Consider the following 57,671-nt stretch of genomic DNA (forward strand, 5'->3'; position numbering starts at 1 on the left):
ACAAAATCAGCTTGGCATACCACCCTTTTAAAGAATACTTCCCCCATCCCAGTGGTTGGGGGAATCAAAAATGTACATTCTTAAACGAACGAAAATGTACATTATATAGTTGACATTTATAGGGAAGCTACTGTACTTTGTTTCCAATAAAAATCAATTGCTTTATTAATTCGACTGGCCAAAAGAGGTGGCACTTTATCTTTAATCAATCCACTACCAAGAACAATAATAAAATCTTGGTTATATTTAGGTCTGTTAAATTGATATAACAAATAAGCGGTTAAAAAATTTGTTAAGTGTAGAAAGAAATAAACGATGATTAAATAGGAACCACCGTATAAAGGTTCAAAATACATAGGCAAAAATTGCTTAAGATTTATTATTCGAAGTAGAAATAATAACAGAAGAAAGATAGCCAAAATTAACGATAAACTGTTGGCAAAGCGTCGGCTTTCTTTTTTCATTAAGATTCGTGCATTTAAAAATAATCCAACACATAGAGCAAATAAACCAAATGTTGAAATTGAAAGCAACAGAATAAGAACCGGAACAATAGTGATTATCTTCAAAATGACAATATCGGTGCTGAATGCTAAATAAATGCAAAATGCAATAAAAAGACAAAAAAATGTGTTAAATAGAAACCCATTTAATAATCTTCTAGGATCTGTTAAATATGAAGCAAGGAAAATAATAAGAGAAACAAAAGTAATAATTCCAAGAATGACGAGCATGTTACACCTCTACTTTAAAATTCAGCCAGTTTATTATACATGAAATAATATGGTTTATTTTTTAATTTCTATAAAGGTTAAAAGGTTAACTTATTAAAGTGAATACAAATGACATCTTCTTCCATATAAAAATTTAGTTGAAGAAAAAACTGTTTGAAGATAAATTAAAAAAGCTAGGTTATACTATAATAATGACTTATTATTTAAACCACAGACATTTATTGAAAATGTCGTATATCCATACCTTGTTAGATTAAGGGTGGTTTGGGTATTTATTATAAACTAATAATAAATGATTAAACATATTTTTAATTTTTGGATGATTATTTGACTGTGTGTCAGCGTCCCTTGAAGTATAATGAGAGGATTTGAGTTTGAAATGATAGATAATTTTTGGCGTGATTTACCGCGGCCATTTTTTGTACTTGCACCAATGGAAGATGTAACGGATGTTGTATTTCGTCATGTGGTAGCTAAAGCTGGTAGACCGGATGTATTTTTTACGGAGTTTACAAACACGGAGAGTTATTGTCATCCAGAAGGTATGAAAAGTGTGCGCGGGCGTTTAATTTTTACAGAAGACGAACAGCCAATCGTTGCACATATATGGGGGGATAAGCCCGAATATTTCCGTCAAATGAGTATTGGCATGGCAGAGTTAGGATTTAAAGGCATCGATATTAATATGGGTTGTCCTGTACCAAATGTTGCATCTAGAGGAAAGGGAAGTGGCCTGATTCTTCGACCAGATGTAGCTGCTGAAATTATTCAAGCAGCAAAAGCGGGTGGACTGCCAGTAAGTGTGAAAACAAGACTTGGCTATACCGAAATAGACGAATGGAAGGAATGGCTAACCCATATTTTAAAACAAGATATCGCGAATCTTTCTATTCATTTACGGACAAGAAAAGAAATGAGTGCTGTAGATGCGCATTGGGAGCTGATTCCGGAAATCAAAAAGCTGCGTGATGAAGTGGCCCCAAATACCTTGCTTACAATCAACGGAGATATTCCTGATCGTCAGACTGGTCTTGAGCTTGTTGAGAAATATGGTGTAGATGGTGTGATGATTGGGCGCGGCATTTTCAAAAATCCGTTTGCCTTTGAAAAAGAGCCAAAAGAGCATAGCAGTAAAGAGTACTTGGACCTTTTAAGATTGCAGCTTAATCTTCATGATCAATATAAAGAAGAATTGCCACGTCCAGTCACAGGGCTTCATCGTTTCTTCAAAATATATGTCAAAGGATTCCGCGGTGCAGGTGAACTAAGAAACCAATTGATGAATACAAAATCAACAGATGAAGTACGTGCATTGCTTGATAATTTTGAAGCAAACAATATTGATTGATGCTGGATAGTAAGATAAGGTAGCTCAAAAAATTAAAGAAAATGAATCCAATCAACTCAGGCAGTAGTTGGAGTTAACAGCGTAAAGGATTAATAACACTGCCTTCTATATAATTGTGTATAATATGTGGATAAGGCTGTGAATAAGTTTAAGAATAAAAAGATGGGAACTACAATCCCATCTTTTTTAATACAGAAAATCATTCCCTACTACCTTTCGAGCGAAAAAGTAAGAGGTTCCTATAAACCTCATCCTAAAAATATCCAAAATTCCTTATAAAAAATTTTTACTTTTTCAAGCATAAAAGTTTTCTAGTATGGAGTAAATATAGAACCCTCACTTCAAAGCACTAATTTGCCACGCTACTATTTTCATTAATATGAGGCCAAACATAGCAATATAAGTCAAAAAAGATCTTGCTTTTTTTGTTATCTTTTTTGTAAGGAGGTTCAGACAATGAGTTACAGTCCCATCATACAAAAAACGATTGAGTATATAGAGAAAAACTTGCATGAAGAACTATCCTTAGAAAGTATTGCTCAGTTTGTCGGATTTTCAAAGTATCATTATCATCGTATTTTTCAAAAGGAGGTTGGTGTAACTTTAGCTGAATATATTCGATATCGGAGAATTGCCAATTCAGCTAATATGCTCCTCTATACAAATGAAAAGATAATAGATATTGCTTTCTATTATCGCTTTGAAACACAGGAATCTTTTACTCGTACATTTAAGAAATATTATAATTTACCACCAGGACAATACCGAAAAATTATCGGCAAATTAACTTTACAAAGGGAGGAAATCATATTGGAAAATGAGAAGTTATTAAAAGGATGGAAATTAAGCGGTAGTCATCCGTTTAATTATCAGATGGGAATTGATAGAGAAAATTTCCATAAAGGAAAAGCATCTGGATTCCTTAAATCTGTTAATGTCCAATCCCATGGTGAATTTGCAACAATGATGCAACAATTCAAGGCGGAAAAGTATCTTGGTAAAAGGATAAAACTTTCTGGTTTTATTAAGTCAAAAGATGTGGATGGATTCTGTGGATTTTGGATGCGTGTAGATGATGCACTTGGGGATGTATTGCAATTTGATAATATGAGTGACCGTCAAATTGTAGGGAGTAATGAGTGGAATTATTATCATATTGTTTTAGATGTACCTAAAAATAGTGTAGTAATTGCCTTTGGTGTTTTGCTTTCAGGAAATGGGCAAGTATGGATTGATGAACTTAAATTTGAGGAAGTTGATAAACAAACACCAACAACCAACATAGATTTTTCTGATGACCTTTTAGATGAGCCTACCAACTTAACTTTTGAAGAGTAGGAGAAAATAATATGTTTGGATATGGCATCAATGACACGTATTTAATTATGAATTTGAAGCCTGCATGTTCTTAAAAAATTTATAAACCTTATAAAAAGTTTTAATGAAAGATGAAACCTGTCATAAATGAGCACAGATTAGCAGGAATAACCAAACAGTTGTTGGTACATTGAATGTAGAAAGGAGAGATATAACATGGAGGGACTTCAACGAATGCTAGATAGCTTAGAGTATATAGAAAGGAATTTAGACAATAACCTTTTGATTGAGGATATTGCTTATATTGCCTGTATGTCTAAGTTTCACTTTCAACGCATGTTCAATATGCTAACGGGATATACAGTAAGTGAATATATTAGAAATCGCCGTATTACAGTAGCTGCTCAGGAACTGATTAATTCTAATTCTAAGGTTATTGATGTTGCGTTCAAATATGGCTATGAAAGTCCTGAATCTTTTACAAAGGCATTTCGAAAAATTCAAGGCATTAGTCCGTCAGAAGCTAAGAAAAATAGTCAATTCTTGAAGGCTTATCCAAAACTCTCCTTTCAAATTCAATTAAAGGGTGATGTTGAAATGGATTATAAAATTGTAGAAAAGTCTGCTTTTAATGTTGTAGGAAAAAGCATACGTACAACAACAATTGGGGGAGAGAACAACCGAAGAATTGATGCTTTCTGGGTTGAATCGAATCAGAATGGATTAGTTTCAGAGCTTGCTAAAAACTGTGGACCTCTTGGGTTAATTGGAGTTTGCATGGACTATGACAAACAACATGAAAATTTAACCTACTTAATCGGCGTTGAAAAAAATATTGAGCATATTCCATCTAATTGGGAAGAAAGGCAGATTCCTTCTGCAACTTGGGCCGTTTTTCCGGTTCATGGCGCAATGCCTGATGCAATGCCAAAGGTGTGGGATAGAATCTTTTCGGAATGGTTTCCATCAACTGGATATGAGCATGCTGGTGGACCAGAGATTGAGGTATACCCAAGTAATGCTGATCCTTCCTCAGAGGATTATTATAGTGAGATATGGATACCTATTAATAAAAGACAGCAAGATATTTAAGGAATTCGAGTTGCTAAAGAGTTCGAATTATTCTATTTGCTCGCGGCTCCGCTCCCTTAAGTAACTGACACCTATATTTCAGAGAAAATCAAAAAGCAAGTGGAGAAGAACTATTCGTTTTTCTTCACTTGCTTCCTTATAGGACAGCTCTTTTTCAAAATCAAAAAAAGATGTATTCTAATCAATTTGATCACTTATATGGAGGAAATCTTCAACCGCAAATGCAGAAACTCCAAGTGCTGTTGAGTGTGTAGAGAGTTTAGAAAAATCTATTATGTCTGCTTGGTGGTATATTAAGGCCTGTTTCCTTACAGAATCTACAATTGGCTTTTCCAATAAATGCTTTGCCATTGCTAGTCTATTTCCGATAATAATTTTTTGTGGATTGAAAGTCTTGATTAAATTACTAACACCTGTTCCAATATAGAAGCCTATATCTTGAAAAAGTTCAATAGTATCAGTATTCTTTTCTTCGGCTTTTTGAATTAACTCTTCTAATGTGGGGGTTGAGGAAATTCCGCAATTTTCTGCATTTTTTAGCAATGCATGTTCCGATGCATAAGCTTCCCAACAACCTAAATTTCCACAGGTGCACTTTTCTCCATTTGCAACTATAACCATATGGCCGCTTTCACCCGCATAACCATTTATTCCACGATACAATTCGCCGTTTAGTATAATTCCTAAACCAATTCCAATACCATTACTTACATATAAGATATTAGTACAATCTTGACCAACACCAAATCGCATTTCTCCGTATGCACCAGCATTTGCTTCATTTTCAATCGTTATTGGATAATCAAATTCCTGTTCAATTATTTCTTTCAAATTAACATCTTTCCAATTTAGATTTGGAGCATGAAGCACTTTTCCGCTTTTATCAACAATACCTGGAACACCAATTCCAATACCTATAACACCATATCTGCTTTGAGGTGTATTTTGAATAAGTATATGAATTGTTTCCTTAACCAGTGAAATATGTTCTTTAAATGAAAGGTTTCTAACTGTTATATTTTTTTCAAATATTATATTTCCCATTAAATCTGTTACTACACCCAGAATATAGTTTACACCAATGTCAATACCTATCGAGTAGCCGGCACGTTCATTAAACAACAGCATAACAGGTCGTCTGCCTCCACTAGATTCGCCTGGTCCAGATTCATAAATAAATTCTTCGTCAATAAGTTCATTCACTAATGAAGAAACAGTGGCTTTATTTAAACCAGAATTTTGAGCAATATCTGCTCGGGATAAAGGTGCTAGTGACGTAATCGTTCTAAGAACTAATTCTTTATTTTTCTTTTTTACCACATGTTGATTCCATGAATTATATGTCAATAGTTCTCCCTCATTTCATTTCATCTTAGTTTATACTATACTACAAAACTTAGTTTATTGGGTAGACAAACTAAGTTTGTGGTGGTAAAATCTTTTTGAAGTTAATTTTCTGAATATTCAAAAGGGGATGATGTTTATGAAAAATTGTAAGGGGTTTCTTGTAGGGGTTTTTGCTTTAATTACTCTTTTTGTATTAGGAGCTTGTGGGCAGGATGCTAATACAACAAATGAAAGCGGTAACAATGATGCGGAAAATGCAAATCAGGAAGCATCTGATGATTCACTGAAAATTGGACTTTCTGTTTCAGATTTAACATTAGAACGTTGGCAACATGACCGTGACTTCTTTGTAGAGAAAGCAGAAGAATTAGGTGCTGAAGTATTAGTTCAATCCGCAAATGGTGATGAGGCAGAACAATTATCACAAATTCAAAACATGCTTTCGCAAGATATCGATGCTTTAGTAATTATAGCGATTAATTCAGATGCACTATCAACAGTTGTTGAGCAGGCAAAAAGTGAAGGGATTCCTGTTTTAGCATATGATCGATTAATTAATGGTGCTGAGATTGATGCGTATGTATCATTCGATAATGTTAGAGTTGGTGAAATGCAGGCAGAATATTTAGTAGAACAAGTTCCTGCAGGAAAGTATTTCCTAATGGGTGGTTCACCAACAGATAATAATGCCAAGATGTTTAGAGAAGGCCAAATGAATATTATTCAGCCGCTAGTAGATAGTGGAGATATTGAAATTGTTGGTGATCAGTGGGCGAAAGGATGGGACGCAAACGAAGCATTGAAAATCATGGAAAATGCATTAACAGCTAATAACAATGATATCGATGCAGTAGTAGCATCTAACGATAGTACAGCGGGAGGAGCTATTCAAGCACTTGCTGCTCAAGGTTTAGCAGGTAAGGTAGCAATTTCAGGCCAAGATGCTGACTTAGCCGGTGTTCAGCGTATTGCAGAAGGAACTCAAACAATGACTGTATATAAACCTATTAAAGCCATCGCAACAAAAAGTGCTGAAGTAGCAGTTCAGTTAGCTAAAGGCGAGAAGATTGCAGGCGATTCAACGGTTAATAACGGAAAAGTTGATGTACCTTTCGTAAAATTAGATCCTATTAAAGTAGGCAAAGAAAACCTAATTGATACAGTAATCGCAGATGGGTTCCATTCTTATGATGATGTTTATAAAAATGTTCCAGAAGCTGATCGTCCAGCACGTCCATAATGATTTAAAAAGCTGAAAGCAATCTATGGGGGGATAATGTTCCCCCTAATTTGCTAAGCAATTTACCTTTCTATTAGGTGGTGTTAGTCAAAATGGGAGAATATGCACTACAAATGCAAGGAATTATAAAAGAGTTTCCAGGTGTACGTGCCTTAGATAACGTTACATTTTCTGTACGTAAAGGAGAGATTCATGCTTTATGCGGGGAAAATGGTGCAGGGAAATCAACTTTAATGAAAATATTAAGTGGAGTTTATCCCCACGGAACTTATGATGGGCAAATCTTGGTTAATGGGCAAAAGGTTCAGTTTAAATCAATTAAAGAATCACAAGATGCAGGTATAGCGATTATTTACCAGGAGCTTGCATTAGTTGAAGAAATGACGGTTGCAGAAAACTTGTTTTTAAGTCATGACTTAATGAGGGCAAAAGTAATTAATTGGAACAAAATTTATGTAGAAGCTCAAAAATGGTTAGACCATATTGGGCTAAATATAGATCCGCAAACAAAGGTTGGCGATTTAACGGTTGGAAAGCAACAATTAATAGAGATTGCCAAAGCATTAACAAAGGAAATAGAAATATTAATTTTAGATGAACCAACTGCAGCATTAACTGAAAGTGATGTAGAAATCTTAATAAACCTTTTAAATGATTTACGGTCTAAAGGGGTTACCTGTATTTACATATCCCATAAACTTGGTGAAGTTATGACTCTAGCGGATACAGTAACTATTCTAAGGGATGGTCAAACAATTAGTACGGATCCAATCGAAGAATTAACTGAGGATAAAATTATTACGAAGATGGTAGGCCGTGAGCTAACTGAGCTCTTCCCATATGAACAACGAGAGATTAGTGATGAAAATGTTTTAGAAGTGAAGAATTATTCTACAGTTGATGAAACGGGGAAAAAAGTTATAAATAATGTTTCCTTTACACTCAAAAAAGGGGAAATACTTGGTTTTTCTGGGTTAATGGGTGCAGGAAGATCGGAATTATTTATAAGCTTGTTTGGTGGATTTAAAGGAAAGAAGTTTGGGACAGTTTATATTGATGGCAAGGAAACAAATATTAAAAAACCAGCAGATGCGATTAAAGAAGGATTAGCATATGTTTCCGAGGATCGTAAGCGCTATGGTCTTGTTTTAGGAATGGACATCACGAAAAATACAACTCTAACTGCTTTAAATAAAGTGATGAAGTTGAAAGTAATTGACCAAGCACTAGAAATAAAAAGTGTTAGTGTCATAACAGATAAAGTGAAATTGAAAGCCCCAAGTTTAGAGGCAAAGGTTGGCCAATTAAGCGGGGGGAATCAACAAAAGGTTGTTCTTAGTAAATGGTTAATGAATAATCCGAAAATTTTAATTCTCGACGAACCAACAAGAGGAATTGATGTAGGTGCAAAGTATGAGATTTATAAGATTATTAATGAACTTGCCAGTCAAGGTGTTGGTATTGTTATCATATCGTCGGAATTGCCAGAAGTTTTAGGAATGTCTGATCGGATAATTGTCATGTCACAAGGAACAATTACAGGAGAATTTTTAAGAGATGAGGCTACACAAGAGAATATTATGACGTGTGCAACAGGAGGGAAGAAACGTGAGCAATCACTTGTCAACAGCTGATGAAGCAACTCAATCTAATAGAGGTTTAAGTTTTAAGGTTGATCTTCAATCGTATATGCTTATTATCGCATTAGTTTTGATTGCAGTCATATTTGGAATTTTTACGGGCGGTGAATTTCTATCCTCTCGAAACCTCTCTAATTTATTTACCCAAATGTCAATAATCGCTGTACTTGCAATAGGAATGACACTTGTAATTGTTGCAGGACATATTGATTTATCAGTTGGTTCATTAGTTGGATTAGCTGGTGGCGCTGCAGCGATATTACAAGTTTGGTATGGCTGGAATACAGTTTTAACTGTAATTGCTGCAATTGTAGTTGGAGCAATATTTGGATTATGGCAAGGCTGGTGGGTTGCTTACCGAGCGGTTCCAGCTTTCATCGTGACACTTGGTGGAATGCTTATTTTCCGAGGAATCTTAATTGGAATAACGAATGGTCAAACGATTTCCAATCTAGATGAAAGTTTTAAATTAATTGGAACAAGCTATTTCCCATATATTCCAGGTTACATTCTTGCTGTAGTATGTATTGCTTTACTTGTTTTTGGGACAGTGAGAAAACGTTCGAAAAGAAAGAGTATGGGACTATTGCTTTCTGCTCCAATGTTTGATTATGGCAAGGTAGCAATTTATTCCTTCTTTATTTTATTAGCTACTTATCTATTAAACAGATATCTTGGAATTCCAGTTCCGATTTTAATTGTAGCATTATTAGCGGTTATTTTTATCTTTATCTCAAATAATACAGCGTTTGGGCGCTATGTTTATGCAATTGGTGGAAATGAAGAAGCTGCAGCACTTTCTGGTATAAACATTAAACGTAATGTGTTGTGGGTATTCACTACAATGGGTGCTCTTGCTGGAGTAGCAGGTGTTTTATTAACAAGTAGACTTAATGCTGCAACAGTTAGTGCTGGTAGTAACTACGAGCTGGATGCAATTGCTGCGTGTGTGATCGGTGGAACAAGCCTAGTAGGTGGTAAAGGGAAAATTGTTGGGGCACTAATTGGTGCTCTAATTATGGCTAGTATTGATAATGGTATGAGTATGATGAATATTGAAGCTTTTTGGCAATATATTGTTAAAGGTTTAATACTTATCGTAGCTGTATGGATTGATATTTCAAGTAAGAAGTAAATCATAATTAATAGGAAAATATAATTTTTTCCTACGATAATAGGAGGCGATTAAATGGCTTATTTTGAAAATGTAAACCATATTAAATTTGAAGGACATAAATCAACAAATCCGTTGGCGTTTAAATATTATAATCCAGAAGAAATAGTTGCAGGTAAATCGATGGAGGAAATTCTCCGTTTTGGTGTGGCCTATTGGCATACATTTACAATGGATGGATCGGATCCATTTGGCAATGGAAACATGATTCGTTCTTGGGATAAGTTTACGGGAATGGACCTTGCAAAGGCACGAGTTGAAGCTGCATTTGAATTCTTTGAAAAATTGAACGTCCCATTCTTTTGCTTCCATGATATTGATATAGCCCCTGAAGGCGATAATCTAAAAGAAACAAATCAAAATTTGGATGAAATTGTAACAATGATTAAGGAATATATGAAAACTAGTAAAACTAAATTGCTTTGGAATACAGCGAATATGTTCTCACATCCACGCTTTGTTCATGGAGCTGCCACAGCCGTTAACGCAGATGTGTTTGCGTATTCCGCTGCTAAAGTAAAAAAAGGATTAGAAATAGCAAAAGAATTAGGCGCTGAAAACTATGTTTTTTGGGGTGGACGTGAAGGTTATGAAACGTTGTTGAATACCGACATGAAACTTGAACAAGATAATCTTGGACGCTTTTTCCATATGGCAATTGATTATGCAAAAGAAATAGGCTTTACAGGGCAATTTTTAATTGAGCCGAAGCCAAAAGAACCAACAAAACATCAATATGATTTTGATGTAGCTACGGGATTAGCATTTTTACAAAATTATAATCTACAAGATTACTTTAAGTTCAATATTGAGGCAAATCATGCGACATTAGCTGGCCATACTTTTGAGCATGAACTGCGTGTTGCCCGTATTAATGGAATGTTGGGATCTGTTGATGCAAACCAAGGAGATCCTTTACTTGGATGGGATACTGATGAATTTCCAACAGATTTATATTCTACTACTCTAGCAATGTATGAAATTTTACAAAATGGTGGACTTGGCCGTGGTGGATTAAACTTTGATGCAAAAGTTCGTAGAGGATCATTTGAGCAAGAAGATCTTTTCCATGCACATATTGCAGGGATGGATAGCTTTGCAATAGGATTGAAAGTTGCCCAAAAATTACTTGATGATAAAGTTTTAGAAAACTTTATTGAAGAGCGTTATAGTAGTTATTCTTATGGAATTGGCAAAGACATCGTAGAAGGAAATACTGATTTTCATAAATTAGAGGAGTATGCGCTGCAATTAGATGAAATTAAAAACACATCTGGCAGAACAGAACGTCTAAAATCGATAGTTAATCAATATTTATTAACAGTTCTTTCAGAGTAATTTAACAAGAATTTAGATATACCAGAGTGAAATTATAATAGTGTTTTGTTCAAAGAGGAAAGTAAAGTTCAATGAAGCGAAATCCTACTGACCATAGTAGATAATATACTTGGGGACTAAAGGAGAAGCTGTCTATGAAAATGCTATTACTACTAGATAATTTGAGCATCCTCTAGTAGTTCTGGTATATCTTTTTGTTTATTACCTCTAAGGTGAGAAATAAATACTGATTCTGCGTTTAGCAACTTGCTGACCTACCACGATCCTATAGACTGGATGTTGGTTAACTAATTCGCGATTGATATAAAATGAGGTGGACAAATGAAATATGTAATTGGTATTGATTTAGGAACAAGTGCTGTAAAAGTACTACTGATGAATCAAAACGGCGAAGTGTGTATGGAGATTTCAAAATCATATCCACTTATTCAGGAAAAATCGGGTTACAGTGAGCAAAATCCATCTCATTGGGTAGAAAAAACAAAAGAGGCATTATCTGAACTAGTCAAAAAGTTTGACGATAATGTTGATAACATTGAAGGGATAAGTTTTTCTGGACAAATGCACGGGCTCGTTTTATTAGATGAAAATTGTGAAGTTCTGCGTCCTGCAATTTTATGGAATGATACAAGAACTACTAAACAATGCGAGGAAATTTATGAAATCGTAGGGAAAGAAAAGCTGCTTTCTATTACGAGAAATCCAGCATTGGAAGGATTCACATTACCAAAGCTTTTATGGGTAAAGGAACACGAAAGCGATATTTTTAAAAAAGCTTCTGTGTTTATGCTGCCGAAAGATTATTTGCGTTTTCAGATGACAGGTAATATTCATAGTGAATATTCCGATGCTGCCGGCACATTATTATTAAATGTTAGTGAGAAAAAGTGGAGCAAAGAAATATGTGAATTAACAGGAATTGATTATTCACTATGTCCACCACTTATAGAATCCCATGATTGTGTAGGCACAATAAAAACTTCATTTGCAATGGAAACAGGGCTTTCCAAAGAGACAAAAGTATTTGCAGGCGGTGCTGATAATGCCTGTGGAGCAATTGGATCTGGGATTTTATCAGAGGGGAAAACTCTTTGTAGTATTGGTACTTCTGGGGTTATTCTATCTTACGAAGAAAATAAGGATCGAGACTTTCAAGGGAAAGTCCATTACTTTAATCACGGAAAAGAGAATGCATTTTATACAATGGGCGTTACATTAGCAGCAGGTTATAGTTTAAGTTGGTTTAAGGATGTTTTTGCCGAGAATGAAACCTTTGAGGATTTACTTGCTGGAGTTGACGAAATTCCAATTGGAGCAAATGGATTAATCTTTACACCTTATTTAGTTGGAGAACGAACACCACATGCTGATTCGGTTATTCGCGGAAGTTTTATTGGAATGGATGGAGCTCATACGAGAAAGCACTTTGTCCGTTCTGTATTAGAGGGGATTACCTTCTCACTTTATGAAACTATTCATATTTTCAGAGAAAACGGTAAAACAATAGAGAAAATTGTTTCCATTGGTGGGGGAGCAAAAAATGAAGAATGGCTGCAAATGCAGGCAGATATATTTAATGCAAACATTGTAAAACTTTCAAGTGAACAAGGTCCAGGCGTTGGAGCCGCAATGCTTGCAGCTGTTGGGAGCGGATGGTTTGAATCGCTGCAAGAGTGTGCAGATGTATTTATCGAAGAGGTTAAAACATATGAGCCTATAAAGGAAAATGCTGAGAAATATAAAAAACTTTTTGCAATTTATAAGCAAGTATACGAACAAACCACAGAATTAAATGAATCCTTACAAGCCTTTAGAAAATAAATTTTTCCAATATTTAAATAATTAGGAGGCTATAAAGTGAATAAAATTCGTTGGGGAATTTTAAGTACGGCAAATATTGCACAAACAGAATTAATTCCAGCAATTTTTCGTGCAAAGAATGCAGAAGTAATCGCAATTGCTAGTAGAGGGAGCAAGGTGTACCAAGTTGCATTAGATTTAAACATCCCAAAAGCATATGAGAATTATGATGAACTTCTTGAAGATGAGAATATCGATGCTGTTTATATACCACTTCCAAACCATTTACATAAAGAATGGGTTTTTAAAGCAGCAAAACAGGGCAAACACGTACTTTGTGAGAAACCAGTCTCTTTGACTGCTGAAGAGGCTCATGAAATGGTGCAAATTTGCAAGGAATATAATGTTAAATTTATGGAAGCATTTATGTATCAGTTTCATCCTCAACATGCACGAGTGAAAGAAATTATTTCTTCAGGTGAGATTGGTGAGGTAAAAATGATACGATCAAGTCATTCATTTTATTTTCAAGATAGAGATGGAGATATTCGAATGAATAAAGATATGGGCGGCGGAAGTGTATATGATGTAGGCTGTTATTCTATACATGCAATTCGCAGCGTCCTACAAACAGAACCTATTAAAGTACATGTATATGCAAAAATTGATAGGGACACAAATGTTGATACTTCGGCATTTGCATATATGGAACTTGAGAATGGTGTTACAGCCCTAGTTGATTGTAGCTTTGATATGGTTGAACGAAATGAATACGAAATCATTGGGACACAAGGATCGATTAAAGTACCTTATGCCTTCCGACCAGATAGAAATGGAGGGGGAGGTCATGTCATTGTTAAAATTGGAAATAAATTAAGAGAAGAAATATTTTATGGTGATATATATTGTTTAGAAGTTGAACACTTTTCACAAGCTATTTTAGAGGATTTTCAGCCCTCTTATTCCGGCGAATCTGCAGTAAATAATATGCGAGTCATAAATGCTTTTTATGAATCAATTAAAACAGGACAGAGTGTGAATGTTAAACGGTAATTATATATACATGGTTTCAAGTAAGCCCTTTTGTAGAGAGAAGAGAATTTTTAATAAATCGTAGAAGGTGATGGGGATGAATGAAAGTTCTTAAGAAACAATTTGGTATTAAGGATAACCAGCCAGTTTATATATTTACAATGAAAAATAATCATGGTGTGGAAATAACCTGTCTTAATTATGGCTGTATTATTACAAAGATTTTAGCCCCGGATCGCAATGGTGATAGTGAAAACATAGTATTAGGCTTTGATAATTTTACAGATTATGAAGTGAATTCACCTTATTTAGGTGCTATAGTAGGCAGATTCGCAGGTAGAATTAGTGAAGGAACATTTCAATTAAACGGAAAAAATTATATAGTTGCACAAAACGAGGGTAGCAATCATATACATGGCGGAATTAAAGGGTTTAGTCATGTATTATGGGACGTGAAAATTATTGAAAAAGAGCATGAATTGTCGTTGGATTTTTTTTACCATAGTCCTGATGGTGAAGAAGGGTATCCCGGGAACGTAGAAATGAAAGTGACGTATACATTAAATAATGATAATGAATTTATTATAAGTTATTATGGTGTTTCTGACCAAACAACCTTATTGAACGTCACAAATCATACTTATTTCAATTTAAGTGGGAACTTGAAAAGAGATATTTTAAAGCACGAATTAACCATTGACAGTAATGCGTTCCTTGAATTGCAAGAAAACCTATTGCCAACGGGGAATATTATTAATGTTGAAAATACTGTTTTTGATTTTCGAAATGGGAGAGAGATTGGAGAAGGGGTCAAATCCAATAATATCCAAAATATGATTGCTCATAACGGTTATGACCATCCTTTTTTACTGAATAAAAATCATCAGCAAGAAATTATTCTTGTTGAAAAAGAAAGTGGTCGTAAGCTTATTGTGGAAACAGATGAACCGTGTGTTGTTTTATATACGGGAAATAATTTAGGCAATGAATTATCATTTTATGGAACGCCTTCTCGAAATTATTTAGGTTTATGCTTGGAGACTCAACACCCACCAGATTCAATCAATCATCCTCAATTCCAATCGTCAATATTACAAGAAAAGCAAGTGTATCAGACGAAGACAAAGTATCTATTCACTACAGAATCATAATTTAGATTGCTGCTCTATAAACGGGAATCACTAAAAGGGCTGTATAAATAAGCAAAAAGGGATCGAAACGGATTCCTTTTTGCTTATTCTGTATATAAAAATTTAAGATGGGTTAGTTATGATTATGCTAGTCTAGTATTGTTACCTTTAATTGTTTAACTCCAAAGTCTGCTGCATCCTGTTTCGAAGGAATAAAGACATCGATTTTATTACCTTTAATGCTTCCTCCAGTATCTCCGGCGATTGCTTCACCATAGCCTTCTACATAAACTTTACTGCCAAGCGGAATAACAGAAGGGTCAACTGAGATGACTTTTGCATCTGGATTTTCTTTAAGATTAATACCAGTTGAGGTAATACCAGAACATCCCTCGCATGAAGCTGTATAAGCTGTAGCTTCCACTGTAATTACCTTCGAACCTGTGCTGCTTGCAGCAGGAGCAGTAGCCTCAGATGTACTTTCCTGTGCGGCTTTATTACTTTCAGCAGGAGTGGTTGCCTTAGGTGCAACTTTCTCTGAAGTCTCATTGCTTTTAGCAGGAGCGGTTGCTTTAGGTGCTTCTTCTTGTGAAATTTCATTATTTGCAGCAGGAGCAGCAGTCTTAGGTGTACTTTGCGTTAAAGCTTCATTTGATGGAGCCTTCGATTCAGGTGTACTTTCCTTTGGTGCATGCACTGCAGGAATTTTTGCACTTTCACTATTTTTTAAACCTTCAAAAATTACTAGATTTAAACCAGGGTGAATGAGATCAGTATGTAATTGGTTCCATTCCTTTATTTGTGAAACTGTTACTTGATAAGCTATAGCTATGTCCCATAATGTATCCCCCTGCTTAACGGTATATTGTTTTTCCGGCGCAATGGTTAAAATATCTCCGGGATGAATAAGGTCTGTAGTAAGATGATTCACTGCTTGAATATTTTCTACAGATGAATTATTTGCACGTGCTAAATCCCAAAGTGTATCTCCTTTTTGTACGGTAATTGTTGCAGCTTGTACATTTGCACTAACAGTTAATGTGAGTGCAGCAAGTGGTACAATTGACATCATTTTTTTAATCATTTATTTATCCTCCAAGTTCTTGTTGCTAATTTTTAATAATCCTAACATAGATTTTTCTGACAAAAAGCACAGGAAGGTGATAAATCGATTACGTCCATGACATTTATATTGCAATAATATTTTTTATATAATTTTAGGTAATATTAGTATATTTCGGTTAATGAACAATTTGTAAAGTTCACTTTTATAAGTAAAAGATGTTTTAGATTTTCACAATGTAAGATACGTAACTATATGTCATATTTAAAGTTATTGCTAGTTGAATCGTAGGTCAATTATTAGAAATGTTTCGAGTGAAACGGGAAATTTGTAAAAAGTTAAAAGTGGCTAACCCCCTTGATAATAGCGGACTGGCTTGATGGTCGAGTCCTTTTTTTTATGCATTTTATTGATTTGTGGAAGGGAAAATCATATAACGTAAATGGCACCGAAAAAGCAGATGCAGAAATGGCAAAATCATCTTGCAAGAAATAGAAGGGAGGTTAAAAATTAATGCGATGCCATTATTTGTTATTTATGTAAATCATTAATTAAGTCGTGTGCTATGATAAATAGATATTAAACTATTTCCTGCTTATAAAAAATTTTGTGTAAGAATATTAAATTGATGGAGAGATGTTATGGAAAATAAAATGAAATTTGGACAGTTTATAGCCAAGAAGAGGAAAGAGCAACAGATGACACAAAAAGATTTTGCATCATCATTGTATGTTACAGAATCAGCGGTTTCTAAATGGGAGCGTGGAGTTTCATATCCGGATATTTCACTTGTTTCTGAAATTTGCCGAGTACTTCAAATAACGGAACATGAATTGATTACTGCCAGTGAGGATTATCACCAAAGACAATTGGAAAAGCGAGGGAATTATTTCCTGAATATTGTAAAAACTTACTCTGCTATTTTATATGGAGCTTACCTAATATCGCTCTTAGCTTGTTTTATTGTTAATTTAGTTATAGAGCATAAATTAGATTGGTTTTATATTGTTTTAACTGCAGAGCTGCTAGCTTTCTCACTTCTTAATCTTCCGCTAATTGTGAGCAAAAGGAAAGGGTTGTTTACAGTTTTAGGAAGTTTTATTTCGCTTAATCTGTTATTACTTGTTTGTTCTTGTACACGGGAGGAGACTGGTTTGTTATTACATTTGTATGTACACTTACATTTTATGCCCTAGTATTTCTTCCAATAATTTTACGAAGTGAAATGAAGCCATTTGGTATAGGAAGTAATAAAGCACTATTATGTTTTATTATAGATACAGTTTTAGTCTATATTACAGTAATAGCATGTGTTCTTCTGTCAGGCTCTATGGATATTCAAAATGTGCTTGAAATAGCAATTCCTTTAGTTAGTATTGGAATCATTCTTCCTTGGGTTTATCTATTGGTTATTCGCTACACTACATTTAATAACTATTATAAAGCTGCAATATGTTTAAGTATTAGTGGAGTTTATTTTTATATATTTAATAGTATCGTCGATATGATTATTGATAAAAAGGACTTTTCAATGCCAGTAGTTAATCTAGCAGTTTGGAATAACACTTATATAAATGGCAATGTAGGTTTGATTATTTTTGTTAGTACAATTTTACTTGGCGTTGCATTTACAATAGCTGGAGTCATTTATAGCCAAAAAAAGAATGTAGTTGATTCTTCCTATGAAAGTTAATATAAGATTATTTCAACGGATTCCTATGTGGAATTCGTTTTTCTTTGGTTAATTACTTATTAATGAGAGGGATAATTAAGTACAATGTTTGTTTTATCCATAATATTATTGATAAACAATATTAGGATCTTTTTAATAGTTCTTACCTATAATAAGCAAATTTTAAAATGGGATTATCTAAGGCATTATTCAACCTTATTAGTGATAAATTATATAACAATGGTTGAATCTCTCTACTATATATCGAATCTTCTGAAGCTTTCTTTAATCGCGTTCGATGAATGGTAAAAAAAACACGAGTACTTGTTCTATTTACCATTACTTCTGAAATTAAATCATTTAATAATTCTGTTACAGTTTCACGAATGCTTCCCATCATACTGGCCAATTCTTGATGTGTAACCATCACACCTATTTGAATCCACTCACTTTCGTCCCCATTCTCTTTTAAAGGTTCTCCGAATTTATCTGATAATCTATTTAGTAAAAAAAGCAGTTTGCTTCGTACACTACCATAAGCTATTTGCTCCATCATCTTTTCCATCTCTTTTAATCGAGAGGAGAGGATTGTTATTAACTTTAGTGCGATATCTGGCTTCTCCATTATTATTTGTTCAAACTGGTTCTTTTCTATTGAACAAATAACTGAATCCTCTATCGCTATAGCGTACATATGGTGGAACCCAGGGGAAAACAGGCTAATTTCCCCAAATATATTTCCCGAGTTCAATACATCAATAGTAAGTTCCTTTCCACTATTAGAAATAGTATACATGCGTACCTTTCCCTTCTTTATTAAATACAGTCGTTCTTGACTGCGACTGGGAGAGGTTATTAAAGTACCTTTTTTAGTTACTGTAATCGGTGTAATGGATTCCATTTGTTGTAGTTCTTTTATATCCAAATCATGAAATAAATTGATTCTTGATAAGTATTTAACTTTATCCACAAAATGCCTCCTTATTAAATAGATTGGTAGGCTAGACTACAGATTATTATTCCATTATTAATTATAGTGCTTTTAACCAATAAATGTTTTTTGTATAGGGGGTGTTATTAATTGGAGATACTTTTAATTATTGCTCAGATTATTTTAGTATGTATATTTACAATATCTGCTGCCATCAAATTTTTGCGTAAACCAATGATGGTGCAGCATTGGAATGAGTATAAGTACCCTATGTGGTTCATGTTTATCATTGCTGCACTAGAATTGATAGGTGTACTAGGTATATTAATAGCATTTTTGTTTCAGAAAATGTTGATTTTTGCAGCAATTTTATTTGCTATATTGATGATTGGTGCAATACATGCTCACCTTTTCCGTGCAAAACATAGCCCGTTGATGACCATTAATGCTATGTTTATGTTTCTTTTATCTATTGCTGTAATTATTTTGAGCAGTTAATGAGTAAAAAAAGAACCTTTTAAAATGAAAGCTTTGTTGAATTATGTTAAGAATGGCAAACTTAGTTTTACGTTAACAAAGCATTTTTCATAAGACTAACCAACTTCATATTTGTCGCAGCAGCCACCCGTATATGATGAGAATTGAGTTAGTATTACAATAAAAAGGACGAATTCCTAATATGGAACTCGTCCTTTTTATTTACAAAACCATGGAACTTGTTAAGAAGTATTATCGTTATATTAAAAATGTAAATGTCTTTTAAAAATTAAGAGGTCATTTTTATATTCAAAGCGATTCTACAAGTCTAAGTATTAGTAAGGTATAGGAAGTAAGATATAGGAGAAAATAGCAAACTAGGTTATTATATTCTCTTGACAGAGACCGGGACTAAGATGTAGTCTGTATAAGCTTGAAAAATTATCGGTAAAAAATAATTTTACCAAGTTAATGTAAAGATTAATAATTATTTTTTTAAATAATTGTTAAGTTTATAATAGTCATATTTTAGTCTGTTTGACTATTAGGAAGGTGAAATAAAATGGAAAGTTTAATTAATAAAAAAGCTGGTTTTTTAAATAAGTTTTTTGGTCTATATTTATTAGCTATTCTTATGCTATGGATTAAAACGTATATTACGCAAGTAACTCAGTTTGATTTAGGAGTACAAGGGGCACTTCAACAATTCCTTTTATTATTAAATCCATTAGGCTCAGCTATGTTATTTCTTGGGGTTGCCTTTATTTTTAAAGGACGAGGAAAATATATATTACTAGTTGTAATTTATACTCTTATGTCCATACTTTTATATGCAAATGCGGTTTACTATCGATTCTTTAGTGACTTTATTACATTACCAACAATTTCTCAAACTCAAAACTTTGGGGACTTGGGCGGTAGTATTATTTCTTTACTAAAACCTTATGATATTTTATTCTTTGTAGATGTATTTTTGTTAATTTACTTATGTTTATCTAAAAAAATAAAAAAAGATTATCGTAGAGTTGGATATAAAAAAGCAATTGCTGTAATTGCTTTTGTAATAGGAATTTCAGCTGTTAATTTAGGGCTTGCTAATGCCGATCGACCACAATTATTAACTCGTGGTTTTGATAGAAACTATATCGTTAAGTATTTAGGTATGTATAACTATACGATTTATGACGCTGCAGAAACTTTAAAAGCATCTTCACAAAGAGCTTTAGCTGATAGTGATGATATGACTGAAGTAATTAACTATACAAAATCCAACTATGCAGAACCTAATCCTGAATATTTTGGTGCAGCAAAAGGAATGAATGTAATCTATATACATTTAGAGTCCATTCAAGACTTTTTAATGAACTATCAATTAAACGGTGAAGAAGTAACACCATTTTTAAATTCATTAATTAAAGATCCGAACACACTTTACTTTGATAATTTCTACCACCAAACGGCTCAAGGTAAAACTTCGGATGCTGAATTTATGTTAGAAAACTCTTTATTTGGTTTACCACAAGGATCTGCCTTTATTACAAAAGGTCAAAATACGTACCAAGCAGCTCCTGCTATTTTAAAAGAGAGTGGTTATACATCAGCGGTGTTCCATGGTAATAACGGAACTTTCTGGAACCGTAATGAGATTTATAAATCCTTCGGTTATGACCATTTCTTTGATGCAAATTACTATGACACAAGTTCTAAAGAAGAGATGGCTGAATATGGTTTGTTAGATAAGCCTTTCTTTGAGCAATCAATGGATCTTTTAAAATCTTTACCTAAACCTTTCTATACGAAATTTATAACGGTAGGGAACCACTATCCATACAAAATTGATCAAGAGTTAACAACGATTGGGAAAGCGACTACTGGTGATCCAAGTGTAGATAATTACTTCCAAACGGCTCGTTATGCCGATGAAGCTATTGAACAGTTCTTTGCACAATTAAAAGAATCAGGTTTATATGATAACAGTATGATTGTTCTTTATGGTGATCATTATGGTATTTCAGAAAATCATAATAGAGCAATGGAACAAATTATTGGAAAAGAAGTAACACCTTATGAAAGTGCTAATTTACAACAAGTACCTTTGATTATTCATGTTCCAGGAATGGAAGGTGGAGTGAATCATACTTACGGAGGTCAAATGGATCTTCTTCCAACTTTATTACACTTACTTGGAATTGATTCACAAAATTACGTTCAATTTGGTACAGATTTATTATCAGAAGAACACAATGAATTAGTACCGTTCAGAAATGGTGACTTCGTCAGCCCAACGATTTACTCAATTGATGATAATCTTTATGATGCGAAAACTGGTTTACCATTAACTGAAGATGATAGTTTATTGGAAAAAGCAAATGAGTTTGAAAAAGAAGTAGAATACAAACTACAGTTATCTGATAAAGTCGTAAATGGAGATTTATTGAGATTCTATACGCCAATAGGATTTACACCCGTCGATCCATCTCAGTACAATTATAATAAAGATGCTATAGAAAAAACTGATAACAAATAAACATAGAGACATTTAAATAAAAGGGGTAAGATGTACAAAGTTCCATTTGGCATCTTACCCCTTTTTAATTGTCTCTTTTTATTTAAGTGTAGTGATAGTTAACTAGAGCGAAGATTTTTTGCCAGTTTATTAAATTTATTTCAATTCATACTTTACCAATAAGTTTTTATGTATTATAGTTATTGTTGGTTCATAAATTAAAATAAATTAAACATCTTAAGGAGGAGACCGTATTGAATACAATTTTAGTAATCGTTAATATTGCTATACTTATTGCAATTATTATAGGTTTATATATAATGCAAAAGAAACATGTTAAATTCTCAAAACGAGTATTTGCAGGGCTTGGTTTAGGTATTTTATTTGGTTTTATTATTAATCTGTTATATGGAACGACATCCGATGTAACTACAACTACAATTGAATGGTTTAATATTGTAGGATCAGGTTATGTAAAATTATTGCAAATGGTTGTTATGCCATTAGTGTTTATCTCCATTGTTGGGGCATTTACAAAAGTAAGTATTTCAAAAAATCTTGGCAAAATTAGTGCTTATGGCATCGGTATTTTATTACTTACAACAGGGATTGCAGCAGCAGTTGGCATCGGCTCTGCTCTCGGATTTGGTTTAGAAGGAATTGAATTGCAAGCAGGGGATGCTGAAAATGCTAAAAATGCGGAACTGACAGAGCGAATTGCAACTGTCGAAGATATGACGATTCCAGAACAAATTCTTTCCTTTATTCCAACAAATCCATTTTCAGATTTGGCGGGTTCTCGTTCAACATCTACTATAGCTGTTGTTATTTTTGCATCATTTATTGGTATTGCTTATTTAGGTATCAAACGCAAACAGCCAGAACAAGCTGAGCTATTTGCTAAAATTGTTGATGCTTTTTATGCCATCATTATGCGTGTTGTAACGTTAATCCTACGTATAACACCATATGGAGTGTTGGCGTTAATGACAAAGGTAGCTGCTACAAGTGATTTTGAAGCGATATTGAATTTAGGTAAATTTGTTGTAGCTTCTTATGTAGCTCTTATTGTTATGTTCTTAATACACTTAGTATTTATTAGTCTAGCAAAATTAAATCCTAAAACTTATGTTAAAAAAGGTATGCCAGCATTAACGTTTGCATTTACATCCCGTTCAAGTGCAGGTACTTTACCACTTAATATTAAGACTCAAACAGATGGATTTGGTGTATCTGAAGGGGTAGCAAACTTTGTTGGCCCATTCAGTTTGACAATCGGACAAAATGGATGTGCAGGAATTTACCCGGCAATGTTAGCGGTGATGGTAGCACCGACTGTTGGAATCAATCCATTAGATCCAAGTTTTATTTTGACTTTAATCGTAGTAGTTATCATTAGTTCGTTTGGAGTTGCAGGTGTAGGTGGTGGGGCAACATTCGCTTCACTAATTGTACTTTCAGTATTGAATCTACCAGTTGCAATCGTCGGCTTATTAATTTCTGTGGAACCGCTTATTGATATGGGACGTACAGCTTTAAATGTAAGTGGAAGTATGACATCTGGTATTTTAACAAGTAAAATAACTGGCGAATTTAATGAAAAAGTATACAATGAAAAAACTGGTTTAGATGAAGTAGTTGAATCATAAATATCAACTTTTATTAAGTTAGTTTTAGATATAGAGCACCGCACATATAGTAAATCATTTTTACTAGGATGTGTGGTTTTTTATATTGTTTAAAATTTTTGCATCGCTATAAAGTTAGTATAAAAAAGCCAAAGTAAACCAGACTACTTATAAATAAAATGAATTGGGGGAGAAATATGTCAAATCAAAACAACCAAACCCAGATAATAGATTTAATAATGTTGAACGGTTGCATGATATGATTGAAAATACACAAAAAAAGCTACAAGAAGCCGAGGTTAGTATGGAATTTGCAAATCCAGAAGAGCGTGAAGTGATTAAACATAAAAACGAACGTCGCAAGCAATCTATAAAAGCTATGAAGGAAGAAATGAAAGAAGAAATGGATGCCCGTATAAAAGGTGAGATATGAAATAAAGACTGAGTCACAAGAAATATGTGCCTCAGTCCTTTTTATTTACTGATAAAATGACCTATAAAGTTACATTTAATATAATTTTTTGTTGTCTATTTCATATTTTATGGATAATTAAAAATATTCCTTAAATAATGAATGTTTAAATAGCGAACTTTACTAATATAAAAAATTAATCCAGTTGTAAAATTATAAAACCCTTTATCATCAACGGTTATCAGTGTATAAATCTATGACGAAAGTAATTGGAAAAATGATAGGCTTTACTTATTTTAATATATATTGATATAATTTTAATGTTGCAAAAATATTTATATATTTTCGGATAAGTATAATAATTCGAATTTATAGTTAGTTGCTTGATACTATTAAGTAATATGTGTTGCTCATATTTAGTTAAATTAAGAGGAACATTCCAATGAAATGTAAGCGTTCGCTTTAATTTAATTATTTTGTAGTACCTAATTTTTTAAAAAGTCGATCATTAAAAAGGGGGAAATTTATGAACGGGTTTGACGTTCTATTACAAAATTTAAATACTTTTCTTTACTCAAAGCTTTTAATTATTCTATTAGTAGGAGCAGGACTATTTTTTACTTTAAAAACAAAGTTTATTCAATTCAGATTAATTCCTGATATGTTTAAGCTTCTGACAGAGAAATCTGCAACAGATAAATCAGGAAAAAAAGGAGTATCATCCTTCCAAGCCTTTACGATTTCTGCAGCATCCCGTATTGGGACAGGTAATATTGCAGGAGTAGCGACAGCAATTGCCCTTGGGGGACCTGGTGCAGTATTTTGGATGTGGATGATTGCATTAATTGGTGGAGCATCTGCTTTAATTGAAAGTACTTTAGCTCAAGTATATAAAGTGAAAGACGGTAGTTTGTACCGTGGAGGCCCTGCCTATTATATGGAAAAGGGTTTAAATAAGCGATGGATGGGTATTCTTTTCGCAGTTGTTATAACATTAACTTATGGATTTGTTTTTAATGCCGTACAGGCAAATACAATTACAATCGCTTTTGAAGAAAGTTTTGGTACAAGCCGAATTGTTGTAGGTGTTATTTTATCTCTTTTAACAGCAATTATTGTTTTTGGTGGGCTAAAGCGTGTTGTAAGTGTTACTCAAGTTATTGTACCAGTTATGGCAATTGCGTATATTGCTATTGCATTACTTGTCGTGATTTTAAATATTACAGAATTACCAAATGTGTTTATCCTTATCTTTAAATCTGCTTTTGGATTGGAAGAGGCTTTTGCCGGAGTAGTAGGGGCAGCTATTTTGAATGGAGTTAAACGTGGCTTATTCTCAAATGAAGCTGGTATTGGTTCGGCGCCTAATGCAGCGGCAACTGCTGCCGTTTCTCACCCAGTAAAACAAGGATTAATTCAAACATTAGGTGTGTTTATTGATACACTGCTAGTTTGTACTTCAACGGCTGCAATCGTATTATTAAGTGATGCGTATCTTCAATCAGATGCTGCATCTGTAAATCTGACACAAGCTTCATTAGTAAGTAATTTAGGAGATTGGGCAGGAATATTTTTAGCGATAGCTGTCTTTCTATTTGCCTATAGTACAGTAATTGGCAACTACTACTATGGTGAAACAAATATTGGTTTTATTAAAGAATCAAAAACTTTCTTACAAGTATTCCGTGTTTTAGTAGTAGGCTTTGTCATGTTTGGTTCAATTGCAAAAGTACAAGTTGTTTGGGATTTAGCTGACCTTTTTATGGCTATTATGGCTGTCATTAACTTAGTAGCAATTCTACTACTTTGGAAAGTTGCTAAACCTGTAATTAATGATTATTTAGAACAGCGTAAAAAAGGCAAGGATCCTGTATTCTACAAGAAGAACGTACCGAACATCGGTGAAGTAGAATGTTGGGGAGACGATGAAGAAAACCGCTAATAGAAAATTACACTTGTAGTAGATAAATTCTCATTGTGGTATACAAAAAAATATAAAAATGTAAGCTCGAAAATTCAAAGTTGAATTTTCGAGCTTTATTTTTTACAATTTCTTCAACTCCAACGTTTATCTTAAATTCATTACTCTGCTCTCTCAACAATCACTTAATTAACATAAATTTGAATAACAATTAATAGCATAGAAACAGCGACTATTGGAATAAAGGGGATAATTATCCATACTTTTCCCTATGACAAAATATTTATTTATTACTTACACTTATAAGCTATTTAATGGTTATATGGTAAAATGATATCATTGAAATCCTATAATAAGTAATTCATATCAATGGAAGTGCACTGCTGAATGATTACTCGATAATTATTTGCAGAACATAAATTAACTTATATTGGTATTTTTATAGCACTTTCGTATTAGTTGTATAGGTTTTGTAGAGGTTGCTCTGTTATTTTGGAAAATAACGTCTTTAATTTACCGCTTTGTTATGAAGAAAAAGGAGATTGCAATGAAAGTATTAGTTACGGGTGGATATGGTTTTATTGGTTCTTTTGTTGCTGAAAAGTTTTATCGGGAAGGTCATGAAGTTCACGTCCTCGATAATCTTTCAACAGGAAAAAAGAATAATATTAACTTCCGTCATCATTCCTATTTACTTCACGTTGAGGATGAACAATGTGAACAAATCTTTCGTACCAACAAATTTGATGTAGTTATCCATTTAGCAGCACAAGTCGATGTTGAAAAATCAATTGAGAACCCAGCTGGAGACTCGAAAGTAAATGTGTTGGGCTTGATAAATATATTAGAGCTTTCAAAAAAATATGGTGTTTCAAAATTTGTTTTTGCGTCATCAGCTGCAGTATATGGAAATAATGAAGAAATTCCATTAAATGAAGAATCCAGATGTGCACCATTTTCACCCTATGGAATAAACAAAAAATTAGGAGAATACTATTGTCAAAAGTGGAACGAAATCTATCAACTAGATACACTCGTTTTTCGTTTTTCAAATGTCTATGGACCTAAGCAGGGTAGCAAGGGTGAAGGCGGAGTCATTTCAATTTTTACCGAAAATGTTTTAAATAATGAGGCTTTGAATATATTTGGTGACGGCACACAGACGAGGGATTTTATCTATGTGGAAGACGTTGCTGAAGCTATATTTCGTGCAGTAGCCAGCGATATTTCCGGATTAATGAATTTATCTACTAATACTGAAACGAGTATTAATCAATTAGTCGATTATTATAAGGATATTACCGAAATCGCAGGTGTTGTTCATAAAGAGGCTAGAAAAGGCGATATTCAATTTTCGAGATTAGATAATCGAAAAGTAAAACAAGAGGTAGATTGGATTCCTAAATATTCTTTAGAGGAAGGGTTAAAGAAAACTTACGATTGGTTTAAAAATCAAAAAGACAACCATATTGATAAAGAAAATACTTATAACGAAAAAATTCGCTCTAAACCAATTTTCAGTGAATTAGGGAAACCCTATTTTCCTTATATAGAGAACGTACTTATTTTTATCATTATCGCTTTCCTTCATATTAATATTGGAGACTTCTTTTTTAATATTGATTTATTGCTGATATATATTTTGATTGTTGGAATTATTTTTGGGAAAGTTCAGGCTGTAATTGCTTGCTCTTTGTCGGTTGTTTTATATAGTTGGCAAGGATTAGCGAATGGAAGAGAGATAGTTGCGCTATTCACCGATCATACTACTTTAATACAATTTGCTGTATATCTATTTGTAGCTTTACTTGTTGGTTATGTGATAGACCGTAAACATTTAAGAGAAGAAGCTGCAAAAAGTGAATTGCAATTGTTTAAAGAGAAGTATTTATTATTAGATGAAATATATACGGAAACTAGAAAGGTAAAGGAAGAATTACAAACACAAATCCTTTACTCGGAAGACAGTGTAGGAGAAGTATATTCGGTTATTAAAAAGATTGATAGCTTAGAGCCGGATGAAGTGTTTAATGGGGTTATTAGCGTACTTGAACAAATTATGAAAACAAAAGAAGCAGCTATTTATCTAGTTGGTCAAGGCAATCGATATTTAAGACTTATTTCAAAATCCAATGCTGTTAGCTCTAAGTTTCCTACTTCTATAGAGGTAGTTCCAAACAGCCCATATGCAAAAGTTTTAATAGAAAATAAATCAATAATTAACAGGGAGTTGGATCCGAATCTTCCGATGATGATTGCACCAATATGGAAAGAAGATAAACCAGTTGCCCTAATTTGTATAAATGAAATGGATTTTGATAAGCTAACTCTCTACCATGAGAATTTGTTTTATGTTGTAACAAACTTAATTACTTCTTCAGTTGCTCGGGCATATGAATATGTAAATGCAACACATCATGACCGCTATATTGAGGGAACGTCAATATTAAAAGCTGAGTACTTTAAAAAGATTTTAGAAAGCAAACAAAAAGCTCAAAAGCAGCTAAATATTCCTTATTCCTTAATCAGGCTTGAGCCAGTAGAGGAAATGGAGCAAGTAATTGAAAAAATTTCTGCTTTATTAAGAGATACGGATTATATCGGTATTGATGAGAAGGGTTCATATTGGATGCTTCTTTCCAATACGAATAAAGAAAGTGCAAGAGCAGTGATCAATCGTTTTAAATCGTTTGCTGATCAGTGTTTCTTTAAAGAGGAAGAAGTTTATGTTTAATGTTCTAATGGTGTACTTTTTGATTGTATTCATCTATTTAATAATTGAATATCGAAAAGATCAAAAGAACTTTACTGTCAAGATGCTTATTGCCTTCTTCTGTCCATTTATCGGGTTAATCATATTGTATTTTATGTTCCATCATATCAAAAATGAGGAACGCTCTATTCCTGATGGATTAATAAAAAAAGGTGAAGAGCAGACAGAAATATTACGTATGGTAGATGTTGAAAAAGAGACTAGCATAGTTCCTATGAAGGACGCGTTATTACTAAATGATCATCAAACGAAACGTAAAATGCTGTTGGATATTTTAAAAAATGACACATTCCATCATATTGGTATACTTCAATCAGCTTTGGAAAATGATGATACTGAGACATCGCACTATGCTGCAACAGCTATTCAAGATATAAAGGGAAAGCTTCAAAATTCCATACGTCAATTGGAATATCAAATTGAGAAGCAGCCGGATGATGTAGATGTTTTAATCTCATTTTCCCAAGTGATAAAGCAGTATTTAAATACGGGCTACTTAGATGAACGAACAAAAAAACAATATTCTTACAGGTATTCACAAATACTTGGAAAAGTTATTGAAGCAGTGCCTCAAGAAAAGAAATATTATATTGAAAAAATTAACTGTGATCTTCAATTAGGAGAACTCGAAACAGCTGAAAAGTATAGCCAACTCTTCCTAAAATTTTGTGCTAACGAGGAAGAAGCATATTTTATGGCCATGAAGCTCTATTATTCATTGAAAAATCAAATGAAATTTAAAGAAGTTTTGCAAATGCTTAGAGATTCTTCTGTAAGACTTTCTCCACAAGGGTTGAATAAAATAAGATTCTGGTTGCATGGTGATACAAATGGATACTAAATTTCGATTAGGCGGAACAATTTATTTTGTCATCGCATTTGTTTTTATTATTGGTCTTCTATTAGGTGTTATCAATTCAAATTTCATGCTCAAGTTTTTACCTAATGAAGCTAGTTTAGGATTAAATGACAACGGGGCAAATATTACAAGGTTACCAGAGGAGACTCTTAAAAACCTGGAAAAAGAAAAATATTTAATTATTTATAATGAGAACAATCCATACAGTGTCGAATTAATGGATAACATCAACCAAACGTTGGAATATATGAAGAAAGAAGTAACGCTCTCCTCATTATCTGAAATTCCTTCATCATTTAATGATTTTCATAACGTGATTGTCGCACTTGAAGAAGTAAGCGAAATTTCGAATTTAAGAACACTGGAAACTTATACTGCTGAAGGAGGACATGTTTTCTTTGCGATTCGCCCAGAAATAAATGGTTCTTTACAAAATTTATATCGGAAATTAGGAATCTATGAAGTAGGAGAATTTATAATTCCTAACGGGATGAAGCTTACGTCAAATGTATTAATTAAGCAGAATCAACTTGTGATGGAAAAGGGCGAAACAGGAGATAACTCCTCTCTATCTATCGGAATTGATGATCGAAGTACGGTTTATATAGAGTCTATTGACCAAGTTCCATTATTATGGGACATTCCTTATGAAAAAGGAAAATTTATGGTTTTTAATGGAACAATGCTTGGGTGGAAGGAGAATAGGGGCCTAATAGCAGGTGCAATCAGTTTATTAAATGAGAATTTCATTTACCCAATAATGAATATGAAAATTGCATATATTGATGACTTCCCTGCACCAATTCCAGAAGGGAAAAACGAAAAAATTTATGAGGAATATCGTAGAGACATACCGAGTTTTTATCAAGATATTTGGTGGCCTGATATTCTAAAAACTTCCGCAAAATATGATGTTAAGTATACCGGTGCAGTAATCCAGAATTATGGTGACAAAGTAACTCCTCCATTTGATATTACTGAACAGGATCGAAATACATTTATCCAATTCGGTCGTGAACTATTAAAAATGGGCGGAGAGATTGGAGTTCATGGCTATAACCACCAATCATTGACTGTTAATCAAGAGGCAGTTGATGATTTAGGATATAATGCGTGGAACAATCAAGCTGATATGGAAGAAGCGCTTAACAAAACAGTAAGCTATGTAAAAGATATTTTTTCCAACTATGATTTCACAACTTATGTTCCACCTTCAAATCGAATTGATGAAGTCGGAGAAGCAGCCTTAAAGCAGGCGATTCCGTCGGTTAATGTGTTATCATCCTTATATTTGCCAGATGGCAGTCCATATACTACTGTTCATGAATTTGACCGAAGTAATGAGTTTATTCATATTCCAAGAATAACAGCTGGTTACGAATATACAGATAAAACAAAATGGGCATTGGTAAATGGCATCACATCAATTGGTGTGTTCTCTCACTTTATACATCCAGATGATATTTTAGATGAAGAACGTTCATCAGGGAAAAAGTGGAGTTTGCTTGAGGAAGAATATGATCACTTATTGAGCGATACTTATGAAGACTATCCTTGGCTGAAGAGTATGACTGCAAGAGGTGCAGGACAACAATTAACAAACTACTTAAATGCTGATGTTTATATAAAGGAAGAAAGTAATAGGATTGTAGTTCAAATTGATAAGTTTCCAGGTGAGATGAGCTTCATTCTTAGAACTAAAAAAAATATCGGAAAGCTGAAAGATTGTACAGTGCAAAAAGTGGATGAAGATGTTTACTATGTAAAGACGAAAAAAGCAACAATTGAGTTAGGATTGGTTGATTAAAATGAAAATTTGTATCATTGCAGAGGGTTCCTACCCCTATGTTACAGGGGGCGTCTCCAGTTGGATTCAAACAATTATAACCAATATGCCTGAGCATCAGTTTATTATTTATTCGATAGGTGCTGAAAAAAAGGCTAAAGGGAATTATAAGTATCAGCTTCCAGCAAATGTTATACAAGTTGAAGAAGTTTTTTTAGATGACTTTGCTGAGGAAGAAGACAAGTGGGGACGTACCTATAAATTAACAAATGAAGAGAGAAAAGCGCTTAAATCTTTAATAGATAGCAATCAACCAGATTGGGAAACGCTTTTATCTATGTTCTCTGGGAATAAAATTGATTCAGCTATCAATTTCCTTAAAAGCAGAGACTTTTTCGATATAGTTCATGAAATTTGTCTAGAGAAATATGATCAAGTTCCATTTACAGATATGTTCTGGTCGATACGTTCAATGGTGTTGCCCCTATTCCTTTGCATTAAACATCCACTCCCGCAAGCAGATCTTTACCACAGTGTATCAACAGGATACGCAGGAGTTCTCGGCAGCCTAGGGAAATACATGAATCGTAAGCCATTTGTTTTGACTGAACATGGAATATATACGCGGGAAAGAGAAGAAGAAATTATTAAAGCACAATGGGTTAAGGGGTATTTTAAAGATTTATGGATTCAGTATTTTTATAATTTATCAAATTGTGCTTATAAACATGCCGATAAGGTAGTTACGTTATTCCAAAAAAACAAGGAAATTCAAATAGAGTTAGGATGTTCCCCAAACAAGATTGTTATTATACCAAACGGTGTAAATCGTGAAGACTACATTGATTTGCCTAAAAGGGGATACCGCAATCGCGGGGAGCTTTATATAGGGGCAATTGTTCGTGTTGTTCCAATCAAAGATATTAAAACAATGCTGCAGAGCTTCGCTATCGTGAAACAGGAATTGCCAAATGCAAAATTCTTCATAATGGGCCCAACTGATGAAGATGAAGAGTATTATAACGAGTGTATTCAATTAATAGAAAGTCTGCAGATTGAGGATGTTTTTTTTACAGGTGAGGTAAATGTTAAAGAATATATTAATCTAATGGATGTGCTAGTGCTTTCAAGCATTAGTGAAGGACAACCGCTAGTACTGTTAGAAGGTATGGTGTGTGGAATACCTTTTGTTGCAACAGACGTAGGTAACTGTAAAGGAATTCTATTAGGTGAACTAGATGATTTAGGAGAAGCGGGAATCGTTGTTCCAGTCATGCAATATACCGAAATGGCAAGAGCAATTATTCAACTATGCCAGGACGAACAGAAGAGACAATTGATGGGGGAAATAGGAAAAAGGCGAGTGGGACTCTTTTATACAAAAAGGAGTTTTATCAAACGTTATCAGAAACTTTATGAAGAAATGGTGAAAAGTGTATGGCAGGAATAGGGTTTCAATTAAAAAAAATGTTTAATGAGCGCGGTTTTTTAGCCAATGTTCGTGCTTACAGCTATTCAGCGATTGTTACAGTAGGACCGTTGGCATTATGTATATTACTAATGACCTTCGTACAACAATTGCTTTTAGCTGTCGATACACCATATGCAGAAAGAGAGTTGTTTTTGGCCGCATCCGAATATGCATTGATTTTTTCACAAATTATTACAGGCGGATTTAATCTTATTGTATCAAGGTATGTAGCAGATCAAATTTACCTAGAAAAATATGAAAATATACTATCTTCTATGTATGGTGTTATGAGCATCTGTGTTTTGCTCGGCGGAGTTAGTGCATTTGTTTTCTTCTTATTCTCACCGTTAGATCTTACATTTAAGTTTGTTACATACATCTTTTTTATTGAACTTATTATCGTATGGATTCAATGTATGTATGTATCTGCACTAAAGGATTATATGAAAATTGTTAAGAGCTTCTTAATAGGTGTAATAATTTCTGGAGCAGCGATTTTTATTTGCATTAAATTTTTACACATCTATAGTGTAACAGCAATGATGATTTGTTTAAATATTGGCTTCTTGTTTATGCTTGTAAAATTTACACAGTACATTAGAGAATATTTTAAGGTAAATAATTATAAATATTTTCTATTCCTGGCCTATTTTAAAAAATCCCCCTTGCTTTTTGTTTGTGGTTTCTTCTATACATTAGGATTATATGGCCATAATCTTATTGTCTGGCAGGGACAGTATCAGCACACGGTTGCAGATACGTTTGTCATTGCACCTTTTTATGATGTTCCTGTCTTTTTTGCTTATTTAAGTGTGCTGCCAGCCATGGTTTTATTTGTTGTCTCTTTAGAAACGTCTTTTTATACAGCCTATAAGACGTACTATAATCGTATTTTAAATTCTTTTCCATTGAGGGATATATTGTCAGCGAAAAAGGACATGTTTAAAATACTCTCTTTAGAGCTTGCATTTATCGTGGAAATTCAGTTGTTTACAGCGATTTGTTCGATTGCTTTGGGGTTGAAATTTCTCCCATTATTAGGGTTGACATTTGAGCAAATCCAACTCTTTATTATTTTGGTTCTTGGTTACCTTTTTTTCATTGTTATGTACACAGTCGTACTTCTATTACTTTATTATGATGATCAAAAAGGAGCATCTATCACTACGGTAATTTATACTGTGGGCAGCATGGTACTTACATTTGTTTTTGTGCCATATGACAATAATGGTTTCTCAGTATTTATTGCTGCATTAATTAGCTTACTGTTTGGCTTATGGAAACTAACCCATTACTTGAATAATATTGACTATTACACATTTTGCTCACAACCACTCATACCGAAAAAAAGAAGAGGAGATTTACGTGGGAACTGATAAATCAGATTAAAAAACAGTATTAGTGTGTTGGAGGATATGAAAAGATGAACAAACTACTTATGATGGCTTTTATCGTTTTTATGTTGATTCTTTCAGGTTGTACGAATGAAACAGGTGAGGCAGATGGCGGCAATGTGGAAGCTCAGCAAAAACAAGTACAAGAAACGGACAGTAACCAAACTATCGATGAGGATCCTAGATTATATGATTTTGAGAAAAAGAATTCTATTGTTACATTTTATATCACGATTTCAGATAAAAATGATACATCTTTTTATGAATTAAACAATTGGTACAGTATTCACAATAGTAATTCGAAATCTCCTAAACTGGATATCACGATTCAAGAGGGTACAGAAGAAGGAATTGAAGACGGTTTATTTGGATTTGATGAAACAGATGTTAATGCATCGATTGAACTTAGAGGGAAATCAACTAGAATTGCTGCACAAAAGTCCTTTAAAATTAAATTATATGATAGTGCTGGGCTGTGGAAAGGTCAAAAAACATTAAATTTAAATAAACATCCTTATGATGCAACTAGAGTAAGGAATAAGCTTTCTTTTGATTATTTTACACTAATCCCGAATCTGACAAGTATGCGTACACAATTTGTCCATTTGTATGTAAAGGATTTAACAGATAAAAATACAAATGGTAAATTCGTAGATTATGGATTATACACCCATATTGAACAAGGAAATGAACGATTTTTAGCATCACATGGTTTAGATTCTAATGGGAATTTATACAAAGCAGCATTTTTCGAATTCTATCGTTACCCTGATCAGTTGAAACTTGAATCAGATCCTTTATTCAATAAGGACGAATTTGAAACAATATTAGAAAATAAGGGAAGTAATGATCATCGCAAGCTGATTGATATGTTAGATGATGTAAATAATTATTCTTTAAACATTAATGACGTAGTAGAACAGCATTTTGACAGAGAAAATTACCTAACATGGATAGCAACTAATATACTGATGGGAAATCGAGATGTTATTACACAAAACTTTTATTTATATAGCCCATCGAATTCTGAAAAATGGTACTTCCTCCCATGGGATTATGATGGAGCTTGGAGATCTTCATCTACAATAGAAGAGCATACAAAAACACCTGAGTGGCAAAATGGGTTATCAAATTATTGGGGTTCTGTTCTTCATAAACGCTTTTTCAAAGATCCAAAGAATGTTGATGATTTGACTAAAAAAATAGAGGAGTTATCTTCAATCATTAATCCCGAGAATACTAAAAAACTATTAGATGAGTATTATCCAGTGGTAAGCAAATTTGTAAAAAGGTCACCTGATAAAGACCATTTAGATATAGACATTTCAGACTATAAAGACGTATATTTTGGAATGGTACGAGAATCGGAGGTTAATAAGGAGATATATTATAAAAACCTGGAAAAGCCGATGCCATTCTTTTTAGATTACCATATAGAAGGCAAGCAAAATGTATTTTCATGGGATGCTTCTTATGATATCCAGGGTGACGATATATTCTATACATTACAAATAAGTACAGACCCTGCCTTTACACAGATTGTTCATGAGAAAAAAGATATGATTGAAACAACATATACCTTAGATCAATTAGAAAAAGGTACTTATTATTGGCGGGTCATTGCTAAAGATACAAAAGGAAATGAGCAAATGGCTTTTGATGAATTGGATGAGGATGGAATAGTTTACTTTGGAGTTAAGAAATTTAGCGTTAATTAATAATTGATGCAGTAAATGATTCACATAGATGAAAGCAATTTCATTTGGTTAGGGTCTTTTCACCTCCTACATACTTGTTCAAGTACATGAAAACATTACAAATACTATTTAACAATGCCTAATAATAAAGGAAGCTAAAAATGAAGAAGCTACGACATGAGTTGAAATTCTATATTAATATAAGCGAATATGAACTACTGAGAGAAAAATTGCAAATTGTTTTAAAAAGGGACAAGCATACAGTAAATGATGAAGGGTATCATATTCGCAGTCTTTATTTTGATAATGTTTATGATAATGATCTGTATGAAAAAAACTATGGAATCTATCGCAGGAAAAAATTTAGGATTCGAATCTATAATCATAGCGACAGTGTGATTAAGCTTGAGAAGAAGAATCGATTTGGAGAAATGATCAACAAAGAATCTCTCTCTATTTCGAAGGATGAATATCAACGATTATTAGAATGGGACTACGATTTTTTACAGGATAAAAATAATCAAACCGCAAAAGATTTTTATTTATATATGAGGACGCAGCATATGTCCCCTAAAGTAATTGTTGATTATGTTCGCGAAGCATATATGGAAGATATTGAAGATGTAAGAATTACATTTGATAAATATTTAAGCGCTGGCGTGAACTCTGTCGATATTTTTGAGAAGAATCTAGTTACAGTTGAAGCTTTAAAATATCCCTTTATGATTATGGAGGTAAAGTTTAATTCTTATTTACCAGATTATATTCGTGATATCCTTCAGCTGGACAGTCACCATCGCTCGGCTATTTCAAAATATGTTATTTGTCGGGAACAAAGTATGATGTACTATAAGCAATAAGAGAGGACAATTAAATATGGATGAACGAATAAATTTTAACGACATTATTAAAAAAAGTTTTTTAAACTCAGATACGTTTACAAGTGTATCAATTTTGCAGATTTTAATTGGAACAATTGTTTCATTTCTAATTGGACTATTTATATATTTTGTCTATAAGAAGACTTTTCGAAGTGTCGTTTACAGTCACAATTTCAATGTTACATTAGTGCTCATGACAATGATAACTTCACTAGTTATTATGACAATTAGTACGAATATTGTACTTTCTTTAGGGATGGTCGGTGCACTAAGTATCGTCCGCTTCCGAACTGCATTGAAAGATCCGCTTGATATCGTCTTTCTATTTTGGGCTATTTCAGTTGGTATTGCCGTCGGGGCATCTATTTATGCAGTTGCAATTTTCGGATCCATTTTCATTGCGATTGCAGTGTTTATACTATCAAAAAAGAAATGGAAGGATGTAACGTATTTATTAGTCCTCCACTATGATGAAAAAGCATATGATGAGATTAAATCACAGCTTGTTAAATTCAATTATGAGTTAAAATCTAAAATTGTACGAAATAATTTAACAGAGCTAACATTAAAAATTAAGCTTAAAGTTGATAATACTGCATTTGTTCATAAACTATCAAATATTGATGGTGTAAAAGATGTATCCCTCGTACAATATAGCGGGGATTACGCGGCATAATTTGTCCATAATATTTAATAAAGGGTCGTTCGAAAATTCCTTTAGAACGGCCCTTTAAATATTAAACAAGGAACTACTGCACAAGCAAGGTGAGAAAAGTATACTGTGATGATGATATGAGCAACGTTACTAAGCCTCCTACCGTTAGTCAGAAAACGAAATTCGAAAGTGTAATTTTTGATAGCTATATATGTCCTAAATAAATAGAAGGACTATCCAGAAAAACAATCTTTCCGAATAGTCCCTCATATATAACTAGTTATATATGCTGTTTGAATTTTTATATGGAACAAATCCATACTTTTTACTGTATTTAAAACTTTTTGTATCTGGAGTAACAGTAAATACTGCAATATTTTCTTCACTCTCTAGTGTTTGGAAGTATTGAATCCAATCTTGACCCCATTTACTAGTTTTTAAGCGGTTTTTATCAAAGTCTTCCCACATAATCGCATCAACATAATCTTTTGAAGAGGTTTCTAATGTCTCAAAACCCCAATTTTGCAATAAAAGCAACTCATTATGTTTATCAGTAATGGATTGTAAAAGTTCAACATAACCATTTCTTAAGTAAGACGCCATTTCTTCATCATCGTGATAGAAATCATCGATATCCCCAACTGTATCTAAAAGAATGCCATCAAATTGTTTTTCAATAATTTCTTCTTCAATTTCATCGAGCAGAAGCTGTTGGTAATGGGGATTTGTAATATCCATTAAGTAAGTATCCCAATCTTCAACGTATACTCTCTCGCCATCATCTAATAAATAATCGGAGTCCTTTACTTTTTCAACAAACTCTTCGTCCCATGTCTGTAACTCCATAATACTAATATAACCTAGAGCAATAGTGCCCGCTTCCTTAATTTCAGAAACGTGTTCTTTTGTTGTTTCATGGGGTTCAATAACTACCATGTCATAATTGCTAAGTTGTTCAGCTTTTGAATCATCTATTTCACCGTAGTAAATTTTATAGCTATTCACATCTAATAAAGGGTTATGTACATGGCCCATCGTAGGATAGCATTGAGTTAAGAGAAGAGGAAATGCAAGGTTGAAGGCAAGGAATGTTTTTTTGAACATAAGTATTGCTCCTTTACGATTTATCTCTAAAAGAGAAAATTACGGTAACCCAGCCACCATAGCAATATACCTTAGGCCTGTAGTTTTGCGTCTCAATTTTTCAATTGATTTGCCATTATAATCATTATAATATAGCTTTCTGTATTTTGACAATTTTCACTTTTCACTTTTTATATTTTTGGCCGATATTAATCTAGCAAAAAAATATATGTAACTTTATAATGTTATAAATACAATATTCTATAAAATGGTATTAATTGGTCAAAATGGTAGTAAATTTGTAGAACGAATTTTGTACGTATTATGAGTACTAGGAAAGGGGATATGCTTATGAGAGCGATTTTAATCGATGATGAGCAATTGCCTTTAATGTATTTAAAAAAAGTGCTGGAAAATAAAATTGATGGTGTGGAAGTTGTTGGAGTATATCAAGATCCTATTCAAGCCTATGAAAACATAAAAACAGATTCACCAGATGTAATATTTATTGATATCCATATGCCTGAGATGAATGGACTAGAAATGGCAGAACGCATTCAGGGAGCTTTTCAAAATATAGAGATTGTATTTGTGACAGGGGATGATAGACATGCTCTTGAGGCGTTTGATTTATATGCATTTGATTACATAATGAAGCCACTTCAAATAGAACGTCTAAAAAAAACTGTGGAACGTTTGCAGCGAAGACTAGATAATCATCAAACAAATAGTAAAGAAAACAAAGTTGAGAATACCCTACTTTACACTTTTAATCAACTTAAGTACCAGAGAGCAGGTTGTGAACCTGAAATTTTTAAATGGCGTACAACCAAGGTGCAAGAATTGTTCGCATATATGTTTCACCATAGGGGAAAAATAGTAGATCGTGAGACATTAATTGAAATGTTGTGGCCTGATTTTGGAATTGAAAGAGGGGCAAAACAGCTTTATACCGCCATTTACCACATTCGTCAAACAATTAAGAAGGCAGGAATTCCTTCCATTTCAATAAGTAGTGTAAACAATTTATATGGAGGATACATAATGCATATTGAAGATATTCTAGTTGATACAAATGAATGGGAAACAAAGCTAAACAAATTAACTCCTCCAAAAAATGATAATATCCACGAACATGAAATCGTATTTAGTGAGTATAAAGGAGACTATCTTGGTGATTACGACTATTTATGGGCTGAGGGGGAAAGGGAAAGACTTCGCCGCCTATGGCTGAATCATGGCTTGATTTTGAGTAGATTTTATCGAGATACTGAGAATATTCAAGCGGCAATTAAAGTAAACCAACGAATTCAACAAATGTACCCAGATAAAGAAGAAAGTTACTTTGAACTGATGAGGCTGTATGCGTCAATAAACAGCTCAACTGCTGTTGAAGAGCAATATAGGCTATTAAGATCTGTACTAAAACAAGAATATGATAGTTTGCCAAGTTTTAATATTACAAATTGGTATGAAAAATGGAAAAGTAAATCCTATTCTTAATACTATGAACTAAATAGAAATATCGAAACTTAACTGAACGGATATAAAGACTAGAGGGGGCTGTCCAGAATGTGTAAATTCTGAGCAGCCCCCTTTACAAATAGTTTATTTCTGCAGAGCAGAAGATTATTTTGCCCATAGTACAATGTAAGGGTGTGTTCTCGAGCGGCGCTGATCACTAAGTAACAAAGGTTGTACAAAAATTTTAAGAATAATCCATTGTTTTAAAGCTAAGGAACATAGTTTTGGGAATTTGTATAGATTTTGTATATATAAAATTGATAAAATATAATTTTGATAATTATTCTCAAGGTTTGTGAGTATTTGTTGAGAGATGGGAGAGATAAAGGTGTATTTGGAAGGAAACTACAACTATTATATTGTTGCGCTTTCGGTTGTGATTGCTATATTAGCATCATACTCTGCACTAAGTATTGCGGCGAAAATTTCTCATTCAAACGGCCGAAGTCGATTTTTTTGGCTACTAGCGGGCTCGTTTGTAATGGGAACTGGCGTCTGGTCAATGCATTTTGTCGGCATGCTGGCAATGCATTTTCAAATGCCAGTGAAATACGATGTACCAATGACGTTACTCTCAATGTTAGCAAGTATGATTTCTTCGTTTATTGCATTTTACATAACGAAAGAAAAAGATATTCACTGGTATAAAATTGGAATTGGCGGTTTGATAATGGGAAGCGGCATTGTCACGATGCATTATATGGGAATGGAAGCAATGATTATGCCTGTCGAGCTTACTTATGACAAAGGGTGGTGGGTATTGTCTGTAATGATTGCTTTTGCTGCTTCCTTTGCAGCTTTATTTCTATTTCTACGCTTTCGAAATAATCAATCGCCATTCAGTTGGTTAAGGTGGATGTCCGCGGTAGCTATGGGGTTTGCTATTTGCGGTATGCATTATACAGGAATGAAAGCTGCCAAATTTCATTCTCACTCGGAAATGATAATGGAAAGTGATCCTTATGCAAATTTCTTCCTATTATATGGAGTAACCATCACCATTTTTATTATTCTATTTGTATCATGGGGAGCAGTATTCTTTGATCGGCACGTATTGGAAAAAATGGCTTACCAAGATGGAATTACAGGGCTACCAAATCGCAATGAAATGAATCGCTTTTTTGATACTTATATAGGCGATGAAAAGATTGGTGTTTTATTTCTTGATCTAGATCATTTTAAGGCGATTAATGATACTTTAGGACACCATACAGGTGATTTGCTCATTCAGGAAGTTGGCCTTCGCTTGAAAAAGTTTATTAAGAAAGATCAGCAAGCCTTTAGGATAGGCGGAGATGAATTCTTAATCATCGTAAAAAATTGTGATCAGAAACGAGCTGAACGATTAGCAGAGGAGATATTGCTAAGTATTAAGGAAGTTTATCAGATTGACGGAAATGAACTATATATCACGGCAAGCATTGGCATTAGCATCAGTTCGATAAAAGATTCCGAACGTTCTATGCTGCTTAAAACTGCAGATACGGCGATGTATAAAGCAAAAGGGTTAGGTAAGAATCAGTATTGTGTTTATAACGATACAATGGGAATGAAAGAAATACGTAAAATGGAATTGGAAAAAGACCTACAGAGAGCACTTAAAGATAAACAATTTTATCTGATGTATCAGCCAAAGTGGAATGTTAAAACGAATAAACTTGCAGGGTTTGAAGCACTATTGCGCTGGAAACATCCAAGACTAGGGGTGATTTCTCCAGCTGAATTTATTCCAATTGCAGAAGAAACGGGACACATCGTACCAATAACTAGATGGACTTTAGAACAAGCTTGCATTCAATGTAAAGAGTGGCAAGAGAAGGGGGATATTCATCCAATTTCAGTGAATATTTCTATTAGGCTTTTTCAAACTGACAAGTTAGCAGATTTCGTTCAATCGGTGCTTGAAAAGGTAGAGCTGGATCCCAATTTGCTGGAGCTTGAAATCACTGAATCTATGGTGCTATTCGACGTGGAAGACATAGTTAGACAACTTCAAAGTATTCGAGCTCTCGGAGTGAAAATATCAATGGATGATTTCGGTACGGGGTATTCCTCTATCGGACTGCTTGATCGTCTCCCTATAGACTCACTAAAATTAGATCGGTTATTTACGAATGATTTAGAAACTCCAAGTAAACGTGCTATTATCAATGCAATCCTTTTAATGGCAGAAAACTTGCATTTAGATGTTATTGCAGAAGGTGTTGAAAGTCGGGAGCATATTGAATCATTAACACAGTTAGGTTGTAATGTGATGCAAGGCTATTATTATGGTAAACCGATGGAAAGTGAAGATGTTGATGATTGGGTTAAAAACAATAAAGAAAGAGCTTTAGATTTTGTTGCAAATACAGTCAGCGAGCTGTAAGTCTATAGATAAATAAATGCTAAAACTTTATATTAAATTTTCGCTTTCTAACATGGGGGGCATTTAAAAAAAATAGAAGTTAGACGTCGGAGGTTCATACTGCTTTCAGTAGTAAATAACCAATTTGGTAGTTAAATATTTTAAAAACTAACTAATATAAGCAAATCCTGAAAATTAAAATGAACTTTCGGGATTTGTATTTTTATATTCAATTGTAATAGATTACTTCTCTCTAGTAGCATTTAAATGAAGTGTTTTTTATTTTATATATCCATGAATAGTATCCGCCAAGAGTGAGGTTTTGGTAAATATTTACCACCTATGAACAGCACTTCTTATATGGTAATATCATAGTTGGTTAATTTGTTGATACTTGTAGGAGGAAACACCTTGTTTTATATTAAAAAGCTCATTTCCTTTTCCCAAAAACAGAGTAGTATTAAAAATATATTTGATAATCAGGTGCATGTTCATTATGATGAATTACTTTTATTTTTAAAAGAACAAGGAGGCAATCATGCTTCTCATTTAATATTTTTAAAAGATAAAGAACAATTCTGGACTAGAGATAGAAATGCACTTATTGTTTATAAGCAAATCTTCAATAAGTTGGTAGTACTTGGCGATCCTATTGGAGATGAATCATACATACATAATGCAATTAATGAATTCAATGAATATTGTAAATTGAAAAACTTGAAACCAATCTTTTACCAAACAAGCCCTCGATACATGCAATATTATCATGAGTCTGGATATCGCTTTGTAAAGTTGGGAGAGGAGGCGATTGTAAAACTTGCGGGTTTTTCTCTTGAAGGAAAAAAGGGAGCAAAATTACGAACTAGAATAAATAAATTCTCCCGTAATGGGTTTACATTTCACGTTGTAGAACCTCCTCATTCAAAAGAACTTCTTTTAGAGTTAAAAGCAATTTCTGATTCATGGTTAGGTGGAGGAAAGGAAAAAGGATTTTCAGTCGTTTCTCACCGAGAAGACTATGTTGCTCGTTTCCCAATAGCTCTTATGTATGATCCAGAAGGGAAAATTATTGCTTTTGCCACCTTGGCAACAGATTACAAACAAACCTTGATAATTGACCTTATGAGAAAATGTAAACAAAGTCCGCATGGAACGATGGATGTATTATTTTTACATATTTTTGACTGGGCAAAAAACAACGCCTATCAAAATTGTAGTTTAGGAATGGCCCCATTATCGAATGTAGGAAATTGCAAGCATTCATTTATTAGTGAAAAAATCATTCGTTGTATCTATCTTTATGGAAATAAAAAGTACAATTTTAAAGGGTTAAGAGAGTTTAAAGGTAAATTTGCTACAGAATGGGAACCAAAGTATTTGGCATATAAAAAATCATTTTTACCGATTATTTTCCTTCAACTTGTTTTATTAATAAATCGTAAACAATCATCCAGAGAACCTTTTCCAGGCAAAGGGAAAGTTATTGCGAAAAAAGGTAATAAGTTGCGATATGAATAAAGAAATAGAATTCTTTGTTGTGAGCTTATAGAAGGATTAGACCTAGAAAAAATTTGAGGGGAAGAACGGTGTTGTTGGGTAAAGGTTTATTTCAAAAGTTTATTAAATATAGTTTTGTAGGTTGTATTAGTACGTGTATTTACTTTCTTTCTGTTTTTGTTTTAGTAGAACGATTTCACAATGAACCTGTATTTGCTTCAGCTATTGCCTTCATTATAATGACTATTGTTTCGTTTTTTTTAAATGTACGTTATACATTTGGTAGTAATGTTACATATCAGAAACTATTGCGTTTTTTTATTGTATCCACAATTGGTTTTACACTGAATTTCTTGCTAATGTTTTTTATTGTACGTATCCTTGATTATCACTATTTTGTAGGGGAGTTAGTTACAATTTTAGTAATCCCTATTGTTAATTTTATATTAAATAACTATTGGACTTTCCAATCACAATATTAAAATGTACTTAATCCTTAATTGAAAATAATAAATTTTGCATTCTAACATCACGATGATATATACATAATGATTTGTAATTCTCGGACACTCTTTATAGGGTGTCTTTTTTGTTCATTTTAGTTAATTATATATATTTGGCTTCCTAATAAAGTAAATTAGCATTTATTATTTCACATTTTTAAAAGATGATTAGTAGTAATATTCTATCTATTCAGAATTAATAAAATTAGAAAAATGACCCAATCCACATGGTATTATTACGTCATAATGTAAATAATTACAATAAAAGCAAACTCATTGAAAAATGAGGACGCAAAGCTTCAGGTCTAAGGTTCATTGCTATGACGGCTGGGTTGCAATCTATTATGAATACAATTTTTTTCTAACATTTTGCAACCCTTTTTTCAAAGGGCTTTTTTTGTGTTTTTTATTTTAAATTTCCAATTTATAAAGAACGTTTATAAAAGGCTTTAAAATAAGCAATTGGAGGAATGACAATGGATTTTAAAAGCGTACAACAACTATTTCCAAGTGAGGATGGAAGCAAGCTTCAACAAAAGGCATTCTTAAAAAATATTGAAAACTTGGTAATGAACATCGACAATTTAAAAAATCCTAACAAATCTACGTTAGGTACTATTCAAGAAAAAAGTGATGATTTTTATAAAGAACTTATAGAGAATACAAATACACCTCAAACGGGAATTGAAATGGAACAAGTTGTCCATGAGTTAATAAATCTCTCAAAGGGAAGTCCTTATCAAACAAGAAACTATGTAACTAATTCTATTCCGCTAGCAAGTATTCCGGGAGTTATCGGCCAATTAACAGCATCTTTATTAAACTCAAATAGTTTGTGGGATGTTTATGGACCAGCAGCGACAGAAGCAGAGGTTAGAGTTATTTCGATGATGTCAAAGATAGTGGGATATGATTATACAAAAAGCTGGGGCTATACGACATGGGGGGGTCAAGGAGCTGTATTTAACGGCTTGCGGCTTGCGATTGTTAAGCAATTTCCAAACTCAAATAAGGAAGGCATTCCAAATAACTTATATTGCTTTGCTTCTGAAAATGCTCATTATAGTTTACTAAAATCTGTTGAGGCAACTGGAATTGGGAGCAATCATTTAATAACTGTTAAAGCAGGATCAGATCATTCCATGGACTTAGATGATTTAAGATTAAAACTGGAAAAAGTCATTCAAAATGGAGGAATTCCAGTTTATATTGTTGCAACTACAGGAGCAACTGATAGTTTTGGAATCGATGATGTTAAAGCAATTAAAGAAATAGCTGCTGAAATAGAAGAGAAATATCAATTAAAACCAATTCATATTCATGCGGATTCTGCGATGGGCGGATTTTATAGCTTTTTCCGTGAATATGATTTTATGAACAATCCACTTCAATTTGAAGAAGAAGTATTAACAAGTCTGAAGAAAATAAATAATCGAATGAAATATATTCATCTTGCTGATAGTTGTTGTTTTGATTTCCATAAACTTGGACAAAACCCTTACAACGCAAGCCTTTATTTAGTTAAAAATGGACAAGACTTTGGCTTACTTGACCTAGAGGAATTTGATACACCGTATGTAGGCAATCGAGGCTATGGAAGCTACCATACAGGATATACTTTAGAATGCTCGCGAATGGGAAGCGCAATTTCCATCTATGCATCATTATTAGCTTTTGGTGTGGAAGGTTATCAACAATTACTAGCTAACTATATTCGTGTAAATTTAGCTTTCCGTAAAAAATTAATAACAAATTTCCCTAGAATAGGTATTACTAATAGCGAAACAATCGGACCAATTACTACTTTTAGATTGTATGAGAATAAAGCAAAATGGGATCTTGAAATAAGGGGAAAATTAAAGGTCGATGAAATTGAAAAAACAAACGAATTAAACGATCGATTATTTGAGATTTTAGGTAAAAATCGTGAAGATGTATTCTTTGGAGATACAAAAAAACAATGTATGGTATATGCTTCAGATTCAAAAGAACGACTTCCAGTTTATGTAGCAAAGTTTTTCTCAATTTCTCCTTATACAACAATAGAACATTTAGACCATATTACCACAGCTCTAGACAGTGCTATTAAAGAACTGGAGGAAATAGAAAATGAAGTTCTTATCTAAATTTAAACATTCTATTCTTATGAAATATGTTTTAAGTTTTGTCATTCCTATTGCAATATTTTCAATTTGTTTTAGCTTCATTCTATACACATTTTCACAAAGTATCGTAAATAACCATGTGCTAGTGCAATTTGAAAAAAACCTTGAGTTATTAGTACAAGAGGCGCAGTTGGAAATTGACCCATCTGTTGCGGAGGCTGCGGATGATGGGAATCAACAACAATATCAAGAACTTTTAAACCTTCTAAATAATTTTGCTGAAAAACATGATTCGATTCAGTTAATATATATTTTGACACAAAAAGATGGTAAAAGTTATATCGTTGGAGTTAACGGTGATGACTTATATGGAACAGAATATGCGATAACTGGGGAAATGAATAAAACATTCACGGAAGGTTCAACTGAAATAAGTGATATTTATGAAGATGAATATGGAGTTCATAAATCCATCTCTGCCCCTCTTGAAGGAACGAATATGTTAATAGGGATAGATATTGATGCATCGTTCATTCAAAAGTTGTTGTCAAATATTTTAGCTGTATCCATTATTACATCCTTGGTATTTATTATAATCGGAGTGGCTATTGCTTTCGTAGTAAGCAAGAAAATTATCAATCCACTTATTTTAATTCGAAATTATGTAAGCCGTGTAGCTGACGGGGATCTATCTATGGATGAGCTCAACATAAAAGGGAAAGATGAAATCGCTCAATTAGCTGAAGGTATTCAAAGGATGGTGCAAAGTTTAAACGAATTAATTGCTTCCATCTCAGTAAACGCAGACACAGTAGCTGCTACCTCTGAGGAACTTATGGCCGGTGCAGAGCAAACAAGTCAATCTATTAACCAAATTACTGGGGCAATTCAAGAAGTATCTAGTGGTATGGAAAATCAAGTATCCCATATTGAAAATATGAACGATAGCGTATCGAATATTTCTAGTAGTATGCAACAGATTTCTGAGAATATAGGTATGGTTGCGAACAATTCACAAAAAACAACTAATATTGCGGAAAATGGCAGCAAGGTTATTGAAAATGCTGTGGAAAAAATCCATTTCACTTATAAGACAATACAAGAAACTTCTGATGTAGTGAACCGTTTAAGTGATTATACGAAAGAAATTAGTGACATTGTAACAATCATAACTGAGATTACAGATCAAACAAACTTACTGGCATTAAATGCTTCAATTGAGGCAGCACGTGCTGGTGAACATGGGAAAGGGTTTGCTGTTGTTGCCGAAGAAGTTCGTAAACTGGCTGACCAATCTAAAGATGCTGCTAACCATATAAGAAGCAAAATTGAAATAATTAAGGATGAAGCTGCAAATGCGGTTGAATCCATGGCTGTAGGCTACAATACTTTAAAAGACGGTGTTTCATCGTTCGAACATGTCGGTGTTGACTTTGGTAATATTTTGGAGTCGGTTAATAGTGTCAACAATCAAATTATAGGGATTAATCATGCAATCGACGAGATGAACAAGGGAATACAACTTATTTCAGCTTCAATGAACGAATTAAGTGCTATTTCCACTCAAACATCTGGAAATATTCAAAACGTTGCTGCTTCTTCTGAAGAGCAATCAGCAACTATGGAAGAAATCTCTTCATCAGCAAATAGTCTTTCTCAAATGGCAGAAAACTTAAATGAGGCAGTAAATCGATTTAAGTTATAAAATCTAATCAGGATAGCGTATTTTGGAAAACGAATTGGGATAAAAGGGGAAATATTTCCTAGAGAAAGGAAAAGAATAAAAGTGTAGAAAAGGATTTTTTACTTTTCTTCACTTTTTTAAATCTCGCTAGACTATGAAATTCCAGTCCTGTCTATTTGTCTACAATGGCAGCAAAAGAATGTTAGCTTGAAGGTTCATTTGCTGTCTCTATATTTTTAGATGAATTCAATAATACAACTCCTCCAATAATCATTAATATTCCAAAGACCTTTAGTGAGGTAATAACTTCTCCCCATACAACTACACCAATTATGGCAGTTAACGCTGTTCCTATTCCCGACCAAATGGCGTATGCTAAACTTAAGGGGACTGTTTTAAGACACATGGATAAGCAATAAAATGACAATGCATAACCGGCAATTACCCCAATAGAAGGGGAGACAATGGTAAACCCCTCAGACATTTTTAGCATTGTAGTAGCAAAAATCTCTCCAACAATAGAGATCGCCAAAAATATATATCCTTTCATCTATCTTCCTCCCATTCTAGAATTAATGGGTTCCGCCCATATTTAATAAAATTACTCCGAAAATAATTAAAACTAACCCAAATAGTTTTTTGTTATTAAACTCTTCTTTGTAAATGATAATGCCAACTATCGCAGTAAGTGCTGTTCCCACACCTGCCCAAATAGCATAAGCTACTCCTAGTGGCAGCGTCTTCAAAGATAAAGATAAAGCATAGAAAGCAATACCATATCCAACGATTACCCCAAGAGAGGGGAAGAGATTTTTAAAGCCGTTTGTTATTTTTAACATTGAACTGCCGAACACTTCACTAACAATAGCTAAGATTAATAGTAAATATGCACCCATGAGGATTCCTCTCTAGTCACTTGTAATAGATATGAATTTTTCCTTTAGTAATGATTGATACAAAGTTTATTGTGCAGTCTAGATGTTTTTTTGTAAAGCTTAGTAAACACGTCAATGTTTTGAACGAGGGAAAATTAATCTTTTAATTCTTCTTAATTTTGGTTGATTTTGGGTATGGTAATACATTAACATTCATATATGATTATATGTTCATATATGTATTTTGGAAGGTGGGACTTTAATGTATAACACAATTGTAATAGGAGCGGGACAAGCAGGTCTTTCAATTGGGTATTACTTAAAACAAAATAGTGATAAATTTATAATATTGGATAAAGGGCAGGAAGTCGGAGATAGTTGGAGAAATAGATATGACTCATTAGTTTTATTTACACCTAGAATGTATAACTCTTTACCAGGTCTAGTGTTTGAAGGAGAGACACATGGATTTCCATCGAAGTTTGAAGTTGTAAATTATTTAAAGCGATATACAACTACATTTAACCTGCCTATTAACCTTGAAACTGAAGTAGTAAAAGTATCTAAAATCAAAAATGTTTTTTACGTAAAAACTAATCAAGGCGTTTTTAAATCGAAAAATCTAATTATTGCAACTGGAGCATTTCAATATCCAAAGATGCCACTATTTTCAAGGGATTTGTCAAAAGAGATTTATCAAGTTCATTCTTCCCAATATAAATCCTAGCCAGCTAAAAGACGGAAATGTACTTATTGTCGGTGGTGGGAATAGTGGGGCGCAAATTGAAGTCGAGCTATCGAAAGAAAGGGAAACATACTTAGCAATCAATAAAAAAATATCGTACTTGCCTTTAAGTATCCAAAATAAAAGTATTTTTTGGTGGTTTGACAAACTGGGTATTTTAAAAGCGAATACAGATTCCTTTTTGGGTAAAAGGATTCAAAAAAGAGGCGACCCTATATTTGGCTATGAATTGAAAGATGCTATTAAAAGAAAAGAAGTAACGATAAAATCAAAAGTAATTGCTGGGAAGGATAATCAAATTACCTTTGGAGACTTGTCTACTTTAAATGTGAATAATATTATATGGGCTACTGGTTTTGAGTCAAAGTATCCTTGGCTAGAGATAGAAGAAGTGTTTAACGAAAAAGGACAAATTATTCATTCTAGAGGTGTCTCAAATATAAAAGGACTTTACTTTATCGGTCTGCCTTGGCAGTATCGTCGGGGATCAGCGTTGATGCAAGGAGTAGGATTTGATGCAGAGTTTATTGTTCAACATTTAAAACATTTTTCAGAATAGTAGTAGATTTTTTATATAAGCGTGTAAATTACATGTTGAATGTTAAAAACGAACAAAGTAAACTTCTTGATTTTAAAACGAGGAACATATATTTAAATAATCACAATTATATAGATCTCAAAATAATCGTGTAAGGTCTATTATTTGAATGGATAATTTTACTGAAAGAAGGTTGAATAGTGGAATTGGAGATTCAGGAAAATGATGCAATTGTAGAAAGAAAAATCTGCTATGATTCAAAAATAGTTGAGCATAAATGTAAACTACTACTAGCAGAGCAGCAAAGGGTAGTACTTTTACATAAAATCGAACACTCTTTTTCTATGATGGCTGGTCAAAAGAAAAAAACTATCCCTAAAGGCAGTTATACAATTGCGTATTATTGGATGGACAAGCCTTATAATCTATATTTTTGGAAAGATGAAAAAGGAAATTATATAGGAGCTTATTTTAATATTGTTAAAAATACAAAGTCCTTAGATAAAATAATTGAATTTGAAGATTTGATTATTGATGTTTTAGTCCTTCCTAATGGAGAGTACTTTATTTTGGACGAAGATGAGCTGCCGGAGCCTTTGGAGCAATTTGAGAATGGGTACGTACAAAAGGCTTTAAACTCTTTATTGGACGTAATAAGTGAACTTATTCAGAATGTAAAAGCAGAAACGGAAATGTTACTAAAAATGGATAGAAGCAATAGTCTTACTGCAATAAAATAGTTTTTTTATCTCTACCTATATTCAAGTTTCAATATTAATTAACTTGATTTCAACTTGGAGTGAATTTTTAATTAGTTATTTAATATTTCGAAACTAAAAACAATCTCTTCCACTATGTGAATGTAGGAAGAGATTGTTTTATATTTGAAGTTAAATTGCCCAATCCCCATTACGGAAAATTGGTACAATTGTGCCGTCTTGCTTAATGCCGTCGATATTCATTTTATCGGAGCCAATCATGAAATCAACATGAACCGTTGATGTATTCATACCCTGTGCTAACAATTCTTCTTGGCTCATCGATGTTCCTCCTTGAATTGTCGTTGGGTAAGCCGAACCAATTGCTAAATGGTTTGATGCATTTTCATCATATAGCGTATTAAAGAAAGTAATGCCTGATTGTGAAATAGGGGATGGATCTGGAACGAGTGCTACTTCACCTAAACCAGTTGCTCCTTCATTTTCAAAGACTAATTTCTTAATTGCTTCATCGCCTTTTTCAGCAGAAATTGCAATGATTTTACCATCTTTAAAATGAACTTCGATTCCTTCAATCAATGTCCCTGCGTAACTGAGCGGCTTAGTGCTGCGAACTACACCTTCCATACGGCGAGTATCAGGAGCTGTAAACACTTCCTCTGTTGGCATATTGGCAATAAATTCTTCACCTTTTGGATTATAGCTTTCAGCACATGTCCATATATGATTTTTTGGCAAGCCTAAGGTTAAATCAGTACCAGGAGCTGTATAGTGAAGTGCATCAAACTGGATTTCATTTAGTTTTGCAGCTTTTTCATTTAATGTCTTTTTATGGAGATCCCATGCAACAATTGGGTCTTCTTCATATACCCGACATGTTTTGAAAATTTGATCCCATAATGCATCAACCTGTTCTTCAGATGTTTCAAGGTTGGGGAATACTTTAGCAGCCCATCCTGCACCAGCAGCAGCCGCAACCGTCCATTTCAAATCGTCATTTTGAGTAGCTTTTCGTTGGATATGGAAGGCTTTACTAGAAACATTTTGGTAAGCAGCAACCTTAGCAGGATCTACATCATTTAATAGACCCGGGTCACTTGAGATAATTGAAAGTCTGCTAACACGGTGATTTAATACATGATCTTCTGATTCATCGATTTCATATTGCGGAATATTCGTCAGCACTTCTGTAGGCTGATGAAGGTAATGCAATTTGCTAATTTCATCGTCAGCCCATTTCACAATGACTTTTTGTGCACCTAAAGCGTAGGCTTCTTTCGTTATTAAGCGTGCTAAAGGAGCCTGATCTACAGCAATTGTCATCTTTACCCAATCTCCAGGCTGCACGTTAATTCCTTTTGCAACTAATAACTTTGCGTATTTTTGTAAATTTTCCTCAAAATTCGGTAACATATTTAATTCCTCCAATTTTTATATCTACTACTTATATTGTACCCGGTTCACACATAATTCAGAAACAATTCGGCACTACTTAAACCGATTGTATAATAGCCCTGTAAAATAGTTGCATATTATTTTGTGAATCGATTTGCATAGCAGCTTGCAACAAAAGAATCCGGTTTGATCTTCGCCTTTAAACCAATGGAATTCATTCGTGAAATCATTTCCTTTACAAAGATTCGCGTTTTATTTCTTTCTCCTGAGCCTATGTCAATATGTCCTTCAATCGTTAAGCTTGCACCTTTATAAATGTTTGGCAGAACAATTTGTATAAGCTGTTCCTTTTTATCTTCAGTAAATAATGAAACGACTTCTTCTGTTAAGGTGGTTTCATATGAAATTCGTTCATGCAAGTTTTCCATTTTTCTAGGTAAAATGACTTTTCGAAAGCAAGCCCAAACTCCTTTTCGCTCCTGCTGAATCACAATACCTGTAATAAACTTCGTTTCTCTACTATAAACCTGTGAATCTGTTCCGAACATAAGCTTGAAATTTCCGGTGGGATCTTTCTCCATAAACTGCAATATATTTAAAAAGACTTGTTCAAAAGGCATGTTTTTTTGACTTAAATTTTGAAAGGTACCATTAAATACATTATCGTTTATCATGTTCCCTACCTTTCTCTTCTTAGTCGATTAATTAATATAGTTTATGTAGGAAATATACTTAGTACAATACAATTAATGAAATAGAAAAAAGAAAAACAAAAGGGGGCGTCTCATAATGATATGGGACGTCCCCATTGTGCGATGAAAGGCAAGACCGTATTTGTACCAAAAGTGGAGCGGCAGATACAATTTATCTGTATCGAAAACGAAGTGACAGATACAATTTATCTGTATCGAAAACGAAGTGACAGATACAGAAGTTTTAAAGGACTTTTATAATATAAAGAAATTGCCCCAGAAGTTTGTAATACTTCCGAGACAGCCCCCTTCTTTCTTTAAAATTCTCCTATGCCATTGAATGGAATATAACTTATAACAGTGCCAGGATTATCTAACTGAGGTTAATTTCCTTAATAATTTATACATAGGCTAAATCTTAAATGGTTGAACATTTTCTGGATATTAAAGGAGTAATGCTGAAATTATTTCATTGACTAATCGTATACAAAAGTATACGATAATATCAGAGGTATACATTTGTATACGGAGAGGAGTTTGTGTTTTGAGAGGAAGATATGATAGAAGGTATCGAAGAGATGATAAACATTTTGCAGATGGACTCAATTGGGAAGAGCATCGTCATTCAAGGGGTGGCGGACATAGGAAAAGAGAACATCATCGAGGTGCAAAAACATTTCGTCGGGGAAGAGCAATTGAATTTTTAAACAGACTGAATGTAAAGCGTTCAACATTAAAGCAGCAATTAGAATCACCGGAGCTGCAAACTATTAACCCTATTATAGTAGGTGAATTAAAGGCTGTTGAAATGATTATTAATGAATTTACTGAGCTGTTTGAAATTTATGAAGATGAAATTAATCAACAGAATTCTATTGAAAATACAAGCGAAGAACTTGGAGATGACTCTTCAGAAGAATAATTTTCGAAGAGCTTCGGAATACATTTGGATTATATAGAAGATTGGGGATATGTATATGTTTGTTCAATTAAGAAAAATGTCAGTATCAGAAGGAAACTCTGAGAAAGTAGTAGAGCGCTTTAGCAAAGCTGGGATACTTGAAGAACAAGAAGGCTTTGTTGACCTAAAAGTGCTGGTGAAGAAAGTTAGACGTGGTGAAGAAGAGGTTATTATTTTAGTAACTTGGGAATCAGAAGAGTATTGGAAACAGTGGGAAAAAAGTGATGCTCATATTGCAGGTCATAAAGCAAACTTGAATCAGCCGAAGCCAGATTATATTTTAAATACTGAAGTAGGTAAGTATGAAGTAAGAGCAGTAAAAAAACCAATAATAAAAAAGGATTAATCATTTAATGGCATAGTCAATTTGTTTCCTTTATGTAGGGGAACTAGTCCAGCGCGATGCCCATTATTTTAGATTATGGGTGCTAAACATCTATTTATTGTTTGGTTAGTTATTCCGTATTTAAAATCTAAGTAAAAGGGCTTCTCTTTTAGCCCTTTTTATGCATTACTAAACCTTTTTACTATAATGAATACTGAGTGCTGCTTGATTTTTTCTAAAAGACACTCTAAAATGATACTAGATTTATTGAGGAGGATTATTAAAAAATGACACATTCTATGAGACTACGTTTCCCAAATTTGAACCAGTAATTAAATACGGTCAAATGCTCTGTTTTTTGGATGCAGAGTTAAGGGATTAGTCTGTCCTTTTTTAATAATCTTCAAAATACTTGAGGAAAGGTAGATTGTTCTGCTTTTCCTTTTTATCTGCCCTTTTTATTTTAAGTGGATTATTTAATGTGGCAGTTATCTAAATATAAATGGAAAATTCCTTTACTCTAAATCACAGGCATTTGTCTGTGATTTTTTTAGTAAAGGGCAGGAGGAAAAACCATGCAATTTTTATTATTCTTTTAATACGAGCTTGAATTAGAAGCTCGTATCGATCCTAGCTATCGATACGAAATTACAACATTTCGGAGGTAGCAATAATGGAACAAATTTGTTTTGAATTAGAAAATATAGAAGTTATTTATTTAGATAAAGAAATTTTAAAGATTGACCGATTAGCAGTACATCAATTTGACAGAATCGGTATAGTTGGAAAGAATGGCGCTGGGAAAAGCACATTAGTGAAGTTAATGGCAGGGATTGTTCAGCCAACAAATGGGAAGGTAAAACGCCATGTGGAAAGCGGATATTTTGAGCAACTTGAAGCTCCAAAAGCCCGGGATGCAGATCCAGCCTTACTTGGAAAGTTATCCGTTCCGCAAAATTCTGAGCAGCTAAGCGGTGGAGAACAAACAAGGATGAAGCTGGCACAATTGTTTACTCAATATTACGAAGCTTTACTCATTGATGAGCCTACAACTCACTTAGATCAAGATGGCATTACATTTTTACTTGAGGAGCTAAAATATTATTATGGAGCGCTCATATTAATTAGCCATGACCGTACTGTTCTAGATGAACTCGTAACAACAATTTGGGAAGTACATGAAGGTCAGGTGCGTGTTTATTCAGGGAATTACAGTGATTATATTGTACAAAAGCAGCTAGAGCGCGAGCAGCAGCGTCAAGCTCATGAACAATTCATGAGAGAAAAGATCCGACTCGAAAAAGCGGCACAAGAAAAAATGAAAAAGGCTGAAAAAATTGCTCAAGCAGGAAGTATGTCAAAGAAGGAATCAAAGGCAAAGGCGAATCGCATGTTTGAAACAAAATCTAAAGGCACAAGCCAAAAAGCCGTTCAACGTGCTGCAAAAGCAATCGAGCATCGAATGGAAAGACTTCAAGAAGTGGAGGCTGTACAAGAGGACAAGAAAATTGTGTTCCGTCAGTCTAAAGCTTTAGAACTGCATAATAAATTTCCAATTATGGCAGACCGACTGACACTGCAAATTAATAAAAGAGTATTATTAGAAGAGGTAAGCTTCCAACTGCCGCTTGGATTGAAAATAGCAATTGGAGGTCCAAATGGCTGCGGGAAAAGTACATTACTTCGCCATATTATAAATAATGGTCCAGGGTTAACTATTTCCCCAAAAGCAAAGATCGGTTATTTTCATCAAATGAGTTATCAATTTACAACAGATGAAACAGTCCTACAATTTGTGAAGAATCGTTCCGACTATGATGAAGGTTTATTACGAAGTGTTTTATACTCAATGCAATTTATAGGCACTGATCTACAAAAAAATGTGAAGTTATTAAGTGGAGGAGAAGCAATAAGACTTCAACTTTGTCAATTATTCTTAGGGGATTTTAATATTCTAGTGTTAGATGAACCGACTAACTTTTTAGATATTCATGCAATTGGAGCCTTAGAACAGTTTATGGATGCATACGAAGGAACAATTATTTTTGTTTCCCACGATCAAGCATTCATTAAAAAGGTGGCCGACGTAAAATACTTGATTCATAACAAAAAATTAAAGCAAGAGTAATTTAAGTCAAATCTGTGTAAACAGTCAAAGGTGGCGATGGAAATACTACAGTTTTTTCACCGCCACTATTTTTTTCTTTTAGTTTACAGAGATAATAATTAATGATTCCATTTTTTGTGGGTGAGCAACAACAGGGTTTTTTCGGGTTCACAATGGAACGATATGGTTTTACTAAAATTAAAGATTTTGGCCACTTCATATTAGATGTTGCGGTTGTTTATTAGAAAGTTCTATTTATATATTATTAATTTGGATGGGGTTGTCATTTTTTGTTGTTATTATTGAAGTATTTATTTGACATAAATCAAACAAAAAACTAATTCCATTAAAAGGGCACTTTCCTTTCATTACGGGGAAGATTAAGTGTGTATTATAGGTTTTTTTTGTGGTAAAATTTGGATTGAATTGTGGAAAGTATATAACCAAGTGGAGATTACATAATGGAAATGGGATTAAAAATATTAAGTTTCTTAATTACAATAGCAATTACATTTATAATTTGGAAATCCCCATCAACATGGGAGGAAGAAAAGCCTTCAAAGAAAATGAATAAAAAAATTTGGTTGCTTATTGGAATAGACATAATCCTATTTGTATTAATAATTCTAATATAACTTCACGAATTTTCATTTTTATGCCAGCTAATAAATAAACCTGATTGTGAAGTAAAAGACTACATCTACCAAAATATAGATCTGGGGGAGTTAAAAAAATGCAATTATACATAGAGCATTATATTGCTTTCTTACTCTTAATTTCATTTGGTTTTTTTTATATTACTACAGCCTTGTTCACAGGAACAAATGAACCATATAGAGATTTGTTAATTACAATTGCAGTTGTCCACTATGTTATGTCGAAACTAATAACTATAAAAACGTACGAAAAAAACAAGAGAAATAAGAGAAATTAAGATGGGAGAAGAGATTAGTCTCTCAGAAAATTAATATCTAACAAAACTCTAAGTATTTAATTTAGAAAGTTATTTCTTAAAAATAAAATTGGATTGTATAAAAAGGTCATACCGTTTTGAAAAAAGATGAACCTGAATTTCTATTCTATAATAAAAGAATTGTTATCAGCTGCCCTTTATAGATAATAGTGACGTATCGTAATGATTAGTTGGTAAATAATGGGAGGATTTTATGGCTTCAAAAATACCTATATCAGTACAAACTATTTTAAGTGAGTATATTTCCTTATTTCATGAACGAATTCCCAATACTCTTGAA

Annotated in this window: 47 protein-coding genes, 2 pseudogenes and 2 riboswitches (1 of these 51 running past the window's edge); of the genes and pseudogenes, 40 read left to right on the forward strand and 9 right to left on the reverse strand. The window is 33.4% G+C overall.

Features of this window, described 5'->3' with window-relative positions; translation table 11 throughout:
- Window positions 1–122: 122 nt before the first annotated feature.
- Window positions 123–734 (reverse strand): annotated as a pseudogene (locus EKG35_RS21195) (YdcF family protein); the annotation flags it as partial.
- Between the two features lie 379 nt (window positions 735–1,113).
- On the opposite strand from EKG35_RS21195, the gene EKG35_RS03995 reads away from it, so the two are divergent.
- From EKG35_RS03995 to EKG35_RS04005, 3 genes are all read left to right on the forward strand, one after another.
- Window positions 1,114–2,082: a tRNA dihydrouridine synthase gene (locus EKG35_RS03995; RefSeq protein ID WP_126293035.1), complete on the forward strand. Its 969-nt coding sequence runs from the start codon at window positions 1,114–1,116 to the stop codon at window positions 2,080–2,082.
- A 456-nt stretch (window positions 2,083–2,538) separates the two neighbouring features.
- A complete protein-coding gene (locus EKG35_RS04000) occupies window positions 2,539–3,420 on the forward strand; it encodes a helix-turn-helix transcriptional regulator (protein ID WP_126293036.1) in 882 nt (293 codons plus the stop codon).
- Between the two features lie 195 nt (window positions 3,421–3,615).
- The gene (locus EKG35_RS04005) at window positions 3,616–4,491 is read left to right on the forward strand and encodes an AraC family transcriptional regulator (protein WP_126293037.1); all 876 of its coding nucleotides are present in this window, start codon (window positions 3,616–3,618) and stop codon (window positions 4,489–4,491) included.
- A gap of 177 nt (window positions 4,492–4,668) precedes the next feature.
- Here the strand turns inward: EKG35_RS04005 and EKG35_RS04010 are convergent, their stop codons facing one another.
- Window positions 4,669–5,811, reverse strand: coding sequence for an ROK family transcriptional regulator (locus tag EKG35_RS04010; RefSeq protein WP_246020163.1), 1,143 nt, complete (start codon window positions 5,809–5,811; stop codon window positions 4,669–4,671).
- A 163-nt stretch (window positions 5,812–5,974) separates the two neighbouring features.
- Between EKG35_RS04010 and xylF the strand changes: the two genes are divergently transcribed.
- The 7 genes from xylF (at window position 5,975) to EKG35_RS04045 (ending at window position 15,213) form a co-directional block, all read left to right on the forward strand.
- On the forward strand, window positions 5,975–7,078 hold the full coding sequence (xylF, locus tag EKG35_RS04015) for a D-xylose ABC transporter substrate-binding protein (RefSeq protein WP_126293039.1): 1,104 nt from the start codon (window positions 5,975–5,977) through the stop codon (window positions 7,076–7,078).
- A 92-nt stretch (window positions 7,079–7,170) separates the two neighbouring features.
- Window positions 7,171–8,712: a xylose ABC transporter ATP-binding protein gene (locus EKG35_RS04020; protein WP_126293040.1), complete on the forward strand. Its 1,542-nt coding sequence runs from the start codon at window positions 7,171–7,173 to the stop codon at window positions 8,710–8,712.
- Complete coding sequence (locus EKG35_RS04025; protein ID WP_246020165.1) at window positions 8,687–9,853, forward strand: sugar ABC transporter permease; 1,167 nt, start codon at window positions 8,687–8,689, stop codon at window positions 9,851–9,853. The genes EKG35_RS04020 and EKG35_RS04025 overlap by 26 nt, the downstream gene beginning before the upstream one ends.
- 54 nt (window positions 9,854–9,907) lie before the next feature.
- Window positions 9,908–11,230 (forward strand): xylose isomerase, encoded by a 1,323-nt coding sequence (gene xylA / locus EKG35_RS04030; protein WP_126293041.1) that lies wholly within the window; start codon window positions 9,908–9,910, stop codon window positions 11,228–11,230.
- A gap of 321 nt (window positions 11,231–11,551) precedes the next feature.
- A complete protein-coding gene (gene xylB / locus EKG35_RS04035) occupies window positions 11,552–13,051 on the forward strand; it encodes a xylulokinase (RefSeq protein WP_126293042.1) in 1,500 nt (499 codons plus the stop codon).
- A 36-nt stretch (window positions 13,052–13,087) separates the two neighbouring features.
- Window positions 13,088–14,083 (forward strand): Gfo/Idh/MocA family protein, encoded by a 996-nt coding sequence (locus EKG35_RS04040; RefSeq protein ID WP_126293043.1) that lies wholly within the window; start codon window positions 13,088–13,090, stop codon window positions 14,081–14,083.
- Between the two features lie 80 nt (window positions 14,084–14,163).
- The gene (locus EKG35_RS04045; protein ID WP_126293044.1) at window positions 14,164–15,213 is read left to right on the forward strand and encodes an aldose epimerase family protein; all 1,050 of its coding nucleotides are present in this window, start codon (window positions 14,164–14,166) and stop codon (window positions 15,211–15,213) included.
- Window positions 15,214–15,340: 127 nt separating this feature from the next.
- Here EKG35_RS04045 and EKG35_RS04050 read toward each other — a convergent pair whose 3' ends face one another.
- Window positions 15,341–16,276 carry a 3D domain-containing protein gene (locus tag EKG35_RS04050; RefSeq protein ID WP_126293045.1) on the reverse strand — a complete coding sequence of 312 codons (936 nt, stop codon included), beginning with the start codon at window positions 16,274–16,276 and terminating at the stop codon, window positions 15,341–15,343.
- A 620-nt stretch (window positions 16,277–16,896) separates the two neighbouring features.
- Between EKG35_RS04050 and EKG35_RS04055 the strand changes: the two genes are divergently transcribed.
- Together EKG35_RS04055 and EKG35_RS04060 are read left to right on the forward strand one after the other, a co-directional pair.
- Complete coding sequence (locus EKG35_RS04055) at window positions 16,897–17,451, forward strand: helix-turn-helix domain-containing protein (protein WP_126293046.1); 555 nt, start codon at window positions 16,897–16,899, stop codon at window positions 17,449–17,451.
- Between the two features lie 29 nt (window positions 17,452–17,480).
- Window positions 17,481–17,948, forward strand: coding sequence for a hypothetical protein (locus EKG35_RS04060; protein ID WP_126293047.1), 468 nt, complete (start codon window positions 17,481–17,483; stop codon window positions 17,946–17,948).
- Window positions 17,949–18,090: 142 nt separating this feature from the next.
- On the opposite strand, the gene EKG35_RS04065 is transcribed toward EKG35_RS04060, so the two are convergent.
- The gene (locus EKG35_RS04065) at window positions 18,091–18,897 is read right to left on the reverse strand and encodes a Crp/Fnr family transcriptional regulator (protein WP_126293048.1); all 807 of its coding nucleotides are present in this window, start codon (window positions 18,895–18,897) and stop codon (window positions 18,091–18,093) included.
- 111 nt (window positions 18,898–19,008) lie between these two features.
- Here EKG35_RS04065 and EKG35_RS04070 point away from each other — a divergent pair, with 111 nt between their 5' ends.
- From EKG35_RS04070 to EKG35_RS04130, 13 genes are all read left to right on the forward strand, one after another.
- Window positions 19,009–19,356 (forward strand): DoxX family protein, encoded by a 348-nt coding sequence (locus EKG35_RS04070; RefSeq protein ID WP_126293049.1) that lies wholly within the window; start codon window positions 19,009–19,011, stop codon window positions 19,354–19,356.
- A gap of 541 nt (window positions 19,357–19,897) precedes the next feature.
- Window positions 19,898–21,862: a lipoteichoic acid synthase gene (gene ltaS, locus EKG35_RS04075; protein ID WP_126293050.1), complete on the forward strand. Its 1,965-nt coding sequence runs from the start codon at window positions 19,898–19,900 to the stop codon at window positions 21,860–21,862.
- Between the two features lie 233 nt (window positions 21,863–22,095).
- Window positions 22,096–23,490 (forward strand): L-cystine transporter, encoded by a 1,395-nt coding sequence (locus tag EKG35_RS04080; RefSeq protein ID WP_126293051.1) that lies wholly within the window; start codon window positions 22,096–22,098, stop codon window positions 23,488–23,490.
- Window positions 23,491–23,653: 163 nt separating this feature from the next.
- On the forward strand, window positions 23,654–23,902 hold the full coding sequence (tlp, locus tag EKG35_RS04085) for a small acid-soluble spore protein Tlp (RefSeq protein ID WP_126293052.1): 249 nt from the start codon (window positions 23,654–23,656) through the stop codon (window positions 23,900–23,902).
- Window positions 23,903–24,407: 505 nt separating this feature from the next.
- On the forward strand, window positions 24,408–25,823 hold the full coding sequence (locus EKG35_RS04090) for an alanine/glycine:cation symporter family protein (protein WP_126293053.1): 1,416 nt from the start codon (window positions 24,408–24,410) through the stop codon (window positions 25,821–25,823).
- Window positions 25,824–26,349: 526 nt separating this feature from the next.
- The gene (locus EKG35_RS04095; protein ID WP_185807634.1) at window positions 26,350–28,536 is read left to right on the forward strand and encodes an NAD-dependent epimerase/dehydratase family protein; all 2,187 of its coding nucleotides are present in this window, start codon (window positions 26,350–26,352) and stop codon (window positions 28,534–28,536) included.
- Window positions 28,529–29,416, forward strand: a complete 888-nt coding sequence (locus tag EKG35_RS04100; protein WP_126293055.1) for a tetratricopeptide repeat protein — start codon at window positions 28,529–28,531, stop codon at window positions 29,414–29,416. Before EKG35_RS04095 ends, EKG35_RS04100 begins: the two co-directional genes overlap by 8 nt.
- The gene (locus EKG35_RS04105; protein ID WP_185807635.1) at window positions 29,406–31,241 is read left to right on the forward strand and encodes a DUF2194 domain-containing protein; all 1,836 of its coding nucleotides are present in this window, start codon (window positions 29,406–29,408) and stop codon (window positions 31,239–31,241) included. Before EKG35_RS04100 ends, EKG35_RS04105 begins: the two co-directional genes overlap by 11 nt.
- 1 nt (window position 31,242) lies before the next feature.
- Window positions 31,243–32,670, forward strand: coding sequence for a GT4 family glycosyltransferase PelF (pelF, locus tag EKG35_RS04110; protein ID WP_126293125.1), 1,428 nt, complete (start codon window positions 31,243–31,245; stop codon window positions 32,668–32,670).
- Entirely contained in the window at window positions 32,658–34,067 is a 1,410-nt protein-coding gene (gene pelG, locus EKG35_RS04115; protein ID WP_126293057.1) for an exopolysaccharide Pel transporter PelG, read from the forward strand. Before pelF ends, pelG begins: the two co-directional genes overlap by 13 nt.
- 47 nt (window positions 34,068–34,114) lie before the next feature.
- Window positions 34,115–35,803 (forward strand): CotH kinase family protein, encoded by a 1,689-nt coding sequence (locus EKG35_RS04120; RefSeq protein WP_126293058.1) that lies wholly within the window; start codon window positions 34,115–34,117, stop codon window positions 35,801–35,803.
- Window positions 35,804–35,943: 140 nt separating this feature from the next.
- Complete coding sequence (locus tag EKG35_RS04125; protein WP_126293059.1) at window positions 35,944–36,642, forward strand: polyphosphate polymerase domain-containing protein; 699 nt, start codon at window positions 35,944–35,946, stop codon at window positions 36,640–36,642.
- Window positions 36,643–36,658: 16 nt separating this feature from the next.
- Entirely contained in the window at window positions 36,659–37,339 is a 681-nt protein-coding gene (locus EKG35_RS04130; protein ID WP_126293060.1) for a DUF4956 domain-containing protein, read from the forward strand.
- Window positions 37,340–37,594: 255 nt separating this feature from the next.
- On the opposite strand, the gene EKG35_RS04135 is transcribed toward EKG35_RS04130, so the two are convergent.
- On the reverse strand, window positions 37,595–38,422 hold the full coding sequence (locus EKG35_RS04135) for a glycoside hydrolase family 191 protein (protein ID WP_126293061.1): 828 nt from the start codon (window positions 38,420–38,422) through the stop codon (window positions 37,595–37,597).
- A gap of 40 nt (window positions 38,423–38,462) precedes the next feature.
- Window positions 38,463–38,546: riboswitch (cyclic di-GMP riboswitch) on the reverse strand.
- A 206-nt stretch (window positions 38,547–38,752) separates the two neighbouring features.
- Between EKG35_RS04135 and EKG35_RS04140 the strand changes: the two genes are divergently transcribed.
- The 6 genes from EKG35_RS04140 (at window position 38,753) to EKG35_RS04165 (ending at window position 48,082) form a co-directional block, all read left to right on the forward strand.
- Complete coding sequence (locus tag EKG35_RS04140; RefSeq protein ID WP_126293062.1) at window positions 38,753–39,904, forward strand: response regulator; 1,152 nt, start codon at window positions 38,753–38,755, stop codon at window positions 39,902–39,904.
- Between the two features lie 355 nt (window positions 39,905–40,259).
- Window positions 40,260–42,293: a bifunctional diguanylate cyclase/phosphodiesterase gene (locus EKG35_RS04145; RefSeq protein WP_126293127.1), complete on the forward strand. Its 2,034-nt coding sequence runs from the start codon at window positions 40,260–40,262 to the stop codon at window positions 42,291–42,293.
- Window positions 42,294–42,683: 390 nt separating this feature from the next.
- A complete protein-coding gene (locus tag EKG35_RS04150) occupies window positions 42,684–43,790 on the forward strand; it encodes a phosphatidylglycerol lysyltransferase domain-containing protein (protein WP_185807636.1) in 1,107 nt (368 codons plus the stop codon).
- A gap of 68 nt (window positions 43,791–43,858) precedes the next feature.
- On the forward strand, window positions 43,859–44,251 hold the full coding sequence (locus EKG35_RS04155; RefSeq protein WP_185807637.1) for a GtrA family protein: 393 nt from the start codon (window positions 43,859–43,861) through the stop codon (window positions 44,249–44,251).
- 277 nt (window positions 44,252–44,528) lie between these two features.
- Window positions 44,529–44,612, forward strand: a riboswitch (cyclic di-GMP riboswitch).
- Window positions 44,613–44,748: 136 nt separating this feature from the next.
- Window positions 44,749–46,398: a pyridoxal phosphate-dependent decarboxylase family protein gene (locus tag EKG35_RS04160; protein WP_126293065.1), complete on the forward strand. Its 1,650-nt coding sequence runs from the start codon at window positions 44,749–44,751 to the stop codon at window positions 46,396–46,398.
- Window positions 46,382–48,082, forward strand: a complete 1,701-nt coding sequence (locus EKG35_RS04165; protein ID WP_126293066.1) for a methyl-accepting chemotaxis protein — start codon at window positions 46,382–46,384, stop codon at window positions 48,080–48,082. The genes EKG35_RS04160 and EKG35_RS04165 overlap by 17 nt, the downstream gene beginning before the upstream one ends.
- A gap of 181 nt (window positions 48,083–48,263) precedes the next feature.
- Here EKG35_RS04165 and EKG35_RS04170 read toward each other — a convergent pair whose 3' ends face one another.
- Complete coding sequence (locus EKG35_RS04170; protein WP_126293067.1) at window positions 48,264–48,611, reverse strand: DMT family transporter; 348 nt, start codon at window positions 48,609–48,611, stop codon at window positions 48,264–48,266.
- Between the two features lie 22 nt (window positions 48,612–48,633).
- A complete protein-coding gene (locus EKG35_RS04175) occupies window positions 48,634–48,957 on the reverse strand; it encodes a DMT family transporter (RefSeq protein ID WP_126293068.1) in 324 nt (107 codons plus the stop codon).
- Window positions 48,958–49,198: 241 nt separating this feature from the next.
- Between EKG35_RS04175 and EKG35_RS04180 the strand changes: the two are divergent.
- Window positions 49,199–50,240, forward strand: a pseudogene (locus EKG35_RS04180) (flavin-containing monooxygenase).
- 179 nt (window positions 50,241–50,419) lie between these two features.
- Window positions 50,420–50,959: a ribonuclease FAU-1 family protein gene (locus EKG35_RS04185; protein ID WP_126293069.1), complete on the forward strand. Its 540-nt coding sequence runs from the start codon at window positions 50,420–50,422 to the stop codon at window positions 50,957–50,959.
- Between the two features lie 150 nt (window positions 50,960–51,109).
- Here EKG35_RS04185 and EKG35_RS04190 read toward each other — a convergent pair whose 3' ends face one another.
- Together EKG35_RS04190 and EKG35_RS04195 are read right to left on the reverse strand one after the other, a co-directional pair.
- Window positions 51,110–52,351, reverse strand: coding sequence for an aminopeptidase (locus EKG35_RS04190; RefSeq protein ID WP_126293070.1), 1,242 nt, complete (start codon window positions 52,349–52,351; stop codon window positions 51,110–51,112).
- A 119-nt stretch (window positions 52,352–52,470) separates the two neighbouring features.
- Window positions 52,471–53,007: a ribonuclease H-like YkuK family protein gene (locus tag EKG35_RS04195; RefSeq protein ID WP_126293071.1), complete on the reverse strand. Its 537-nt coding sequence runs from the start codon at window positions 53,005–53,007 to the stop codon at window positions 52,471–52,473.
- 562 nt (window positions 53,008–53,569) lie between these two features.
- Between EKG35_RS04195 and EKG35_RS04200 the strand changes: the two genes are divergently transcribed.
- The 7 genes from EKG35_RS04200 to EKG35_RS04225 all read left to right on the forward strand — a co-directional run.
- Entirely contained in the window at window positions 53,570–53,947 is a 378-nt protein-coding gene (locus EKG35_RS04200; protein ID WP_126293072.1) for a hypothetical protein, read from the forward strand.
- Between the two features lie 55 nt (window positions 53,948–54,002).
- Complete coding sequence (locus tag EKG35_RS04205; RefSeq protein WP_126293073.1) at window positions 54,003–54,332, forward strand: antibiotic biosynthesis monooxygenase; 330 nt, start codon at window positions 54,003–54,005, stop codon at window positions 54,330–54,332.
- Window positions 54,333–54,598: 266 nt separating this feature from the next.
- On the forward strand, window positions 54,599–54,643 hold the full coding sequence (locus EKG35_RS21575; RefSeq protein ID WP_126293129.1) for an erythromycin resistance leader peptide: 45 nt from the start codon (window positions 54,599–54,601) through the stop codon (window positions 54,641–54,643).
- 341 nt (window positions 54,644–54,984) lie between these two features.
- Window positions 54,985–56,439 (forward strand): Msr family ABC-F type ribosomal protection protein, encoded by a 1,455-nt coding sequence (locus tag EKG35_RS04215; protein WP_126293074.1) that lies wholly within the window; start codon window positions 54,985–54,987, stop codon window positions 56,437–56,439.
- Window positions 56,440–56,879: 440 nt separating this feature from the next.
- On the forward strand, window positions 56,880–57,053 hold the full coding sequence (locus EKG35_RS20815; RefSeq protein WP_185807638.1) for a hypothetical protein: 174 nt from the start codon (window positions 56,880–56,882) through the stop codon (window positions 57,051–57,053).
- A 98-nt stretch (window positions 57,054–57,151) separates the two neighbouring features.
- On the forward strand, window positions 57,152–57,352 hold the full coding sequence (locus EKG35_RS04220; RefSeq protein ID WP_126293075.1) for a hypothetical protein: 201 nt from the start codon (window positions 57,152–57,154) through the stop codon (window positions 57,350–57,352).
- A 232-nt stretch (window positions 57,353–57,584) separates the two neighbouring features.
- Window positions 57,585–57,671: the 5' portion of an aminoglycoside adenylyltransferase domain-containing protein gene (locus tag EKG35_RS04225; protein ID WP_126293076.1), read on the forward strand. The gene runs 729 nt beyond the window's last position; 87 of the gene's 816 nt are visible here — the first part of the coding sequence; the start codon lies at window positions 57,585–57,587; its stop codon lies off the right edge, out of view.

This window comes from Lysinibacillus telephonicus, assembly GCF_003966145.1.
Taxonomy (GTDB): Bacteria; Bacillota; Bacilli; order Bacillales_A; family Planococcaceae; genus Ureibacillus; species Ureibacillus telephonicus.

Coding starts and splice junctions, on each gene's coding strand:
- pelG (WP_126293057.1), top strand. CDS start 32,658: ATGGCAGGAATAGGGTTTCAATTAAAAAAAATGTTTAATGAGCGCGGT.
- EKG35_RS04195 (WP_126293071.1), bottom strand. CDS start 53,007: ATGATAAACGATAATGTATTTAATGGTACCTTTCAAAATTTAAGTCAA.
- EKG35_RS04160 (WP_126293065.1), top strand. CDS start 44,749: ATGGATTTTAAAAGCGTACAACAACTATTTCCAAGTGAGGATGGAAGC.
- EKG35_RS04220 (WP_126293075.1), top strand. CDS start 57,152: ATGCAATTATACATAGAGCATTATATTGCTTTCTTACTCTTAATTTCA.
- EKG35_RS20815 (WP_185807638.1), top strand. CDS start 56,880: ATGGAAATGGGATTAAAAATATTAAGTTTCTTAATTACAATAGCAATT.
- EKG35_RS04050 (WP_126293045.1), bottom strand. CDS start 16,276: ATGATTAAAAAAATGATGTCAATTGTACCACTTGCTGCACTCACATTA.
- EKG35_RS04045 (WP_126293044.1), top strand. CDS start 14,164: ATGAAAGTTCTTAAGAAACAATTTGGTATTAAGGATAACCAGCCAGTT.
- EKG35_RS04090 (WP_126293053.1), top strand. CDS start 24,408: ATGAACGGGTTTGACGTTCTATTACAAAATTTAAATACTTTTCTTTAC.
- EKG35_RS04020 (WP_126293040.1), top strand. CDS start 7,171: ATGGGAGAATATGCACTACAAATGCAAGGAATTATAAAAGAGTTTCCA.
- EKG35_RS04170 (WP_126293067.1), bottom strand. CDS start 48,611: ATGAAAGGATATATATTTTTGGCGATCTCTATTGTTGGAGAGATTTTT.
- EKG35_RS03995 (WP_126293035.1), top strand. CDS start 1,114: ATGATAGATAATTTTTGGCGTGATTTACCGCGGCCATTTTTTGTACTT.
- EKG35_RS04165 (WP_126293066.1), top strand. CDS start 46,382: ATGAAGTTCTTATCTAAATTTAAACATTCTATTCTTATGAAATATGTT.
- EKG35_RS04055 (WP_126293046.1), top strand. CDS start 16,897: ATGGAAAATAAAATGAAATTTGGACAGTTTATAGCCAAGAAGAGGAAA.
- EKG35_RS04100 (WP_126293055.1), top strand. CDS start 28,529: ATGTTTAATGTTCTAATGGTGTACTTTTTGATTGTATTCATCTATTTA.
- EKG35_RS04005 (WP_126293037.1), top strand. CDS start 3,616: ATGGAGGGACTTCAACGAATGCTAGATAGCTTAGAGTATATAGAAAGG.
- EKG35_RS04000 (WP_126293036.1), top strand. CDS start 2,539: ATGAGTTACAGTCCCATCATACAAAAAACGATTGAGTATATAGAGAAA.
- xylB (WP_126293042.1), top strand. CDS start 11,552: ATGAAATATGTAATTGGTATTGATTTAGGAACAAGTGCTGTAAAAGTA.
- EKG35_RS04205 (WP_126293073.1), top strand. CDS start 54,003: ATGTTTGTTCAATTAAGAAAAATGTCAGTATCAGAAGGAAACTCTGAG.
- EKG35_RS04095 (WP_185807634.1), top strand. CDS start 26,350: ATGAAAGTATTAGTTACGGGTGGATATGGTTTTATTGGTTCTTTTGTT.
- xylF (WP_126293039.1), top strand. CDS start 5,975: ATGAAAAATTGTAAGGGGTTTCTTGTAGGGGTTTTTGCTTTAATTACT.
- pelF (WP_126293125.1), top strand. CDS start 31,243: ATGAAAATTTGTATCATTGCAGAGGGTTCCTACCCCTATGTTACAGGG.
- EKG35_RS04215 (WP_126293074.1), top strand. CDS start 54,985: ATGGAACAAATTTGTTTTGAATTAGAAAATATAGAAGTTATTTATTTA.
- EKG35_RS04175 (WP_126293068.1), bottom strand. CDS start 48,957: ATGGGTGCATATTTACTATTAATCTTAGCTATTGTTAGTGAAGTGTTC.
- EKG35_RS04105 (WP_185807635.1), top strand. CDS start 29,406: ATGGATACTAAATTTCGATTAGGCGGAACAATTTATTTTGTCATCGCA.
- EKG35_RS04190 (WP_126293070.1), bottom strand. CDS start 52,351: ATGTTACCGAATTTTGAGGAAAATTTACAAAAATACGCAAAGTTATTA.
- EKG35_RS04135 (WP_126293061.1), bottom strand. CDS start 38,422: ATGTTCAAAAAAACATTCCTTGCCTTCAACCTTGCATTTCCTCTTCTC.
- EKG35_RS04120 (WP_126293058.1), top strand. CDS start 34,115: ATGAACAAACTACTTATGATGGCTTTTATCGTTTTTATGTTGATTCTT.
- EKG35_RS04140 (WP_126293062.1), top strand. CDS start 38,753: ATGAGAGCGATTTTAATCGATGATGAGCAATTGCCTTTAATGTATTTA.
- EKG35_RS04060 (WP_126293047.1), top strand. CDS start 17,481: ATGAAGCCATTTGGTATAGGAAGTAATAAAGCACTATTATGTTTTATT.
- ltaS (WP_126293050.1), top strand. CDS start 19,898: ATGGAAAGTTTAATTAATAAAAAAGCTGGTTTTTTAAATAAGTTTTTT.
- EKG35_RS04130 (WP_126293060.1), top strand. CDS start 36,659: ATGGATGAACGAATAAATTTTAACGACATTATTAAAAAAAGTTTTTTA.
- xylA (WP_126293041.1), top strand. CDS start 9,908: ATGGCTTATTTTGAAAATGTAAACCATATTAAATTTGAAGGACATAAA.
- EKG35_RS04125 (WP_126293059.1), top strand. CDS start 35,944: ATGAAGAAGCTACGACATGAGTTGAAATTCTATATTAATATAAGCGAA.